The sequence below is a fragment of the Flammeovirga sp. OC4 genome (assembly GCF_000812565.1).
Classification (GTDB): Bacteria; Bacteroidota; Bacteroidia; order Cytophagales; family Flammeovirgaceae; genus Flammeovirga.
The window spans coordinates 1-57,671 of record NZ_JTAM01000054.1 but is presented as its reverse complement, the minus strand read 5'-3'; the positions used below and the strand labels follow the sequence as shown (position 1 = coordinate 57,671).

Here is a 57,671-nt window from a genome sequence, read left to right as displayed (position 1 = left end):
TAAATGTGAAAGGTAAGTAAGACCTACTGAATTTGCTTTTTCAGTAATTATTGGAAGATCTTCTGTGTAAAAACCACTTAATAATAGTTTCCCGCCTTTTGTAATTAGTTTTTGATAAGTAGGCATTTCTTCCAATAATACATTTCTATTGATATTAGCTAACACGATTTCGTATTCATCTAGCTTTTCCATTTCGTGTACCGTTCCTACAGTCACTCTTAAATCCACGTTATTAAGAGCTGCATTTTCTAGAGCGTTTTCACAAGACCAATCCTCAATGTCACAAGCATCTACTTGCTTTGCTTCTAGCAGTTTAGCCATTACCGCTAAAATTCCAGTACCACATCCTAAGTCAGCCACATTTTTACCTTTGTGGTCAATGGTCAGTTGGTTTCTTAGCATCAAAGTAGTTGTTGCATGATGTCCAGTACCAAATGACATTTTGGGTGTGATGACAATCTCGTATTTATATTGAGGGTTAGAAGGGTGGAAAGAAGCTCTAATTTGAAGTTCGTCACTTATTTCTACGGGATCATAATGACTTTCCCATAGTTTATTCCAGTTTTGCTTTTCTTGCTCTTCAACTGTGTAAGTTATCTCTTTTTCAAAGAAGGCTAAGGCTTCTTTGACTTCATTTTCATTGTAAAGTCCCTTCTCTATGGAAGCTTCAAAACCATGGTCATTTTCAAGAAATGCATCAAACCCAACATTTCCCAATACCGCTTGAAGCACTTCACTCAGTTCTTCATTGCATTTCACTTTAATGACGATGTAATTCATGGAATTTTTTATTATTTATTACGGATATAATTTACAAAAGAATAAGCATACGGAGACGTCAAATTTTTGGGGTATTCAAACCTTGAAATTTCTGACCATTGAGTAGGTAAAATATCAGGGAAGAAAGTGTCACCAACAAATTGATCATGTATTTCTGTGATATAAAGCTTATCTGCAATTTTCATTGCCTCTTCATAAATTTTTCCACCACCGATAATAAATACCTCTTGTTCGCCTCTTTCTCTAGCCATTTCTATGGCATTAGCTAAACTATTGGTTAATTGGCCTCCGTCATAAGTCTGAAAGTCAGGATTCCTAGAAATGACAATATTTACTCTGTTAGGTAAACACTTACCGATAGATTCATGTGTTTTTCTACCCATAATTACCGTATGGTTAGAAGTCACTTTTTTAAAGTATTTTAAATCAGCAGGAATATGCCAAATCAGCTGATTATCTTTTCCTATCACATTATTAGTAGCTTTTGCTACAATGATGGATATTTTCATATTATATATTTATTAAAATTTGTCGAGCCTCTTTTTTAATGGGCAATTCTTTTTTTATTGAGTAAATAAAGAAACGTCTGAACTGAGCGAAACAAAATTAAAATTTTTATTCTATGATTCCCAAGCAAAAGAAATATAACCATAATAAATAGCCACATTTTTATCAGGAATACTACTAAAAGTACAATTGATTAAATTTCTTTATTTGCCAAATTGATACAAATCTAAACTACAACTTTTTTAGCTACTGTGATAACGTTAAATGAAAAATTTTAGAAGTAATCGTATTGGATTTAAATAAGGTACATAAAAATGAGGTGTGATCTGATAAAGAGGCCCTTGATCTCAATTTTTTAAAACAATTACGCTAACAAAAATTTACTTTTATGATTAAGTTTGTTATATTCTAACAAGATTAGTAAAGTGAAAGATAAATTGGATTTTACTTTACGATTAAAGCAGCAGTTCTTGTCTGAATATTTTTTTGATAGGTACTGTCTTCATTACTCTCTTAACTTGTAGGAGTCACTTATAGAATGTAAATTACTATAGTAAACCCTTATCTTATTTATCTGAACGAAATTAAATTAGCTAGACTTGAAGAATATAATCATCTCTTTAATATTTATCTGTATTACCCCGTTATCTGTTTTTGCTCAATTTCCAGTAGAGGAGGAAGATGAATATTATGAAAAAGAATGGGCTCTAGGTATTATGATGAATACTTATGGTGGAACTATTGGTGGTGCCTCTGTACGTTTTTCTAAGAAATTCTTTTATGAGCATAAAATTGAAGAGTCACTTGGAGTAAACAGTGGTAAAACAAAAGTCACTAGAGGAAGAGTTGGAGAAATTAAGAACGAAAGAAAATACCATTCGTTAAGTATCGAATTCTTGAATATCAAACACCCGAAAGAGCAAAGAAGACAGACTTTCACTGGTGAGGGGGTTGTTTATGGAAAGAGAAACAGACTCTATGCTATCCGACCGATGTTTGGTAAGGAATGGATCATTTTTAAGAAAGCAAGAAAACAAGGAGTCCAAGTAAATGTAATTGTAAATGCAGGTCCTTCTATTGGTTTAATAACACCTTATCTCTTAAAATATAAGGATGATGAAGGAGAATTAGTTACTGAACAATTGACGTTTGATCAATTCAATCAATTTTATACAAGAATAGAAGGTACGGGATCTTTCGCTGAAAGTCTTTCTCAAGCAAGTGTAATAGCAGGTTTAGCACTTAAAACTTCACTTTCTTTTGAATTTGGAGTAAATAAAAGAAGTATTACAGGTATAGAGGCGGGAATTATGGCTGATATCTATACTAAGGAGGTTGAGATTATGGCATCAACAGATAATCGTAGTTTTTATTCAGCAATGTTCTTGACGTTCTTTTTTGGAGGGAGAAAGTAGTACGCTGATATACATATTATAACGCAATAAGGTCTAACATTAAAAATAATGTTAGACCTTATTTTTTACAGTACTCTACCTTGATTTTAAATATTTCGAAGGGGTTTACGCTTTAATAAAGTGACTTGTCAAGTTCTTTCAATACTCTTTTGTCTCTGGAATAGATGTCATTATAAAAGTGTACAGCTACATCAGGTCCTAACATCGCTGTAAAATACAGCAAATAAACTGTAGGCCTTTCCATTAAAATCACTCTTTTTAATTCGCCCGTTTTAACAATTTCTTCAATTTTTTCTAAAGTGTAACCTTGCTCTTTAAGGAGTTGTTCACCAAGTTTCAAAGGTTCATGCACTCTTATACAACCATGGCTAAAGGCCCTTGAATTCCTTTTGAACAAATACCTTGAAGGTGTGTCATGAAGGTAAATAGAATACTTATTTGGGAAGATAAATTTGATATATCCTAAAGCATTACCAGGGCCTGAACCTTGAACAATATAGTAAGGAAAGCTTTTCTGCTTGATAGATTTCCAATCTACAGAATACGGATCAATTTCATTGTTGGATCTATCGTATAATTTCATATTCTGCCTTTTCAAATAACCTGCATCTTTTTTGAGTTTAGGGAGCATTTCCTTACTTGCAATACTATAAGGCACATTCCAAGTAGGGTTAATATCAATATAACTCATCTTAGCCTTGAAAACAGGCGTTTGATGATAAGGTCTACCAACCACTACATTTGTTTTATAATACCATTGTTCACCTTTATGAAGGTACAAGGTAAAATCAGCGATGTTGACAAAGATGAAATTATCATCATCTTCATGATTAATCCATCGAGCTCTTTCGAGGTTCACCCTGAGTGTATTTATTCTATTATGAATAGGAACGTTTAATGCTTTCAAGGTCGCTTTTCCTACTTTTCCGTCTTGCTCTAATCCATACATTTTTTGAAATGCAATGATAGATTGTTTTAAATTCTCATTATAGATTGTAGATGTAGTGTCTAAAAGAGGAATTGAAACATAGGAAGAATCTAGAATGGGAGATGGATTAAATGGAATCATCGATGTGACCGTATCAATGACCGGTTGACTAGAAGGAGCATTAACAATAGCGATTCCTTCTTGTTGAGATCTAAAAGTTGTATCAACTTGAAGCACCGTGGAATCAATTGGAATTAAATTACCTGTAATGGCTAACCTTTTTCTTAACTCTGGAATGAATTGGTTATTATCACCTAATTCGATAGCTTCAATTTTATGAAGTTTAGCATATCCTCCGTTGGCTTCAATTTCTCTGAAGTTTCTCAGTGAAGTTTTTAGGCCATTATAAAGGAGGTTGTGAGGTTTGATGGCTGCTGTAGCTTCAAGAATCATTTCTTTTTCTATAGGAGCCAAGAAAAGGTTGATTCGATCTTCTGTAAATTCTTTGGTGTCAAAATTCCAAGTAGAGGAAATTGTTTCTGGTTGTACTTTTCCCCAAATCAAATGTGAGCTTAAAAGAATGCCGGCATCTGTCATTACAATATCATAGAGTGCTCTTTCTTCTCCTGTAAGTGAAGGTTTATTTTTGAGTTCTATAATTTTTTTCAAATGATAATGCTCAGGTGTAAGTCCGTCATTGTAACTGTCGTTAATGACGAATATAAGATCTTCAATATTTTTTTGGGAAGTCCAAATGGGCTGGTAGTTTCTTTTCTCATAAATAAGTGGCATTAAACTGTCAGAAAAGATTTTGATACCATAGGAGTGGTTTCCGGTATTGAGTGATTGAAGAACAGTTTTTATATCGGGTGTCTGTTGCGAAAAAAGTGTATTGGAAAATAGAATAGAGATAAAAAATACTATTGAACCAATACACTTTTGCCAACAAACAAGAGTATTAGTTTGTTGCATATTTTTGAAAGTAACCTTTCAGTTTTTAAGAGCTTGTTTTAGTTAGGTTGTGGAGTTTTATTCTCCTTTTTGTTCTTCAAGAATACTTTCATCATATTCCATGATATTCTCTAAACATTTTGTTAGTAGGTCTGCTGCTTGTTCCACTTCTTCCAATGGAATTCCTTTAGTGATAGAAAGAATGGCATCTTCGGCAATTCCTACTACTTGTTCCTTAAGGTCTCTTGCTTTTCTTGTTAGATAAATAAGCTTTGATCTTTTATCATTAGGATTAGGAACTCTTGTGACCAAGTTGTTCTTCTCCATGTTATCGACCAAACTAGTGATACTCGCTCTGTTTTTTAACAGGAATGTAGCAAACTCTTGTTGAGCTCGTCCATCTTTGTCCCATAGCATTACAAGCACATCCCATTGTTCTCTCGAAATAGGTAAACCTTCACGTTCAAAAGCACGCCCCAAAGTATAGTTTCCTAACCTAGATACTTGTGCTATGATTTTAGTCAGACGTCTTCTTTTCTCAACATCTTCGCTCATTAATGTGCTCATAGATATGAATTTGAATTGATAAGTAATTAAATGTCCTGTAATGTAATTAATTGTTTGTGTTTAATCAAAAATAAAAAGCGAAAATTATTATTGAGTATTGGCACACCTAAGTAGAGGCTTGACCACTTTATTTTATTCGTTTTGTCATGTTGATAAATTAAATAAAGACAATTTGTCATTTTATTATGATATTTCGTCAAACAAATATGTCATAATGACACATTTTTTCACTTGGTACACCTCTTGTCTATAAGCAAACTGTAAATTTGATATTCAATTTAAAATTAAAATAATAAAATCATGAGTATTACAACCTATAGACCATCAGCAAGAAGATCATTCGTTTCAAACGTAATTAATGCAGTTGAAAAAAGTAGACAATCATTTGTGCCTGTGAATATTAAGGAGGATGAAGCTGCATTTTATTTAGAATTAGTAGTTCCAGGTTATAAAAAAGAGTTTTTCTCAATCGATGTTGAAAATAATAGATTGAATATTAACTATAAGCAACCTAAGGAAGAGAATAAAGTAGAAGAGAAATTCTTGGTGAATGCGTATCAAGTGAGTGATTTTGAGAAAGCATTTAGAATCACTGATTTAATTAAAGTTGAGGTTTTAGAAGCTAAATTTGATGCAGGTATTTTAACAGTAACTTTACCAAAAAGTGAAGAGAAAAAGCCTGTTAAAATTGAAGTAAGATAATTAACCATAATCAAAAACATATTTAGAAAAATGAAACATTCGTTGACAGATTACCCAACAACTTTTATTTCATCACTTATGAGTGACGTTGTGAATGTATTAGATACAGTGAACCCATTAGATGCTCAAGTTCCGATGAATGTAAAAGAGTATGCAGAAGGCTTTACCGTGGAGATTGTCATTCCAGGTATTAAGAAAGAAGATGTAGAGATCGCTATAGAACAAAATAAATTAGTGGTCACTTACAAACATACTGAAGTAGAACAAGAAGGAGTTAAATATTTGAAGAGAGAATTTGTAGGTAAAGATTTCAAAAGATCATTTTCGCTACCTAACAATATAAATGTGGAAGGAATTAACGCATCGTATGACGATGGGATTTTATCTGTTGTTCTCCCGAAAAATACTCCTGCCGAAAAGAAAACAATTGAAATAAGCTAGTCAATAATAAATAATAGTCGTTATCAGATTTCGGATTCTTACTGTGGTGAGTAAGACGGATTCGAAAGAGATAGTTTTAGAGTTCCTTTTTTTTAGCCAATCTCATATTTTGAGATTGGCTTTTTCGTTTTAAAACTATACATCCTCAAGGTCTATTACCTATTAAGTACAAAGTCAAAAATAAATCATAATTAATTCAATTTTTTTTTTGTGAGTACAACGCTAAAAAACGTATTAATAGTGGTGCTATTAAAAGTTTTTTGAAGGAAGTAATCGCAAAACAATAAATAGAATTAGTATCAGATAATTTTGAATTTGTACTTATTTATACCAAAGTGTTTTTAATCATTAGCGATTTTGTAACTTGCAACTGATTTTGATTTTTGAAAGCTATTTTTCTTAGTATCAAAGCATATTCTAAATTTTTATCTCAGTTTAAATAAGAAGAAGATCATTTTTTATGAGATACTTTTACACGTTAATCTTAACTTTTTTATTTTCTATAAATGCCTTCGCTCAAGGCGGAAAAACTGAAGTTGAGAAATACACTTACGGGAAACAATTAATAGACCAAGGAAAGTACCAACCTGCTATTGTAGTATTACAAGACATGATGGGTTTGAAAGGGGCAACATTGCAGCCTTACGCTCTTACATTGATTGGGTACGCTTATTATCAGGAAGGAAAATTTGCTGAAGCCCAAAATAATTTAAATAAAGCAATTACAACTTATGCTGATTGGGACGAAAAAGAGCAAGCTAAATATCTTTTAGGGAGTTCTTATTTAAAAGCTAAAAAGTATAATGAGAGTTTAAAGTTGTTGAGTGAAATCACAGATGCCAATCTTCAAAAAGAGTATAGTGCAATGGTTTATCAAGAATTGAGTGCACTTTCTGTAGAAGAGTTGAAGCCAATTTGTGAAGCGAATGACAATGAAGAGCTTGCTACTTTACTATTCCATAAGCTTTTAGAACAACCGAAAGAAGAAAGAGACGAAGCTTTATTAAATAAGCTTTCTACCAACTTGGGAATCGAAATCAATAAGCATGTTGTTAGAAAATCAGAGAAAAAAGATAAATACACAGTAGCTGTTGTATTACCTTTCTTTACAGAAACTACTGACGGAGATGCTTTAAGAGTTAAAAACGAGTTTGTTTATAATATCTATCAAGGCATTTTAATCGCTCAAGAGTATTTGGCAAAGAGAGAGGTAAACATAGACATAGTGGCTTATGATACCAAAAGAGATACTACACATTTGAAAGGATTATTGGAAGATCCAAAAATGATGAACGTAGATCTTATTGTTGGGCCGTTGTATGCAGATATGTTACCATTGGTACAGCAGTTCTCCAATGAAACAGGGATTCCGATGGTCAATCCAATTTCAAACAATAGTGCGATTATTGAAAATACTTCTAATGCCTTTATCGCTTCATCTACGCCAGAGACAATTGGTAAAAGTTTAGGAAAGAGATTAAGAGCACAAGAGTTAGTAGCTTTAGAGCAATACCCAGAAGGTGATTCTCTCAGAATTCAAGCAGATACGGTACAGACATATGTTGTATTTGGGCATTCAACGAAAGAAAAACAGATGGCCGCAGCCTTCAAAGAAGCGTATGAGGCTGAGGGTGGTAAAATTGCTGCTTATCAGGAGTTTGATCCAGTAGATGGGTTTACATTACTACAAGAAATGTTTGACCCGTTGGCGTATGATGATTCTTTGGAAGTAGTAAAAGATTCAACTGCTCATGTATTTATTGCAGTTACAAATGAAGTAGAGGCATTAAGTACGGTAAGTGCATTGTTATCATTAGGGACAGTTGCATCTGCTTATGTACCTCAAGAGTGGTTGAAGTACAAGCAATTGAGCTATTCTCAAATGGAGACAGCACAAATCAATATTCTATATCCTAATTGGTTTGACGATGATTCATTCAGAGCCAAAACATTTATCGCTGAATATCAGGAGAAGTTTAATAATCAGCCTTCAGGCTTTGTTTATGATGGTTTTGAAACCCTATTTACTTTTGGGATGATATTGCACGAATATGGAAATGGTTTTGTACAAGATTTGAAAGCAAGTGATCAATTCAGAAAAGGTTATCTGACACCTGCTTATAATTATAAAGATGCTCAAGACAATCAATACGTTCCGATTATTCAATTTGTAGATGGTGATTTGAAAAATACGACACCAATTGAAGAAAAGGTAAACTAAGATTGAAGAGATTAAGATAAAAATAAGTAGTTGAACATTTGAAATCCAAAACGTCCGATTTCAGTTGTATAACTGCTTAAAGCTGTCTGTAAAGCTGATTTTCACTTTACGGACAGCTTTCCTAGTTTTAGAAATAATAGAAGAAGAGAAATGCCTTACGCAAATGATGATGATTTCAAGTTTTTTAAAACAGAAGCTTTTAAAAAATATGCTGAAGAAGAAGGTTTAGTAGATTACTTGAAAACATTTATAACAGAAAAGAAATTAGAAGGAATAGAAAAGGTACTTTCTCAAAGAACAAATCATTTTACAGTATTGTTGGAGGAGGTTTTTAAACTTCAAAACGTAGGAGCAATCATAAGAACTTGTGATTGCTTTGGTTTACAAAACCTTCATTTGATTGAGACAGATACAAAGTTTAAGGTTTCATTAAAAACAACAATGGGCTCTGCGAAATGGGTAGATGTCAACACCTATGATTCTACTAAAGGGGCCATGCAAACATTAAAATCGAAAGGATATAAATTGGTAGCTACTACACCACATACAGATATGTCCATTGATGATTTGCCAGTGGATGAACCTTTAGCACTGATGTTTGGTAATGAAAGAGAAGGTATTTCTGATGAAGCTTTTGAAATGGCTGATTATAAAGTGAAAATACCAATGTATGGTTTTGCTGAAAGCTTCAATATATCAGTGAGTGCTGCATTGAGTTTGCATACACTCAGTACAAAACTTAGAAAACTACCAGAAAGTGAGTGGAAGTTGGCTCCAGAAGAGAGAAAATTAATAGAAGCCGCATGGGTGTGTAAATCATTAGATCGTCACGAAACCATTGCGAAGACTTTTAAAAAATAAGATACGATGAATAAAGACTTGAAAATTGTTTTTATGGGAACGCCTGATTTCGCAGTTCCTTCATTAAGAATTTTAGTAGAGAATAATTACAATGTAGTTGGTGTGATTACAGCACCTGATAAGCCTGCAGGTAGAGGCAGAAAACTACATATGTCTCCGGTGAAAGAATATGCTTTGGAGGCAGGGTTAAATATTCTTCAGCCTACCAATCTAAAAAATGAAGAGTTTCAAGCGGAATTAAAAGCGTTGGAGGTTGATCTTCAAATTGTAGTTGCCTTCAGAATGCTTCCCGAATCAGTTTGGGATATGCCTCGCATTGGTACATTCAACTTACATGGTTCATTATTGCCAGATTACAGAGGAGCGGCACCTATCAACTGGGCGATCATCAATGGTGAAAAAGTTACAGGTGTAACTACTTTCTTCTTACAACATGAGATTGATACAGGAGATATTATTATGCGTGAAGAAGAACCAATTCACGAAGAAGATACTGTAGGTGATGTGTATGTGAGATTAATGGAGAAAGGTGCTGGTACAGTCTTGAAAACGGTAAAGTTGATTGAGGAAGGAAATTATAAAACGACTCCTCAACAGATTGTCGGTGAACCGAAACATGCTCCTAAGATCTTTAAGGAAACTTGTAAAGTTGATTTCACTCAACCTACAGAAAAAGTATATAATTTTATTAGAGGATTATCACCTTATCCAGCAGCTTGGACTGAAATAGAAGGAAAAACCTATAAGCTTTTTAAGGTTTCAAAAGTGATGGATACAGAGGTTGAAGCCAATGATAAAGGTTATGCTACTGATAATAAGAACTATTTCTACATCAAAACAGCAGATGGTTTTATTTCAGTAGATGAATGGCAAATGCAAGGCAAAAAACGTATGCCAGTCAAAGCATTTTTGCTTGGAACGAAATTCGAATAAAAAGAAAATCCCGACCATTAAATTGGTTGGGATTTTTTTTACCAGTAAAAGAACTCTAATATTTTTAAGTACTATAAATACTAGAGTTAATTGAAGTAGCACTTTTAACGTTTGTAGAACAAATAGTCTTCTACGGCTGTTGCTTCGTCGCAGCAAGAACAATTTCCCTAACATTCACCCCTTGAGGCTGATTGAAAGCATACCAAATCGCATTGGCAATATCCTCAGCTTTTAGGATACTTCCCATTTCTTCTTTCCAAGCTTCATAGCCATCTTTTATTTCTTGATTGCTCGTGTGAGAAAGCAATTCAGTTTCTACAGCACCAGGAGCAATAGTTACCATTCTTACATTGTCCAATGCTGCTTCTTCTCTAGCATTTTCTGTGATAGCATGTACGCCGAATTTTGTACCACAATAAGCAGCATGATTACCAAAGGTTTTTCTACCTGCAATAGAGCTGATGTTGATAATTGTACCTCCCTTTCTTTCTCTCATTTGAGGTAAAACGATCTGCATACCGTTCAATACTCCCATGATGTTTACATCAAACATTTTTTTCCATTCCTGAGGGGCTTGAACTGCAATATCTCCTAAGAGCATCATTCCTGCATTGTTGACAATAGCTTCAGTTAGACCAAATTGTTCTTCAGCTTCAGCTACGGCAGTTTTGAAAGCATCATAGTCAGTGACATCCACTTTTTTGATCAAAGTATTTGGCAAGTTCAACGCTTCCATTTTTTCGACTCTTCTTCCTAAAAGTAAGAGTGGAAACCCATTTTCAGAAAAGAGTTTAGCAGTGGCGGCACCAATTCCAGAACTAGCACCCGTGATAACGATCAGACCTTTTTTTGTTGATTCCATAATGAGAGGTATTAGATTTATTTATGATTAAATGTATTTATTATTTGTTGATACAAAGGTGTTTATTCTCTTTTTATCATCAAAATACTATTTTTGTATCGTTATTATAACTATTTATTATGGATGAGAGATTACTCCGTTTTTTTGTGGCGGTATATGAAGAAAAAAATATATCAAGAGCAGCTGAAAAGTGCTTTGTATCACAACCTAATATATCCAATGGAATCAAGTCATTAGAGGAATTACTAGGGAAAGACCTGTTTGTTCGCCACAAAAAAGGAGTCACTATCAAAGAAGAAGGGCATCAGCTGTACCCAATTGCTAAAAGAATATTGGGAGAACTAAATGAAATTCCTGAATTATTTAAGCATAAAGATTTTAAGCAAAAGGTCGTTCTTGGTATTGCTGACAGTTTACCGCAATCCTTGAAAAAAGAATTTTATTTAGCCATAAATAAAAAAGTAAATAACATAGAGTGGGACATCAGAGCAATTGGTAGAGATTGTGAATTAAATTTGTTAGTCAGAGAATGGAAATTTGATGATCATTTATTCTTGCCTTTATGGAAGGAGGATTATGTATTGTGTATTCCCAATCAACACCCTTTGAGTCATAAGGAAGAGATCGAAATTACGGATTTACAAGGAGAACCGTTTATTCATTGTCCTCCGTGTGAAGCCCACCAACAAAGTTTATCAATCCTTAATGATTTAGGAGGAAAATGGAAAACTGTAGCCAATTGTGCAACCAAGAATGATGTACTTACTTTGTTGATTGCCGGTTTGGGAATAACTTTTCTTCCAGAGTCTTTTGTGAAGGAGTGGGAGGGATTTCAGATTAAAAAATATAAAGGGCCAATTTCGTATAGAGAAGTAGGTTTATCTTATCCCAAAGACAGTTTGAGGAATCCTGCTGTTGCTCAAATCATTCAATTATTTTCAGATAATGATCTCATGAGTTGATTACTCTGATAGCCAAATAAACAAACAAAATGAACGAACTTTTAAAGCAAAATATTAATAAGCACGTACAGTTTTCAGCCTCCGAATTAGAAGAATTTTGTAAGTATTTTCAGCTGAAGACCTTCAAGAAAAAAGAGCACCTTTTGAAACAGGGTGATGTTTGTAAGTTTGAGGGGTTTGTACTGAATGGTTGTTTCCGAATTTTTACTTTAGATCAAAAAGGAAGTGACAATACACTGTATTTTGCAGCAAGAGATTGGTGGTTGATGGATAATGATAGTTTTATGCATCAAAATCCTTCTCATTTGAACATGCAAGCTTTGGAAGATAGTGAAGTGCTCATGATCAGCAGGACTGATAAATTGATGCTTTATGAAAAGTTACCGATCGTCGAGAAGCTTTTTAGAGTGATGTCTCAAAAAGCGTTGGTAGCTTGGCAACGCCGATTGATCAGAAACCATTGTGAAACAGCAAAAGAACGTTATCAAAACTTTTTGTCTACCTATCCAAGTATTGCTTCAAAGATCACTGATAAACAAATGGCAAGTTACCTTGGGATCACCCATGAGTTTTTAAGTAAGATCAAAAAACAATAATTTTTACAAAGAGTTGAACTAGTTCAATTTTTTTCTGAAAACAGTTTGTGAATTTTGTATTAGAATTCACAAATACGTTTTTAAGATGTACAAACTATTATTTTTTATAACTATCACTCTTTTCAGTTCAAACTTCACTTATGCTCAAAATGCATATGATATCACTGATGAAGAGGCGTTGAGGATTATTCTAGCAGCCAAACAAAAAGCAAAAGAATCCAATGTTTTAGTCAATATTGCAGTAACAGATGCAGGGGCTAACCTGAAGGCGTTTATCCGTATGGATGAATCTTATTTGGGGAGTATTGATGTAGCGATTAAAAAAGCCAAAACAGCCAGGTATTTCAATATTGATACTGGAGATTTGGGAGAGTTAACGCAGCCGGGAGGTATTATTTATAATATTGAACACTCTAACGGAGGTTTGATTACTTTCCCTGGAGGCATTCCTATCAGAAATAAGGATAATGTAATTATTGGAGCTATTGGTGTAAGTGGCGGAACAATTGAGCAGGATAGAGCTATTGCGATTGCAGGAGCAAATACTATTTTGCAGTAAACATTAGAAAAACTATACTATGAAATTTTTATTCAACTTCTTTTTTATTGTCTTTTTATTCCAAACTACCTATGCTCAACAGGATAGTTTGAGGTTAGTGAGACAAGATTTTAAAGAAATTTCAGCAAAGAATACAGTAACCGTTACTTCCTATAAAAAGGGAGATAAAGACTTTGTATATGTTGGAGGTTTTGGAAACATCGATGTTTTTGAGTTAAACTCAAAAGGACAATTAACTCCTATCAGTAACCATGAATTGTACAAACAAAAAGGGCCTGCAAGGGGAATGGTTGCGGATAATATTGGTGGAACAGATTTTCTTTTTGTAGCGAATAAATATGGAGATGCTGTAGAAACTTTTAAGATTTTAGATAATGGTTCTATCGAAAGAGTGGCAATCACTGAAGATACTGAGGAAACGTTTATTGGAGTAGCGATCACACTACAGGTGGTTCATATGAAAAAAGCATCTTACCTTTTTGTCGGTGGATTAGAAGAAACTCCAGGTTTGAGTTGCTATAAGATCCAAAACGACGGTAAGCTTTCTCATGTACAATCATTGAAAGATAATGATGTTGTGCATACAGACGGTATCATTGGAATGTACACCCATCAAATCAAGGGTAAAACCTATTTATATACGGGAGGTTTTCAGGATAATGGTATCAGTAGTTTCAGAGTCTATGAAAATGGAACATTTAAAAACATCAATAACATTAGTGATAATGAAACGGATCGTTATTTGACAGGCACCTATCCTGTAACTGGAGTTCAGTTGGGTGAAAACTATTATATCATTGCCGGACACCGACACCATAAATATTATAAGCGTAAGGGCTTTATCAAGAACACTGATTTTGTATATCACGGTGATGGTGTGACAGTATTTAAAATTGATAAAAAAGGAGCTTTAGTACCTCATTTTGTATTAAAAGATACTGAAAATACACGACTAAAAGGGCAGACAAGGATTGAAGTAGTTTCAACGAATGATCATGAAGCGATCTTAGCAATTGGGACTAGAGATGATGAAAGCATCCAACTTTGCCAACTAAATCAGGAAGGTGTTTTAAAACCTATCAATTATTTAGAAACAGGTTTTTCTATCTATTATGGTTTAAGAGCACATGAGCTAAATAATCAACAATTTTTGATTGCTGGATCTTTCCGATTTGACCTTGGAAAGGTGGTGACTTACAAGGTAGCTCCTAATGTAAAGAGAGAAAATCAGCAAATTAAACATATTGTAAGCTTGAAATTCAAAGGAGGTACACCGCAAGATCAAATTGATTTAGCACTGAAAACATTCGAGGATTTAAAGACACACATTCCAGCTATTACACATCTTGAATGGGGATTAAATGACAGTACAGAAGGTATGAGTAAAGGTTTTACACACTGTTTTACATTGATATTTGATGATGAGTCTGCAAGAGAAATCTATTTATTTCACAAAGCTCATCTGGAATTGGTGAAAATAGTAGGCCCTATCATAGATGATGTATTTGTAATTGATTATTGGACAGAAAAACAAAATTATGAGCTTGAAAAATAAAAAAGCCATTATCACTGGCGGAGGAAGAGGTTTAGGGAAAGCAACCGCCATTGCATTGGCCAAAGAGGGAATTGATATTGGAATTACAGGTAGAAATGAAGAAGTCTTAAAAGCGACGACAAAAGAATTACAGGCATTAGGTGTAAATGCAACTTATGCAGTTTTTGATGTTTCAGTTTACGAAGAAGTAAAAACGAATATCAAAAAATTGATTGAAGTGTTAGGCACCGTAGACATTCTTGTCAATAATGCAGGAATAGCAAGTATCGGTTCATTTAACGAAATGGAAGTTGCAGAGTGGGAGAGAACCATTCAAACTAATGTAATGGGCTTGTACTATGTCACCAAAGAAGTACTTCCCTATTTAATTGAGAAAAATGAAGGCGATATCTTTAATGTGGCATCAACGGCAGGGTTGAATGGTAATCCTAATATATCAGCTTATTCGGCTTCTAAGTTTGCAGTAATAGGTCTTTCTGAATCCTTGATGAAAGAAGTAAGGAAGAACAATATCCGAGTGATTACTCTTACGCCAAGTACAATTGAAACAGATATGACAAAAGACTTGGGAATGATAGCTGGAGAGGATTCGGAAGAGCGAGTTTTACAGCCAGAAGATTTTGCAGAATTGATTTCATCAGCGTTAAAACTACCAAGAAGAGCAATGCTAAAAAGTGCAGCATTATGGTCAACTAACCCAGGTTAGAAACCAATTTTTGAATAGTTTTTAAGGAGTGCTTCTTAGGTTTGTTAAGTTGATCGATTTCTTTACCCTGCGACGTTATAGCCTACAAAGAACACTCCTTTTTTAGCATAAAAAAGCCCCGAAAAATAACTAAAAAAGTTTTTCTCGGGGTGTTTGTTGTTCAGTTGATATTATCTTAATAAACGAACTACAGGGTAAATCACTGCTGCGGTTCCGTTTGTAATAAATTTTCTAATATTCTGACGAGTTTCGTTTACATCATCTATTTTTGGAAGTTCCACTGGAGACATTCTAAGAAGCTTATCAGACACTTCCGTAAATACACTTGTGGTAGCTTCTTTTGCATTATTTGCCGTTGAAGAAATGGTGTCAGCAGGTTCGTTGACAAGTTCTTTGGAAGTACTAAATACTTTTGACGAAGTATCTTTAATAAAACGGTGTGATTCATCGACTAAACTATCTGCCTGAGAAGTAACACTGTCAATCGTTTCATTTGTTTTCTCATAGGCCATATCCTTGAAGGTCTTACCATTGCTCACCAAAGATGTTACCACCTCTTGTGTGTTGATAAAAGTACTTTCTACCAACTCCTTCGTACTTGATAATACTTTGTTTGTTGTTTCCTCAATACTATCAATAGCAGCATCAGATAAGCTTTTTGCTTCAGTGATCCATCTTCCGGCTGCATCTTCTGTCTGATCAAAAATTGCAGAGGCTTTTTCGTTGGCAGTAGTGGCTGAAGATTTAGAGAAAGTTGAAGCTTCCTTAATGACTTCATGTGATTTTAGTACAGTCTTTTCTAAAACTTCCTCAACTTTAGAGTCCGCTTTATCAGTGGCTTCAATGACTTTTTCCTGGCCAGTATGAATGGTTTCTTTTGCCTTTTCTTCTACTTTTTCTTGGGCATCCTCTACCATTTTTGTAGCGGTAGAAACCCCTTCATTTACTGTTTCTGTAATTTTTTCAACAACATCAGAAGCTGTTGTTTGAACCGTTTCGTTCACTTTTTCTTCCGTTTCTGGAGGTGTTACATTTTTTCTGGCAGAAGTAGTTTCTTTTTTCGCTGTAGTGGAAGCCTTACTAGCGGTTCGGCTAGTGGTACTACGGGTAGAGGGCTTTTTTCTTTGCTGTGCCATAGTATTTATGAGGTTATTATCAACAATTCTTTTTTTAAGAAAAAATGGACATATCAAGTGTCATTTTTTCATTCATATAGTAAATATACACATGAATGATTGTTTATTCACTATTTTTAAAGAATTTATGATGCTAATAGTTTGAAAAAGAGACTTTTGATGCAAGGGTTGTTTCTTTATGGCTAGTAAAAAGTAGAGATGAAAAAAAGTACTCAGAAAAAATGTATTGTATCATTTTTTCTGAATACTTATTGGAATTCCTATTTTCTAATTCGAAGTGACAACATTAGCGTTGTGCTCTTCTTCGAAATTATTCAGACTCTTCGTTTTACCGAAAAGCTCTTTTGATTTATTATTATAAGCCTCAGCTGCACTTTCAGCAGAAGGGAACAAACCAAGGTCATATCTTTCTCCTTTAGAGTAAAGTACCGCACGGTAAGTCTTTTTACTCACTTTTACTACACCTCTGTAGCCTGTTTTGTTATGATGGTGTTTTTGATTTCTTCTTAATTCAGCCATAGTAGCCCAACCAAGGTTCTTCTCTCTACAATCCAGAGGATTCCCATTCATAATTCTTACGAATAATCTTCTTTCTGAGTCATGTTTTGGTACAAACTTCTCAGCGACTAACTTATGAAGGTAAATGGTAACATTCTTATACCCTCCATTAGGTTTTGGAAAGTTTTTTTGAAAGAATACGTATCCACTAGCGTGTAAACGTAGATTTTCTAAAAGATTTAATTGTTTGTAATACTCGTTGTTTTCAATGAACTCATAAGCTGCACTAGATAATAGTACATGCTCATCAGCATTCTTAAGCTTGATCTTGTAAAGCATTTTCTTAATTGGTTTTAGATAGTAAGTAATTTAATTTAAGATAGTATGTACAGTAAAATCACGTAAGCACACTAACTTATTTTGTTAAGTGTTTTTATCTAGAATGAAGTATGGTGCTATGACAAATGACTTTGTTATAGCTTTAGCAAGTTGTAAATGTTTTAGTATCTAATGGTTTTTAGCATTTCTAGGATTAGTACTTCACCAAAATGAGTTGAAAGTGATTTTGATGAAGTACTAAGTTCCGTTTAAATTGATAGACTAAATTTACTACCAACTTCTTCTAAGTCTTTTATAACAGGAGACAACAAAGGAATCCCCTCTGTTAATCTTTCATGTTCAATTTCTCTTTCTGGATCACCCGGAATCAATACTCTTTCCTGCCCTTCAACTGTTTCAGCACTTTTGAAGCGTCTGATCCAGTTATCCATATGTGATTTAAATTCCTCTTTAGGTCTGAATCCATCTACTCTCATGGCCCCAAAGAAATGTCCTAATCCTTCTCCAACAGGATCTTCAGGCAATGGCAAGAAGCTTACAAAAGGAGGAGCCCATGGGCCATATCCAGCACCTGATAATACAGAAGATAAAATATCAACCATACTTCCAAGGCAATATCCTTTGTGGCTACTTCTAATTCTATCACCACCTAATGGCAATAATGCACCACCATTTTTCAATTCACCAGCGTTAGTAGACGACAATCCTTCTTTGTCTTGAATCCAACCTACAGGAGCATCTTCTTGTTTTCTCTGAAGAATTTCCAATTTTCCGTTAGCGGCTGTTGTTGTAGCAAAATCCGCAACATATGGAGGCTCTTCTCCAGCAGGAATTGCCATAGCAATTGGGTTGGTACCTAATAATCTTTCTTTAGAGAAAGTAGGAGCCACCAATGGGCTAGCATTGGTCATAGACATACCAATCATGTCATGTTCCAAAGCCATCATAGCATGATAACCTGCAATACCGTAGTGGTTGGAGTTTTTAACTGATACCCAACCCGTACCTACGTTTTCAGCTTTATCAATAGCAATTTGCATAGCTTGTGGAGCCACCACCAAACCTAATCCAGCATCACCATCTACAGTAGCTGTACTTGGTGTTTCATGGATTATTTTAATATTGGGTGTAGGGTTGATTCTCCCTGCTTCCCATAGTCTTACATATCCAATCAAACGAGCAACACCGTGTGAGTCCACACCTCTTAAATCAGCAGATAATAAAACATTAGCAGCTAAGTCTGCATCTTTCTCAGGACAGCCCATTGCTAGAAAAACGTTTTTACTAAAAGTAAGAAGAGTTTTGTAGGGAACTAAATTAATTGCCGTTGTCATGTATTAGTATTTTTATAAGTAGAACTATTAGTCTAGTTTAATTAAGTACAAACGTAATGTAGAATTTTTGATACCTTGTATTTTGAAAAACTTGATTTTCTACTTTTGGTATTATTTTAATTACTTACAAATTTACCAACTTTAGATAAACCTACAAATAGCTAAAAATGCTATATGGTTCAAATTTTAACATGTTAAGTAAATTGATTTTGAAGAGATGAAGGTGAGTATACTAGTTGCTGCTAGAAATGAGGGAGTTACGATAAAATCTTGCCTTGAAAGTTTAATTTCTCAAATTGTTAATAACAATGTATGTGTTGATATTTTAATAGGTAACGATGCTTCAGAGGATAATACTGAAGAGGTTATTACTGAATTTGAAAGGAAATTTGACAACATTAATGTATTTAATGTTCCTCAAAATAGAGCTTTGAAAGGAAAGGTCAATGTACTTGATTATTTAAGCTTACAAACTGAAGCAGAGTATTTTCTTTTTGCTGATGCAGACGTAGTTTATCCTTCGACATGGGTGCAAAACATGCTTAATTCATTAATTTCTGCAGATATTGTGACTGGTGTGACTATTGTTGAAGAAGGAAATTATTGGTCTAATTACCAAAGGTTGGATTGGATGTTAGCCTTAAAGTTGATTCAAGTTTTAGCAAAAATGGGTATACCAATAACGGCTATGGGAAATAACTTAGGAATTCGTAAGTCCATGTTTGACAAAGTAGGAGGAATGAGAAATATTCCTTTTTCAGTAGCCGAGGATTTTGCATTATTCAGAGAAGTAGTGAATAAAGGAGGGAGTTTTAAACAGCTTTTTTCTAGTGAAGTTTTAGCCGTGACTCAACCTGTTGATACTTTTAATAATTGGCTACATCAACGCTGGAGGTGGATGCAAGGAGCAAAAAAGATACAGTTTTCTCTTAAAATACTGAATTACCTTAATATCATTTTTTATCCTTTATTAATACTTTTAGGTGTGTTTTTTAACGAATTATTGTGGTTAATCCCTGTTTTTTATCTTGTTAAATCAGTAACAGTAATCGCAATACAACGAGAATTGGAGTTGAAAATACAATGGAAAGCGAGCTTTTTATTTGATATAATGCATCTTGTTACCTACAATTCATTACTCCTGTATAGTATCAGAGCACCTAAGGTACATTGGAAAGGAAGGGTTTATAAATCTGAATAGATGACAATTTATCTCCGTATTCTCTTAACTTTGCGGAAATTATTTCATTTCTATACTTAATTAAGATGAAAAAGAATAAGTGCGTATTCTTGGATAGAGACGGAGTCTTGAATAAAGACTATGTGGATTATGCTTACACTTTAGAAAAGTTTGAGGTGCTTCCAGGAGTTGCAGAAGCTTTGCAAAAGTTAAAAGATGCCGGTTTTAAGTTAGTGATCTTAACAAATCAATCTGGTATTGTAAAAGGAATCTATAAGAAAGAAGATGTATATATCTGTCATGATGCATTGCAGAAAGAATGTAACAATGCGATCGATGACATGTTCTACGCACCTTTACATGAAAAATGGTCCAATTCGTTGAGTCGTAAGCCAGGTACTTTGATGTTCGAAAGAGCTATTTACAAGTACGACGCAGACATGGAAAACACTTGGATGATTGGAGACAAGGAAAGAGATTTAATCCCTGCTGAAAAGGTAGGAATCAAATATAGAATTCAAGTTGACAACCCAATGGTAGAAAATTCTGTAGCAACACATTATGCTAAGAATTTACTTGAGGCTGTTGATAAGATCATTTTAGCTGATCAATAAAAATAAGGGCGTTGCTGATGTAACGCCCTTATTTTTTACCAGATACTTACCACTTTGTAGCAAGGTAGTGGCACAACTCTTCAATATATTTTTGGTCTATGTCATCAAATGTAGCCAATTGATCACTGTCAATATCCAAAACAGCAACTACTTCATCATTGACGATAACGGGTGCAACAATTTCAGATTTGGAAGCAGAACTACAAGCAATGTGTCCCGGAAAAGCTTCGACATCTTCGACTACATATGTTTTTGCCTCAGCCCAAGTAGTACCACAAACCCCTTTCCCTTTTTTAATTCTTGTACAGGCAATTGGTCCTTGGAAGGGGCCCAATACCAATTCATCATTTTTAACCAAGTAAAACCCAATCCATAAGTGATCAAAAGCTTCCTTAAGTACCGCACAAGTATTGGATAAATTAGCGATTAAGTCTGTTTCAATAGAAGTCAGTCCTTTAATCTGAGGAAGAATACTTTCGTACAATTCCGTCTTATTACCGTTGTCCGGTAAGAATAATTCTTCTGCCATGATTTATGTATTTATTGAGGTGAGTATGTCTAATTTTCGAAAGAAGAAAATGAAAACGCAAAATTACAGTATTGAAGACAGATAAAAAACTTTCATTGAATTATGACTATCACTGTATTGTACATTTATATTTTTTATACATTTATAGTTGAATTTTTCATAGAATAAATACTGAAAGTAACCTCAACGCGAAAGAATGAAAATTACTCCTTTAAAGATAATTCAGATATTAGTATATGTAGCTTTAATGCTAGGTTTGGTATTGATGATGTCACCAGAAGAAATTGAGATTTTTGGGACAACGATTCGTATTCCTTCCACTGAAGATGTTTTACCCGAAAGCATGATTGCAGAAAAAGAAAAGGAGGAAGTAGAAGTCGAAGAATATGAAGAAGACGACACCATGACAGTGGATATGGAAAGTATTTCAGATGAATCATCATGGACTCCTGTTGAAGAAAAACCACTAAAAGTAAGAACTCCCAAAGGAGCCGTAGCGATTGAATATCCTGAAAATAATCCTCATTGTCTAGATCATTTTTTTAAGGGGTTATCTTCTATTTCGGAAGAAGGAAAATTGATAAGAGTTTTACATTACGGTGACTCTCAATTGGAAGGAGATAGAATGACAGAACAGTTGAGAAGAAATCTACAAGAACAGTTTGGTGGTTGTGGTGTTGGTTTAGTACCAATTATGGAGCAAAAAAATAGAAGAACGACATTAGCCCAAACTTATTCTGATAACTGGGAACAGTTTTTATGTTTTGGACCAAAGAAATACAGAGGAAAACATAATGATTATGGTTTCTTTGGAAAGTATTATTCTTATGAAGGGACAGAGGCACAGTTATCTTTTGAGCCAGCACCTTATTCAAAAAGCACACATAAACAATTTGAACTTTTTAATATTTACTTGAGAAATACAGTAGCGGATGTAGAATTAGGGTATAGCATGAATGGTGTAGAAGGCAGTACTATAGAAATTGAAGCTGATTCTGAAAGTAAAAAAATAAAATTACCAATATCTGGAGCGTTAGGAACATTGGAGGTCTCTTTTACTGCAGATGTATCACCTGAGGTGTATGGAGTGAGTTTTGATTGTAATACAGGTATTGCAGTAGATAATATCCCAATGAGAGGCTCATCAGGAACAGATTTTACAAAAGTGAGTCGTAAACACTTTAAAACTTTACTTTCAACGCTAAATTCTGAACTTTTAATCTTACAGTTTGGTGTAAACGTAGTACCGCAAGAGGTCAAGAATTATAAGTTTTATGAACGTTTGCTAGTCAAACAACTCAAATATTTTAAAGAAGTGGCACCAGAGATGAGTATTTTAATCGTGGGAGTGTCAGATATGGCTCGAAAAGAAGGAGGGAAAATGGAATCTTATCCTAACATTGATGCTATTAGAGCGGCAGAAAGAAGAGCTGCAAAACAAGTGGGAGTAGCTTACTGGGACTTATACTTGGCTATGGGCGGAAAAAACTCTATTGTAAAGTGGGCTGATAAAAAGCCAGCTTGGGCAGGTAAAGATTACACGCACTTTACAAGAAAGGGAGCAAATCACATTGGTGATATGTTGTATAATGAGTTAGTAAGGGAGTATCAGCGTTATAAAAACAGAAATAATTCCAATGGAATCACAAAATAGAAAACGGCCGTGGAAGAGATATATTTTTTTTAGTGTAAAAGCCGTTTTTACGCTATTATTTCTATGTGGACATTCAGCTCCGACTGCAGTTACTTCAACAAAGAAACCTTTTGAAGTATACGATTTTATTAGAATGGATTTAAACACCATTCAAGTTTTTAACGATTCTACTCTATTAGATTCCTTTTTTGATAAGCTATCAGAATTAGAAGAAGGAGGTCAAAAAAAAGTTGAGGTTTTACATATCGGAGATTCACATATACAAGCCGATTTTTTCTCAGGGTGGGTGAGAGAAAAATTTTATGAAGATACACGATTCCCAATGCTCAGTAGAGGATTTTTCTTCCCTTACAAAGCCGCAAAAACGAACAATCCTTATAATTTTTCGGTGTCTAAAATAGGCGAATGGGAAGGAAAAAGGGCTTCGATCAGTTATCATAAGAGTAATTGGGGATTAGCTGCCATTTCTGCTCGAACTACAGAATCATTTGCAGCGCTTACCATCAATGTAGGGATTGATTCATTGCATCCTTATCAAGGAAATAAAATTGAAGTGTATTTTCCAACCGATGATATAACACAGTTCACGCCAGTGGTAATGCCGTTGGAACCTGCAAAACTGATCAGTAAAGAAGTCGTCAATGGAAAAGTTACTTTCCTTTTTGATCAGCCGATTTCAAGATTTAGGTTTTCTTTTAAAAAAGAAAACGCATCACAAAATCAATTTATCTTAAGAGGTTTTGGTGTCTATGATCAACACCAAGGTGGCCTTTCCTATAGTTCATCAGGTGTAAATGGTGCCAAGGTAACTTCTTATTTAAGATGTAAAGCGATTCAAGAAGATATTCTAGCGATTCATCCTGATTTATTAATTATTTCATTGGGAACTAACGATGCTTTTCACTCTCCATTTAATAAAAATATTTTTGTTGAAAAGTACACGAAGCTTATTCAAGATATCAGAAAATCAATTCCAGATTTACCTATCATACTTACTACACCTGGAGATAATTTTAGGAAGTCAAAATATCTCAATAGAGATAATGCTGTTGCTACTAAGGCCATGTATCAAATTGCCGAGACCAATAATGTAGCTATTTGGGACTTCTATCATGTGATGGGAGGGCTGTCTTCAATAGAACAATGGAGTGCTCTTTCAATGACTTCAAAAGATAGAGTACACCTAAGTCGAATTGGTTATCAATACCAAGGAGAGTTATTTTATAGAGCATTAATGAATTATTATAATACGTATTAAATTAATACGTATATATAATATCGTTAAACATAAAATGAATATTCATTCATTTACTTTTATTAAAATAATTCAATTATTATATTCTTTCCTCTTTTTATTATAAAACAAAACATAGGCGGTTTACATTAAATTCATATTTAGCAAGTGTTAAATGTTATGAATGAATATTCATTTGTAGTTAAACGTAATAAATACAAATATTATGTTGTATTTTTTTTATAACAAATGTGAATATACCCATTAAAACAACTATAAGTGTTAAATATACGTGGTATTTTTTATGAATTGTTTGCACTTTGCGGAGAGTAAACCTATAATTGTTTAGAAAAATTTGTTATGCATACATAACATTTGTTCATCTGATTGTAATATCGAAGACAACACTTAGTCTGGAAATTATCAATTTTTATAAAATCTATTTTACTTAATGAAACTTAGAAATTTACTGTTATCATTGGCAGCGGTATGCATTGCTCAGGCATCTTTTGCTAATGGCTTCCAAGTGCTTTTACAAGGTACAAAGCAAACTGGACGTGGTAATGTTGGCGTGGGCTATGGCCCCGACGCATCAAGCTTATTTTTTAATCCGGGAGCACTCTCGTTTTTAGAAAGTACTCAAATCCAAGTAGGGTTTAGTCCAGTTATGTCAAATATTTCATACAGAGGTCTTGAAGGGGCACAGAAATATCAATCTACTTCACCAATGGGAACGCCTTTTCATGCATATGGTGTGTATAGGCCATCAGCAGAGTCTCCTTGGGCATTTGGTTTAGGGATTTTCACTCCTTTTGGATCAACAGTAACATATGATCATGATTGGACAGGTAGATACTCTTTACAAGAAATTTCATTGCAGTCTATTTATATTCAGCCTACAGTTTCTTATAGAATCGGAGAAAAAGTATCAGTAGGTGCAGGTCTAGATATCGTAACGGGTAGTGTTGTTTTTCAAAAATCAAACACAGCTCCAGGTGGAGATATCAATTCAAAAATTGAAGGTAACACTATACAATATGCATTTAACGTAGGTGTTTTTGCTCAGTTAAATGAAAAATTATCTCTTGGCGTTAACTACCGTTCGGGAGTTGATATGAAAGTAGAAGGCGGTGATGCCACATTCAATGTACCAAATGCATACATTGCTGGAGTACTTGGAATGGCAGAAGGTGTAAACATGGATAAATTTAATGCTACATTACCTTTACCTCAAACTATCGCAATTGGTGTAGGTTATAACGTGACTGACAAGTTAGCTTTAGCTTTAGACTTTAATTATGTAGGTTGGAGTGTATATGAGGCATTAGAAGTTAAATTTGAAGAATTCTCAGCAAATAACATCAGTTTTGATAGAAATTGGCAAGACTCATACATTATCAATTTTGGAGCTGAATACAACGCATTGGACGATTTAGTAGTTAGAGCAGGTATTTATTATGACACTACGCCTGTTAGAGATGGTTATATGACACCAGAATCACCAGATGCAAACACAATAGGTTTAACTGTTGGTGCAAGTTATAACATTGGTGACCACTTCACTATTGACGCAGCTTTCCTTTACAATACAAAAGAGCAAAGAGAGAACGTAATTCCTGACGGTGTGAATACAGGAGCTCTTAATGGAGTTTATAAAGCATCAGCGATGATTCCTAGTATTGCAGTGAACTATAAATTCTAATTACTAATCCAATCAATTTTTTAAGAAACATGACATTTAAAAGATATAGATCATTAATTACTGCGGGGGTATTTGCTTTGCTGATGGCTTGTAAGCCGGAAGTAGATGACTTTACTCCTTCTGGTGGCTCTTCTAACGGGACCCCAATTGATTATACAACCTATGTAGCATTTGGCAATTCACTGACGGCAGGTGTTTCTGATGGTGCATGGTTATCGTCTTCTCAAGTGAATTCTTATCCTCAACTGATTGCTAATAGTTTACAACAAGCAGGATTAGGAGCTTCAGGTTTTAATCAACCTTTGATTTCCCATTCAGGAAATGAATATTTTGGACAGCCCCTTATTTTGACTAACGAAGGCCCTTGTTTCACTTGTACACAACCTGTTGTTCCTACATCTAACATTTATGCAGAGCATGGAGGTTTTCACAACATGGCTGTTTCTGGAATGAAGGCAATCGAGGTAAACAATCCAGCATTAGCAGCAGGTTTGTATGGGTATTTTGCCAGTGAACCAGGGGTTTCTACAGTATTGACGGATGCAATTGCACTTGACCCAACTTTCTACACAATGTGGTTGGGAGCAAATGATGTACTTGGTTTCGCTCAATCAGGCGGATCATTGGGAAGTGGAGCAATCACTCCTCAAGAGGATTATGAGGCAGCAATTTCATTAGTTTTAGATGCTATGGATGATAAAGGTGCAAAAGGTGCAATTCTAAATATTCCAGATATTACTGAGGCTGCATTATTTAATTTTATTGCATCTGACCTGGAGGGTGTTTTACAATTAGCAGGACAAGAATTATCAGAGCCAGTTCTAGTACTTGTAAACGGTTTTATGGATGACGCAATTGGTGGTGTTAAGAACCCAACAATTACTGAATTGGTAACACCAAGCATTGATATTGGAGGCGGAACTATGATAAATGCAGTAGCAGGAATTGTAGCACAGATTCAAGGTAGTGTAGGAGACCCTACTTATGTACCGAAGTCGGCAGAAATTGCAGCAGCAATTGTTTATGCAGGAGCTTATGAAGAAGCCATTGAAGGTGGAGCAACTGAAGAAATGGCAAAAGTAATTGCGGAAAATTATGTTGCAAGTGAAGAAGGATAAGCAGCTATCAGCCTTTTAGTAGGTATTGGAATTGACGCATCATGGGCTAGCTCAACTGTAGATGAAGCGATTGCCTCTTCAGATTCATATATGAAAGCTAATGGAAGTTATCCAGTATTTACAATGGAATCGAATCAAATGCCAGTATATGATGCTACATCTCCAACGCAAATGAGACAAACTGCAGAGGGTAGTAAGTTTACGCTTTTAGCACAAGGTAAAGTATCGGCATTAGTAGGAGTAATCACAGGTGGAGGCAGTCTGCCAGACAACTTGCAAGAAGTATTACCTGTTCCAACGGCAGGAGAAGCATTATTGGCTGATGATGTGAAAAAAGTACAAGATGCGATTGAAGGGTATAATACCTTTTTAAAGGCACAAGCAGATGCTAGAGATTTAGCTTATGTAGATACTAAATCTATTATGAGCGAAGCGGCACAGACAGGGATCATTATTGATGGTGTAACATACACTACAGCTTATCTAAGTGGAAACTTATTCTCTTTGGATGGTGCACACTTGACGCAAAGAGGATATGCTGTAATTGGTAATCTTACAATTCAAGCGATCAATGCAAAATACAATGCTAGCATCCCTCAAATTCAACAAAATGATTTCCCTGTAGTAGAAACAACGCCTGTTACGCCAGCGCCAGCAGGATCTAACTAGAATAAAAAACTCAATTATAGGTAAGCCACCTTTCTTTTATTAAGAGAGGTGGCTTTTTTTGTCTAGTATTTTTGTAAGTTTACTCCTTGAAAGTTGTGCGAATCACTGAAATAGTTCCAAAACCTATTATTTTTGTGTCAACATAAGCAATCTCATTTTCACAAACCAACAGCAAAATACTTTAATAGTTAAATGGCAAAACACAAAATAGTCGAAAAGTTATTAAACTTAAGAAGAGTTCACCTCTCCGATAGGAATTTTATTCTTATTGTTAGTAGTATGGTGGGGATAGCTTCAGGTTTAGCGGCTGTTCTATTAAAGCTGTCTGTGCATCATATTCATGAGCATCTAACGCATTATAGTTTTGGAGATAATTGGGGATTATTATTGTTTCCAATTATTGGTTTGATTATCACTACTTTAATTGCAAAATCACTTTACAAAGAGAGTAGTGTTGGACATGCCATTACGGATATACTCCATGACATTTTTAAGAATAATAGTAACATCGGGAAAAGTAAAATGTATTCCAGATTTGTTACTTCTATGTTCACTGTAGGTTTTGGTGGTTCAGTAGGACTAGAGTCTCCGATTGTATTGACAGGTGGTGCGATAGGTTCCAATATGGCTCAATCCTTTCTTTTAGATTATAAGACCAAGACGTTGATGATTGGTTGTGGAACTGCTGGTGTTATCTCGGCGATATTCAATGCACCAGTGACAGGGTTGATATTTAGTATAGAAGTGATTTTGACAGGTGTATCTGTTGCGAACTTTGTACCTCTATTAATTTCATCTGTAAGTGCAGCAATTGTCTCTTCATTAATTGTAGGTGAAGAAGTACTATTCTCCTTTAAAATTACGGATGACTTTCAGGCACAAAACATTCCTTTCTTTATCATATTAGGTATTTTGGCAGGGCTAATGTCTATTTATTTTAATCAGACATTACACCAAATGGAACACTTGATGGAGGAAAAGTTTCCAAACAGATATAGAAGAGCATTATTTGGTGGTATTCTATTATCTGTGACTATTTTTATTTTTCCTCCTATTTATGGTGAAGGTTATGAGTCAATCAAATCGTTATTAAACGGGCAGGAACATCACCTTCTACAAAGAGCTGAATTATTTGAGAGTATTATTCCTAATACCAAAGCTTGGTTATTCTTAGCTTATATCATTATGATTTTATTTGCTAAAGTAATTGCAGCATCCCTAACACTTTCATCTGGAGGTAGTGGTGGTACGTTTGGTCCCGCCTTGGTAATTGGTGGATTAACAGGTTTTGCTTTTGCTCGATTAGTAAACCTTTTAGGCTTTGCCAACCTTCATGAATCCCATTTTATTCTAGTAGGAATGAGCGGTGTTTTATGTGGAGTAGTTTATGCACCATTGACAGCCATTTTCTTGATTGCTGAAATTACGGGTGGATATACCCTATTTGTACCTTTGATGTTGGTTTCAGCTATTGCCTATACCACTGTAAGTGTTGTTAACCCAGATGCACCACACGTAAGTACATTAAAGGCAAGGGGTGACTATTTAAAAGGAGACAGAGATATGCAGGTCTTGGACCGCTTGAATATTAATAAACTTATTGAAACGAACTTTGTTACTGTACAAGTAAGAGGGTATTTGAGTGACTTGGTAAAAGCCATTAGTGTCAGTCAAAGATCTGTTTTTCCAGTAGTTGACAAAGAGGGAAAGCTTAGGGGAATAATAACGCTAGATCAAGTGAGAGAAATCATGTTTGATCAAGAACAACAGGAGAAAGTGAAAATTGCAAATGTTATGATGCAGCCACCTAGTATTGTTTATTATGGTGAAAGAATGCAGAGTGTAATGCAAAAATTTGAAAAAGAAGACGCTTGGAATTTACCAGTAATAGATCAAGACAAAAAATATGTGGGTATGGTCTCCAAATCCAGAATATTTAGTGTCTACAGAAAGCAACTTCAAAGATTGAATAAAGAATGGGTAGGTAATTAATCAACGGTCATTGATTGATAAACCATGTAATTCTAAAGAAAAAATAGTGATGAGCGAGTTTGAATTATATCTAACAAAAAAACGAATAGATCATAAAATTTTTAAGGAATCTGAGCCAGAAAGATACCAGGAGTGGGAATCGTTGTTTATGATGGTACACCCTAAAAGTTTTACGCAGCAAAAGCTATTTTTAATCAATCAAATCAGAAGAAGATATTGGCTAGCAGAGGCCGTTAAGGTTGAAGCTCCAAAGCCAAAACCAAAGGCAGCTCCAGTTAAAAAAGTGGTGAAAACGGAAGTGTCTTCTGATGAAACTACAGCAAAACCAAAACCTAAGTTTAGACCTAAGGTAAAGCCAAAAGCGACATCATCATCGAGCTCGGAGGAAGAAACCAAAGAGGTTAAAAAAGTGACTAGACCTGTTGTCAAAAGAAAATCAACAGAGGATGGTGAAGTTACTACTCCAAAAAAGGTAGCTCGTCCAATGATGAAGAAAAAATCATCGGAAGAAGAGGTTTCATCAAAACCCTCTCGCCCAGTCTTTAAGCGTAAATCTGCATCAGAGAGTCCAGAAAGTTCTGAGAAAGCAGCTCCTAAAAAAGCAGCTCGTCCAGTGATGAAGAAAAAATCATCAGAAGAAGAGGTTCCATCTAAACCTGCACGTCCAGTCTTTAAGCGTAAATCTGCATCAGAGAGTCCAGAAAGTTCTGAGGAAGCGACACCTAAAAAAGCAGCTCGTCCAGTGATGAAGAAAAAATCATCGGAAGAAGAGGTTTCATCAAAACCCTCTCGCCCAGTCTTTAAGCGTAAATCTGCATCAGAGAGTCCAGAAAGTTCTGAGAAAGCAGCTCCTAAAAAAGCAGCTCGTCCAGTGATGAAGAAAAAATCATCAGAAGAAGAGGTTCCATCTAAACCTGCACGTCCGGTCTTTAAGCGTAAATCTGCATCAGAGAGTCCAGAAAGTTCTGAGGAAGCGACACCTAAAAAAGCAGCCCGCCCGGTGATGAAGAAAAAATCATCAGAAGAAGAGGTTCCATCTAAACCTGCACGTCCGGTCTTTAAGCGTAAACCGGCATCAGAGAGTCCAGAAAGTTCTGAGGAAGCGACACCTAAAAAAGCAGCCCGCCCGGTGATGAAGAAAAAATCATCAGAAGAAGAGGTCCCATCTAAACCTGCTCGCCCGGTATTTAAGCGTAAACCGGCATCAGAAAGTAATAAACCTGAAGCTACACCAGAACAAGAATCAACGGAATCTAAAAAAGTGAGACCAGTAATGAAAAAGGAGCCTGAAGCAGAAAATACTACTGAAGCTCCTAAGAAAAGAGTTAGACCTGTTTTTAAACCTAAAAAGAAAGACGGTTTAGAGTAAAGGTTTTAATGCTTTCATTACATTTTGTGCTAAAATTTTAGCCCCTTCTTCGTTGGGGTGAATACCATCTTCTTGATTTAAGGAAGGTTCACCTGCTACATTTTCAAGTAAAAAATGAAGAAGGAATGTATTTTTATTACTTGAAACAGTAGGGTATATTTTTTGAAAAGCATCAAAATAGTCTTTTCCCATATTGGGAGGAGGAACTATACCTGCTAAAAGAATTTTACAATCCGGATTACTTGCTCTTACCTTATCAATAATACTTTCCAGGTTTTGCTGACTATTTTCAGGTGAAATACCTCTAAGAGCATCATTACCTCCTAGTGCCAAAACAAAAATATCAGGTTTATTTTGGCCTAAAATCCAATCTACTCTTTCATTTCCACCAGCCGTTGTTTCTCCACTTAATCCGGCATTAATACAGTGGTAATTGATGTTTAAGCTATCAAATTCTCTTTGAATAACAGAAGGGAAAGCAGCTTCTTTTTCAAGCCCATATCCTGCTGTAAGACTATTTCCAAAAAAAATAATGTTTTTTCTTTTTTCCTCAGGATTAGAATCCTGTTGTACCTCAGTTTTTATAGTTTTTGAATTTTCTTGCTTTTGTTCAGTTGAATCGCAACTTATTAACAAGGTATACATTAAAAAAAAGGAGGTTAAAAATGTGTTTAATTTCATGATTTCTTGCAGATGTATTTTCAGTAAAAGTAATGATGAGTTTCCAGAAGAATAAACTCTTAAATTACAATTAGCTATTTGACCTTTAAACCTAATTTTATTTCCAATACAATGCAAAAAGATTTTAGAATCCATAAAGTATTGTCGTATTGGGCACTTCGAATTGTACCTTCTGTAATTTTACTTCAATCTTTACTTTACAAATTCGGAGATGATGCCGAGTCCGTTTATATTTTTACTATTACAGGATTAGGAGACGACATCCGCTTGTTAATGGCTGTATTTGAATTTATCGCAGCATTTTTTCTAGTTTATCCTCCATTATCTAAGGAAGGGGCAGGGCTTTCGGTAGCTATCACCTCTTTTTTGCTGATGGTTCATCTATTTATTGTTGGAGTAGATTTACCTGTAGAAGGTGGATATTCGGAAGGATTGCAATTATTTGGTATGACCTTAGTCGCTTTTTTAACTTCATTGTTGGTTTTAGAGCAAGAAGTAGAAGGGCAAAGAACATATAAGAAACAGTTGACTTAAAATAAACTTACGCTTAATAAAATATTTTCATGAATCTTTATAATTTTAAGCTGTTTTATTATTTTTAAATGAGACAGCTAATTTTTTGCTCTTAATTTTTAATCCATGAAAAATACTGTAATTCAATCTGCTGTAGAGCTATCAGACCAACTTTGTAATTTATTACCCCAATTATTAGAAGAACAATATATAGCTCCATTAGCTCTATTCAACGGTTCATCTATCGGTCAACATACTAGACATATTATAGAATTTTATCAATGTCTTCAGGCAAGTTTTCAAAAAGAAGTTTCCGTTTGTTATGAAGAACGAAAAAGAGATCTTGCTATTGAATGTAACCTAAAAGAAGCAATTCTCAGCATAAAAGAGACCGCTAAATGGTTGAAAACGATTAGTGAACCTTTTTATAGCATGAATTTGGTGGTAAAGGACTATCAAAATAATGACATGAATGAATGGAGTACTCCAACAACTTTAGCAAGAGAAGTACATCATTGTAATGAACATGCTGTTCATCATTTAGCAATTATAAAAATAGGTCTTCAACATTATTTTCCAACTATTGTTATTGGTGAGCAAGTTGGAGTAGCAAAATCTACTACAGCTTTTCAAAAACAACAATCTTAGGAATAGAATCTTTATTTATGTGTACACTCAGCTACGTTCCAATTTCATCTTCTTCCTATATTTTTACATCTAATAGAGATGAAAGAAAAAGTAGGACTTCAGCTTTTGCTCCGACAATCCATAAAGAAAAAGGTGTTAAATTTTTAGCTCCAATTGATGGTGAAGCCTTAGGTACTTGGCTCGGAGCTACTGAACAAGGAAGGGTAGTTTGTTTATTGAATGGGGAGTTTGAAATACATATACCTACACCTCCATATAAACATAGTAGAGGCAAAGTGGTTATAGATGCTTTAACAGCACCGATAATATCAGATTACCTTGAAAATTATGACTTTGATAATATTGAGCCATTTACATTAATTGTTGTCGAAAACAGAAGTACTATAGAGCTTCTTCAGTTTGTGTGGGATGGGTCTAAAAAACATTTTTCAAGATTAGATAGTAGTGTCTCACATATTTGGTCTTCATCTACCTTATACACTCCTCAACAAAAAGAAAAAAGAGCAGCGAAATTTATGCTTTGGCTTAATGAAAAAAGTAGATTGCCTAAAGAGATATTACAAGTACACGAAGCGATTAATGCGGAGGGTAAATTGGGTTTGTCGATGTTAAGACCTCAATATTGTACAGTAAGTTGCACACAATTAGAAGTAGATGCTATGTCAGTAAACATGTTTTACCACGACAGACTTACACAGGAAAAAGATCAACTCAAGTTGCCATTTACTATAATTAATTATGAATCTCAAACCGGACTTTAGACATAGAATATTAAAGTGGGAGTTTTGGCCCTTTTATATTTTTTATATTCCAGTCTACTTTTTTTACTTTTTTCTCTCTATACTCTCCAAGTCATTTAGCTTTATGACTTTAGTAAATCCAGGGATGAAGTATGGAGGATTTTTTAATTATTCAAAGTTCAATGCATTAAAGCAAATACCTGAGGAGTATTTGCCGAAATCTCATTTTTTCTTTTCTACTCCAACACTGCAAGAAGTAAAGTCCACAATGAAGCAGTTGGATTTAAGTTTTCCTATTATTCTAAAACCTGATGAAGGTGAAAGAGGAAGTGGTGTGGAAAAGGTAAACTCAGATGAAGAAATAGAAAATTATTTGTCAACAAATCCTTCAGGAGTAATTCTTCAAGAATTCATTACAGCAAATTATGAGTACGGAGTGATGTATGTAAGGCACCCTTCTGAACAAAGCGGTCAAATTACGTCAGTCGTTTATAAGGGCGAACTTTTTGTAGTTGGTGATGGAAAAAGTACATTATTGGAATTATTTAAGAGTCATCGACGAGCCGTTTTATACATTGATTTTTTAAAGGAAAAATATAATAAGGAGTTAGATCTTGTACTTCCGGAGAATAAAACCTTCATGCTTTCAAAAATGGGTAACCACTGTAGGGGAGCGATTTTCAATGATGCTAATTATTTGAAGGATGAACTTGATATTCGAGTTTTCGATAAAATATCTTCTCATGTAGATGACTTCTATTTTGGTCGATACGATATTAAGGCGGAGAGTGAGGAAGCTTTAAAGGGCGGACATTTTAAAATAATGGAATTAAATGGTGTGAATTCAGAACCTGCACATATTTATGATCCAGATAATTCAATTATAAGAGCTTACAAAGACCTGTTTTCACATTGGTGGAAAATCTATCAAATAAGTAAAGAAAATAGAAAAAAAGGCTATCCTGAGACATCATTTCCTTTATTAGTGAAATCATTAATGCAACGATAATTGTTGTCTTATTACAGAATCCAGTATTCACTTAACAGTTACGCATTGATATCGCTTGAAAATGATTACTTTTGCGACTTAGCAAAAGAAATAACATGTATCTGGAAAGACTTTATCTAAAGAATTTTAAAAATTACGATGAACTCACTTTAGAATTAGAGGATGGAATTAACTGTATCATTGGTCCCAATGGTATAGGGAAAACGAACTTGATTGATGCAGTGTATATGTTATCGATGACCAAGAGTGCATTTAGTTTTACAGAAAACCAAAATGTCAAACATGGTTCAAGTGATTTTGCACTTTCAGGAAGGTTTAAAAGTGAGACAGATTTAAGTACGGTCATCTGTCAGTACGATAAGTCTAAAAAAAAGATAAGTCTTAACGGTAAGGAATACAGTCGTTTCAGTGAACATTTTGGGAAGTTTCCATGTGTATTAATTGCACCAAACGATACAGATTTACTTAGGGAAGGTAGTGAAGTTAGAAGACGTTATTTTGATAGTGTAATTTCTCAGTTTGATAAAGAATACCTTCAATCATTAATTGATTATCAAAGAGCATTATTGCAAAGAAATCAACTATTGAAAAATTTTGCTGAACAAAGACAAATACCTAATAAAGATTGGGTTGCCCCTTACAACCATGTTTTATTGAAAGAAGGACAACAAATACAAGATAAAAGGAATGCTTTTATTGATGAATTCAAATCTCTCTTTAAAGAATCTTACTTTTCAATAGCAGGAGAGGAAGTAGCAGAAATCAACTATAAAACAGACTTTGGAAGCGACTTAATTTTTGAAGATTCATGGGAGAAAGATGTAGCTTTACAGAGAACAACAAAGGGTATTCATAAAGATGACTTTGATTTTCGACTAAATTCTTATCCATTAAAAAAATACGGATCCCAAGGACAGCAAAAGTCTTTTATCATAGCTTTGAAACTTGGACAGTATTTGCTTCTTAAAAAACAACTTCATACAAGTCCGATATTGTTATTAGATGATATTTTTGACAAATTGGATGACATTCGAATCAAAAAATTGCTTGGTTTAATAAAAGAAAAGAAATTTAGTCAGATTTTATTGTCAGATGCTCGACCTGAACGGTCTAAAACATTGATAGAGCAGATTTCAATGCCTTGTAATATCATAGAATTAAAAAAATAATTTAATTTTGAGTGATGACAGAAAGATAAAGTACAGGTTTAGAAAAGTAACCCCTATTCCTAAGAAGCATGAAACGATAAGTGTAGCTGGTGCGATGCAGGATTTTGTGAAATCTTTAAAAAAAACTCATAGTTATAATCAAGCAATGATTGAAAAAGTGTGGGAAGATGAATTAGGTACGCCAATTGCTTCTCGAACTATGAGTTTAAAGTTAAGAGGGAAAATACTTTACGTTCGCTTATCAACTCCTACTTTGAAAAATGAACTAACGATGGCAAGAGAAAGAATTGTTAGAAAATTAAATAGACGGCTGGGAGGTGATATTTTAAAAGACATTAAATTTACTTGACAACTATTATAAAATAATGAGCAATAATTATGTGGTTATTATGGCAGGTGGAATCGGAAGTAGATTCTGGCCATTTAGTAGACAAAAAAGACCAAAACAATTTCAAGATATTTTAGGTACAGGTCGTACAATGATCCAACAAACTGTAGATCGGTTTGAAGGAGTATGCCCCAAAGAAAATATTTATATAGTTACAAGTAAAGATTATAAAGAGATAACCAAAGAACAGTTACCATTTCTCTCTGATGATCAGATCTTATTAGAACCTTGTCGAAGAAATACAGCTCCATGTGTAGCCTATGCTGCTTATAAGATTGCAGAAAAAGATCCTGAAGCTAATATAGTGGTAGCACCGGCTGATCATGTAATTTTAGATGTTCCAGAGTTTCAATTAAGGGTTGAAAAAGCTTTACATTACGTTGCTTCCCATGACATTTTGGTTACTCTTGGCATTCGCCCTAATAGACCAGATACAGGATACGGATATATTCAGGCACTTAATGATGAAAGGTTAGAAGTTTTATATAAAGTAAAAACTTTTACAGAAAAACCCAATGAAGAATTAGCAAGGGCATTCGTATTAAGTGGTGACTTTGTTTGGAATGCAGGAATTTTTGTTTGGAATGTCAAAGCAATTAAAAAAGCAATTGAAACACATCTTCAAGATGTACATGAATTGTTTTATAGTGCGGTTGGTACGTTCTATACCTCAGAAGAAGAACAAAAAATCGATGAAATATATCATCAGTGTAGAGATATTTCTATTGACTATGGTATAATGGAGCATGCAAATAACGTATATGTCATGAGAACAGATTTTGGATGGTCTGATTTAGGTACTTGGAAATCTCTTTATGAACAAGCAGATAAAAACCAGGAAGAAAATGTGCTTCATGGTAATGTGATGTCCTATGAAACCTTTAATACAATTGTAAAGACACCGAAAGAAAAATTGGTTATTGTACAAGGTTTGGAAAATTACATTGTGGCAGAATATGATAATGTGTTGATGATTTGTGAAAAAGATCATGAACAAAGAGTGAAACAGTTTTTAGCCAATGCTAAAGATCAGAAAGGCAAAGAATTTGTCTAATTTTTTATTTTCTAAAACTATTAACAAATAATGAATAAGACTGTTGGAGTCATTGGCTTAGGGTATGTGGGATTACCTCTGGCTGCAGAGTTTGCCAAACAAAAGGTAAATGTAGTAGGGTTCGATATTAATTCGGAAAGAATAAAAGAGTTAAATAAAGGTATTGATCATACTTTGGAAGTTTCTTCAGAAGAACTGAAAGAAGCCAAAAGTTTTATTCAATATACTTCAAGCATAGATGATTTAAAATCGGTAGATATTTATATCGTAACGGTTCCAACTCCAATAGATGAATATAAAACACCTGATCTGACACCACTAAAAAAAGCAAGTGAGACTGTTGGAAAAGTATTGTCTTATGGAAATATTGTAGTATACGAGTCTACAGTATATCCAGGATGTACTGAAGAGGTGTGTGTGCCTGTGCTTGAAAAAGTAAGTGGATTGCAATTCAATGAAGATTTCTATGCAGGGTATTCTCCAGAAAGAATAAATCCAGGAGACCATGTTCATCGAGTACATAATATTATGAAAGTTACATCAGGCTCTACACCTGAGATAGCTGAAGAGATTGATAAAATGTACCAAGTTGTTGTAAAGGTAGGTACTCATAAAGCATCTTCTATTAAAGTAGCAGAAGCTGCAAAAGTGATTGAAAACTCACAAAGAGACCTGAACATTGCATTCGTAAATGAATTATCAAAAATCTTTGATAAAGTAGGCATTGATACATTAGATGTACTAGAAGCAGCTGGCACAAAGTGGAACTTTCTTCCTTTTAGACCTGGTCTTGTTGGTGGGCATTGTATAGGAGTTGACCCTTATTACCTTACTTATAAATCAGAATCATTAGGTTATCATCCCGAAGTAATTCTTGCAGGTAGAAGAATTAATGATGGTATGGGAGCTCACGTTGCCAACAAAGTACTTCGTTTGATGATGGAGAAAAATGCATCAATTCAAAAAGGCACTAAAGTATTAATGCTTGGAATTACATTTAAAGAAGATTGTCCAGATATTAGAAACTCAAAAGCAATTGATGTAATTCGCGAACTTCAATCTTTCAATTTAGATGTAGAAGTTTATGATCCACATGCTGATAAAGACGAAGTTTTTGATGAATATGGTATTCATTTGACACCGAAAATAGGTGAAAACTATAGTGCTGTTATTCATGCTGTAGCACATAAGACTTTTCAAGAAACAATAGATTGGGAAGCATTGAGCAAAACAGGTGCTGTGATCTACGACGTGAAGAGTGCTATTGATAAAAAATATATTACTGATCGCCTCTAATCATGCTTAAGAATAAAAAAATATTGATTACCGGAGTGGCAGGGTTTATTGGCTCAAACCTATTAGAAAAGTTTATTGAGCAGAATAATGTCATTATTGGTCTAGATAATTTTTCAACAGGTAAAAAGGAAAATATCCAACCATTTTTAAAAGCAGATAACTTTACTTTTATAGAAGGGGATATAAGAAATATTGAAGATTGTAAAAAAGCAGTTGAAGGTGTTGAAATTATTTTCCATCAAGCAGCTTTAGGATCTGTACCTCGCTCTATTAATGATCCAATTACTTCTAATGAAGTAAATATTTCAGGATTCTTAAATATGCTTACAGCAGCAAAGGATGCAGGTGTTAAAAGATTTATTTATGCAGCAAGCTCTTCAACATATGGAGATCACCCAGATCTACCAAAAGAAGAGGATAAGATAGGAAAGCCATTGTCTCCTTATGCGGTGACAAAATATGTTAACGAATTATACGCTGATGTTTTTTCAAAAACTTACGGTATTGAAACAATAGGTTTAAGGTATTTTAATGTTTTTGGTAAAAGACAAGACCCTTTTGGAGCATATGCAGCCGTAATTCCAAAATTTGTAATTTCTCTATTAAAAAATGAAGCTCCTACTATTAATGGAGATGGAGAAACCTCAAGGGATTTTACATATATCGACAATGTTGTACATGCAAATGAGCAAGCTGCAATTACCGAGAATCAAGCTGCGGTTAATCAAGTTTATAATGTAGCTTTTGGTGAGAGAATTAGTTTAAACACTTTATTTTCCATAATTAAAGAGTGTTTGGAAGAGTATAACAAAGATGTAATAAAAATACAACCTAATTATGGACCTGAAAGGGCTGGTGATGTACGACATTCATTAGCATCGATAGATAAAGCAGAAAAATTGATGGGGTATACCCCATTGTTTAATGTGAGAAAAGGTTTGCAAAATGCATCAAAGTGGTATTATGAAGACTTTAAGAATAAAGGCTTTATATAATATTGTAAAGGTAATAATGGTTTAGAGTGTGAGTTTAATGATTTTCTTATTAAAGAAAATTTTAAATTCTTCTTGTATATTTGCGAACCTATAAAATTTGAGATCTAACCTATATGGAAGAAAATAAAAACAATTTAAAAAGCCAAACTACCACCAATTCTGATGAGATTGATTTAATTGAATTATTCTCAATTATTGGAGATAAGATTAATTCACTTGTAAATGGTATTGGGAAGCTGTTATTGAACTTCATATTGTACTTTTACAATATAGTCAACAAATGGAAATTATTAATTGGTTTAGCAATAGTAATTGGAGGTGTTTTAGGGTATATGTCAAAGAATACATCTAAATTTTACTCCTCCAAAGCGACTGTTAATTCAAGGTTTTTAAAGGGAGTTGATTTTATTACAGAAATAAGTGAGTTGAATGCATTATGCACAGATGAAGGGAGACCAATGCTTGCTAAAGCATTAAATATTCCTATTGAAAATGCCGAGTTCCTTTCTGAAATAACAGCGAAGGGATATTTCCACTTATATAAATATGGAGCTATAGAGGATACTCATATTGCAGATTCAATGTTAATTGATAGTTATGATAATGAAACTCGTTTCGAAATAGTTGTCAGTTCAGATGATGCTAATATTACAAAGCAGGTTATTCAACAAGGCTTTGAATACTATTTTAATAATAACGTTTATATCAAAAAAAACTTAGAGGTTTATAAGCAAAATTTATTAATAAAATCGGAAACAATCACATTTGAAAAGAAAGAGTTACAAGAATACAACCAAGCTTATAAAAAGATTCTTGATTCACAAGGTGAACTAATTCAGAGAGGTAATGCTCAACGTAATAGTCCAAGCGTTTTAGTAATGTCAAACGATCAACAACAAGATAGCTATATTAGACAAAGTGGTGAACTAGCCTTTGAAGCAATGCAGAAAAGCAGAGAAGCTGATGATAGTATTGCTGAAATCAAAAGGAAATTATCGTTATTACAACCGGTAGAATTTGTTAATAGATTTTCCGAGTTTTATACTGTTTCTTTGTCAGCAAAAGGGAAAACAGCTTTAGGGATGTTAGCTGGTTTTATCTGTATTATTGTTTTTGCTATACTAACAGACGTTAACTCGTTTCTAAAATCCAAAGCTAATTTGAAAAATTAAATCCGTTATGAAAAAAGAAATTAAAAACATTTGTTGTATTGGTGCAGGCTATGTTGGTGGACCAACAATGGCAGTAATTGCTCTGAAAAATCCGAATATAAAAGTCAATATTGTTGATATTAATGAGCAACGTATTAAAGATTGGAATGATGCTGATTTGGATAAGCTACCTATTTATGAGCCTGGATTGGCTGAAGTAGTGGAACAAACAAGAGGAAAAAACCTTTTCTTCTCAACTGATGTGGATCAAGGCATAAGAGATGCAGATATGATTTTTATTTCCGTAAATACACCTACAAAAACGTATGGAAAAGGAAAAGGTCAAGCTGCGGATTTAAAATATATTGAACTTTGTGCACGTCAAATAGCAAGAGTAGCACAAAGGGATAAAATAGTTGTAGAAAAATCAACTTTACCTGTAAGAACAGCAGAAGCACTCTCCGATATTTTATCTAACTCTGAAAGTGGTTTTAATTTTGAAATTCTTTCAAATCCCGAATTCTTAGCTGAAGGTACAGCTATTGAGGATTTATTAAACCCTGATAGAGTACTAATTGGTGGAGGTAATACAGAATCAGGTCAAATTGCTAAAGATACTTTATCTTCAATCTATGAAGCGTGGGTACCCAAAGAGCGTGTATTACAGACAAATGTTTGGTCATCAGAATTATCGAAGTTAACAGCAAATGCATTTTTAGCACAACGAATTTCATCAATTAATGCGATGTCAGCTCTATGTGAAAAAACAGAAGCAGATGTAGATGAAATTGCTAGAGCTATTGGTATGGACAGTAGGATTGGACCAAAATTCTTGAAGTCTTCAGTTGGTTTTGGTGGTTCATGTTTCCAAAAAGATGTTTTAAACCTAGTTTATATAGCAAAGTCTTATGGATTAGATGAAGTAGCGGAATATTGGGATCAGGTGATTAAACTGAATGATTATCAAAAAAGACGATTTGCAGATCGTATTATAAAAGAATCTTATAATACCGTTTCAGGAAAAAAGATTGCCTTCTTGGGATGGGCATTTAAGAAGGATACTAATGATACTCGTGAATCGGCAGCGATTTATGTTGCAGATCATTTATTAGATGAAGAGGCAGAAATTGTTGTATATGACCCGAAAGTATCTGAAGAGAGAGTGTATGCTGATTTAGAATATTTAAATAATCATTCTATTGAATATATTAGAAGTAAGGTAAAGGTTGTGAATAATCCTTTTAATGCAGTAGATAATGCACATGCAATTGCTGTATTAACAGAGTGGGATGAATTCAAAGATTATAATTGGGAAGAGATATATTCAAAAGTATTAAAGCCAGCGAATATATTTGATGGACGAAATATTCTAGATAAGAAAGCGTTGATAGAAATTGGTTTCAGCGTTTATAATATCGGGAAATAATGAAAGGAATAATTTTAGCGGGTGGGTCTGGTACTAGGCTACACCCTTTAACTTTGGCGATAAGCAAGCAGTTAATGCCAGTTTATAATAAGCCAATGATTTATTACCCTCTTTCTACGCTAATGCTGTCAGGAATTAGAGATATACTAATTATTTCTACTCCTGAACATTTACCTCTTTTCCAAAAGTTATTAGGAGACGGTTCTCAACTAGGTTGCACATTTTCATATGAGGTACAAGAAAAACCAGAAGGTTTGGCTCAAGCGTTCCTTATTGGAGAGAAGTTTATTGGTGAAGATAAAGTTTCGTTAATCCTAGGCGATAATATTTTTTATGGATCAGGGTTGTCCACTTTGTTGCAGTCGAATCGTAATGTTGAGGGCGGCTGTGTTTATGCTTATCATGTTAATGATCCAGAACGTTATGGTGTTGTAGAATTTGATGAAAATAAAAAGGCTATATCTATTGAGGAAAAGCCATTGCAACCTAAATCAAATTATGCTGTCCCAGGGTTATATTTCTATGACAATGATGTAGTTGATATTGCAAAAAGTATTAAGCCAAGTGCTAGAGGTGAATTAGAAATTACTTCAATCAATGAAGAATACTTACGAAGAGGGAAATTGAATGTAAGTATTATGAATAGAGGAACGGCTTGGTTGGATACTGGAACATTCGCATCATTGATGCAGGCAGGAGAATATGTTAGAGTTATAGAGGAACGACAAGGACTCAGTGTCGGGTGTATAGAAGAAGTAGCGTATCGAATGGGTTTTATTGATAAGAAACAATTAAAAGATGTCGCAACTCCTTTAATAAAAAGTGGTTATGGTCAATATATATTGAATATTATAGAATAATTAAGTAGGATGAAAATTACACCAACAAAATTAAAAGACTGTTATATTCTAGAACCTCAAGTATTCGGAGACGAAAGAGGGTATTTTTTTGAAAGCTTTCACCTTAGAAAATTTACCGAAGTAACCGGATTAGCGGTGAGTTTTGTTCAAGATAATCAATCTTCATCTTGTTATGGTGTAATTCGAGGGTTACATTTTCAAAAAGGGGTACATGCTCAAGCTAAACTAGTACGAGTGTTATCAGGTAAAGTTATTGATGTCGCTGTAGATCTACGACCTGATAGTGAGACTTATGGTCAATTTGAAGCAGTAGAATTATCAGCAGAAAACCATCGCCAACTTTTTGTGCCAAGAGGGTTTGCTCATGGTTTTTCAGTATTATCTGAGAATGCTGAGTTTGCTTATAAATGTGATAATTACTACAATAAAGAATCTGAAGGAGGAATAAAATATAACGATCCAGAACTAGGAATTGATTGGCAAATTCCATTAGGAAAAGAAATTATTTCAGAAAAAGATCAAAAACTACCACTATTATCAGAATTGTAAAAAATAATGAAAAATATATTAGTTACCGGTTCTAAGGGACAACTAGGTTCTGAACTTCAATTTCTATCAAATGATCAAAATAATTTCAATTTTACTTTTGTTGATATAAAAGACCTTGATATTACAAACCTAGAAAATGTTATTGAGTTTTTTACAAAGGAAAAGTTTGACTATTGTATCAATTGTGCTGCTTACACTGCTGTAGATAAAGCTGAATCAGATCAGGAGGTGGCTTATAAAGTTAATGTTGAAGGTCCAAGAAATCTAGCAATTGGATCAAAAATTAACCAAACTATATTGTTCCATATATCTACGGATTTTGTTTTCAAAGGAGAAAGTTCAACTGCTTATACCGAAAATATGTCTACTAGCTCTTTGGGTATTTATGGAGAAACAAAATTAAAAGGAGAGCAAGCAATAGCTGAGGAAATCAGTAGTTTTTACATCATTCGAACAGCTTGGTTGTATAGTAGCTTTGGTAATAATTTTGTAAAAACAATGTTACGTTTGGGGAGAGAAAGAAACGAATTAGGAGTTATTGTTGATCAGATAGGAACACCTACCTATGCTAGAGATTTAGCAAAAGTTATTCTTGCGATGATAGATTTCGACAAAGAGAATTTTGGCATTTATCATTATAGTAATGAAGGTGTTGCAAGTTGGTATGATTTCGCCAAAACTATTTTTGCAATAAAAAATATAGAGGTAATGGTTAATCCGATTCCTACCTCTGCTTATCCTACCTCTGCTAAAAGGCCAAGTTTTAGTTTATTAGATAAGTCAAAAATTAAAAAAATATTCAATATATCAATTCCTTATTGGCAAGAGAGTCTTTTGAATTGTCTTAGATTAATGGATTAGGAGTTAACTTTTTAAATTAACTTTGTGCAATAATTTTAATAAAAAATAAATATGTCTTCTATTCTTATTACAGGTGGAGCAGGCTTTATAGGTTCCAACTTTGTACCCTACTTTCTAGAGAAATACCCAGAGTATCATCTCATCAACTTGGATAAGCTAACCTACGCTGGAGATCTATCTAATTTGTCTGAGGTTGAAGGGCATTCAAGGTATACTTTTGTTGAAGGTGATATCTGTGATAGGAACTTGATAGAAGAGTTGTTTGATAAATATGACATTAGAGGAGTAATTCACTTTGCAGCAGAATCGCATGTTGATAATTCTATTACAGGTCCAGAAGCATTTATACAAACTAATGTTCATGGTACCTTTGTTTTGATAGACGTAGCTCGAAAATACTGGATGGATGCACCCTTTAAATATAAAGAGGCATATAAAGAAAGCAAGTTTCATCATATATCAACCGATGAAGTGTATGGTACGTTGGGAGAGACGGGTTTGTTTACAGAAGAAACACCTTATGCTCCGAATTCACCTTACAGTGCGTCAAAAGCCTCATCAGATATGATTGTGCGATCGTATTTTCATACTTATGGAATGAATGTGGTTACAACTAACTGCTCTAATAACTATGGTCCAAAACAACATAAGGAAAAACTAATTCCTACAATTATTAGAAAGGCTTTAGCTCAAGAACCAATTCCTATTTATGGAGATGGTAAAAATATAAGAGATTGGCTTTATGTTTTAGACCATTGCAAAGGTATTGATTTGGTATATCATACTGGTACTTTTGGTGAAACTTATAACATAGGGGGACGCAACGAAAGGGATAATTTATATATCGTAGATAAGATCTGTTCCATACTTGATAGTAAACAACCTTTAACTAATGGTAAATCCTATAAAGAGTTGATTACTTTTGTTATTGATAGACCAGGTCATGATAGAAGATATGCAATTGATGCTTCAAAAATAGAGGGGCAGCTGGGTTGGAAAGCGGATGAAGATTTTGAAAGCGGAATCTTGAAAACTGTAGATTGGTACCTAAAGAAATAGTAAATTAAACTAAACGATGAACATCAAACAAAAAAAACTGGCAATAATTGGATTAGGGTATGTTGGTTTACCTTTAGCTGTCGAGTTTGGTAAACAAGGCTTTTCTGTTATTGGTTTCGATATTAATTCTGAAAGAATCAAAGAGTTAATTAATGGAGAGGATAGTACTCTTGAAGTAACTCCTGAAGAAATGAAACTTGCTGAAGGTTTATCATATTCTGATCAAATAGAATCGATTAAGGATGCTGATATTTATATAGTAACAGTGCCAACTCCAATTGATGAATATAAAACTCCTAATCTAACTCCATTAAAGAAATCTAGTGAGACAGTAGGTTCAGTATTATCAAGTGGTAATATTGTAATTTATGAATCTACTGTTTACCCTGGTTGTACAGAAGAAGAGTGTGTGCCGGTTTTAGAAAAAGTTTCTGGTCTTTCTTATAACAAAGACTTTTTCTGTGGTTATTCACCCGAAAGAATAAATCCAGGTGACCATGTACACAGAGTTCATAATATTATGAAAGTAACTTCTGGTTCAACTCCTGAAATTGCTGAAGAAGTGGATCAATTATATAAAGCAATTGTTACGGTAGGAACTCATAAAGCACCTAACCTTAAGGTTGCAGAAGCTGCTAAAGTAATAGAGAACTCTCAAAGAGATTTGAACATTGCTTTTGTGAATGAACTATCAAAAATATTTGATAAAGTAGGTATTGATACACTGGATGTCTTAGAAGCTGCAGGTACAAAATGGAATTTCTTACCATTTAGACCCGGTTTAGTAGGGGGACATTGTATCGGAGTTGATCCATTTTATTTAACATATAAAGCGGAATCATTAGGATATCACCCAGAAGTAATTTTATCTGGAAGAAGAATTAACGATGGAATGGGGCCATTTGTAGCCAATCAAGTTATAAAACTGATGGTGAAAAAGGGACATGCTATCAAAAATTCAAAAGTCTTAATTTTAGGTATCACGTTCAAAGAAGATTGTCCAGATATTAGAAATTCAAGAGTAATTGATGTTATTCATGAATTCCAAGAATTTGGTGTTGATTTAGATGTTTACGACCCTTATGCATCAAAAGAAGAGGTGAAAGAGGAATACAATATCGATCTAGTGAGTAGAATACAAAATGATTACAGTGCAATTGTTTTAACAGTAGCACATAATGAGTTCAAGGAATTGGATTGGTCAAAAGTAAATAATGGTTCTACTGTTATTTATGATGTAAAAAGTGTATTGCCATCAGAAGTTATTACAGATAGATTATAAACATGACTAACATAAAAAGAGAAGATATAAGTAAAATTCAAATGGTTGATCTTCATACTCAATATTTAAATATTAAAGAGGATGTAGATAAAGGTATTCAAGAGGTTATTCACTCATGTGCTTTTATAAACGGTCCTGCAGTTAAATCTTTTGCAGAAGAATTAGCCATTTACAATAAGGTAAAGCATACAGTACCATGTGCAAATGGAACAGATGCTTTACAAGTAGCTATGATGGCTGTTGGATTACAGCCAGGTGACGAAGTATTAGTTCCTGTTCATACTTATGTTGCAACAGCAGAAGTTATTGCGTTATTACAATTAACACCTGTTTTTGTTGATGTAGACTCTGATCTTTTCACTATAGATGTTAGTCAAATTGAAAGTAAAATAACTCCCAAAACAAAAGCTATTGTACCTGTACATTTGTATGGTCAGTGTGCTGATATGGAGTCAATTATGCAGCTTTCTAAAAAGCATAATTTATTTGTAATTGAAGATACTGCACAAGCGATAGGGGCTGATTATACTTTTTCAGATGGAACTATTAAGAAAGCTGGGACAATTGGTCATATTGGTTGTACATCTTTTTTTCCATCTAAAAATCTAGGTTGTTATGGCGATGGTGGTGCAATGCTAATCAATGATGATGAATTAGCTAAAAAAGCTAAGATGATAGCTAGTCATGGTCAATCTATAAAATATCACCATGATATTATCGGCTGTAATTCTAGATTAGATACAATACAAGCTGCAATATTAAGAGTTAAATTACCTCATTTGGATCAATATAATTCAAATAGAAGAAGAGTAGCTAAAAAGTATGATGATTCATTTAAGGATATCATGCAATTACAAACGCCAAAATTAGCTGTATATTCTACACATGTTTACCATCAATATACACTTAAAGTAGAAGGGGTAAATAGGGATGAATTAAAAGAGAAACTACAAGAAAAAGGGGTGCCGTCAATGATTTATTACCCTGTACCACTTCATTTTCAGAAAGCATATTCTTTATCTGAATTTGGAAAAGGTAGTTTCCCTGTTACTGAGCATTTATCAGATGTTGTCCTTTCATTACCAATTCATACAGAAATGGAAGAAAAACAACAGAATTATATTATTCAAAGTATCTTAGAATCAATTAACGAATAAAATGAACGGCAATTATTTTGCTCATGAAACAGCAGTTATAGATGAAGGATGTAATATTGCTGAAGGAACCAAAATATGGCATTTTTCTCACATTATGCCTAATTGTACATTAGGGGAAAATTGTAATATAGGACAAAATGTGGTGATTTCACCTGATGTTGTTTTAGGAAAAAATGTAAAAGTGCAGAATAATGTATCTATTTATACGGGAGTCACTTGTGATGATGATGTGTTTTTAGGACCATCTATGGTTTTTACAAATGTGATTAACCCTAGAAGTGCTGTAAATAGAAGAGGTCAATATTCTAAAACACATGTTGGAAAAGGAGCTTCTATAGGAGCAAATGCTACAATTGTATGTGGTCACGATATTGGTGAATACGCTTTTATTGGAGCAGGAGCTGTTGTGACTAAAACAATACCTGCTTATGCCTTAGTGGTGGGTAATCCTTCCAAGCAAATAGGATGGATGAGTGAATATGGACATCGTTTAGATTTTGATGAAAATGGTATGGCTGTTTGTGAAGAATCTGGAGATAAATATCAATTTGAGAATAACAAAGTAACTAAATTATAAAGTATACCTAATGAAAAATTTTGCATTAATAGGAGCTGCGGGCTATATCGCACCGCGTCATATGAAAGCGATAAAAGAAACAAATAATAACTTGATTGCAGCCTATGATAAATTTGATAGTGTTGGAATTATAGATAGTTACTTTCCAAATGCTGATTTCTTTGTTGAATTCGAACGTTTTGACAGACACATTGAAAAATTAAAATATGAGAAAGATGTACAATTAGATTATGTTTCAATTTGTACACCTAACTATCTTCATGATGCACATATTAGAATGGCCCTAAGAAGAGGGGCTGATGCTATTTGTGAAAAACCATTAGTATTGAATCCTTGGAATATTGATGCTCTTGGAAATATAGAAAAAGAAACAGGACAAAGAATCTGGAATATTCTTCAATTAAGGGTTCATCCAAGTATTATTGCTCTAAAGGAAAAAATAGCTAACGGACCAAAAGATAAAATCTATGATGTAGACCTTACTTATTTAACTTCAAGAGGTAATTGGTATTACACATCATGGAAAGGTGATATTTCTAAATCAGGAGGTATTGCTACCAATATTGGTGTACACTTTTATGATATGCTTTCTTGGGTGTTTGGTAATGTGAAAGAAAATAAAGTACACGTTCACACACACGATAGAGCTGCTGGGTACTTAGAATTTGAAAGAGCAAGAGTAAGATGGTTCCTATCAATTAATGAAGATGTACTGCCAGATGAAATTAAGGCAAAAGGACAAAGAACGTATCGTTCTATCACAATTGAAGGTGAAGAATTAGAGTTCTCAGGAGGTTTTACTGATCTTCATACAACTTCATATGAAGAAATCATTAAAGGAAATGGTTATGGTATAGAAGAATGCCGTCAAGCTATTGAGATTGTTCATGATATAAGACATATGGAAGCTTCAGGTTTGCAAGGAGAATACCACCCTTTTGCAAAGAAAGAATTAGCTAAGCATCCGTTTACAAAATAGAGAATGCTTCAAAAATTAAAAGATAAGATCCTGTCATCAGAGTTTTCTAAAAATGTAATAACACTGATGTCAGGTACAGTACTTGCCCAATTCATTCCTTTTATTTTTGCTCCAATTTTATCAAGAATTTATTCTCCTACTGATTTTGGCCGGTTAGCTTTATATTTATCAATAATTCAAATATTAGGAGCAATTGCAAACGGTAGATATGAATTGGCTATAGTTTTACCAGAAAGTAATAGAAAAGCGAAGTATTTGACTCTATTATCAGTATTAATATCTTTTGCATTAAGTATACTTTCATTTTTTATTATATTTTTATTTAGTGATCAGTTATCAATTTTATTAGGTGATAAATCAATAAAGAAATGGTTATTTCTAATACCTATTAGCATTATATTTATTGGAGTATTTAATGCTTTAAACTATTATAACATAAGGCATAAAAGGTTCAATAATATAGCAAAAGCACAGATAAATAGATCTTTATTTGGTAACATTCTACAATTGATACTAAGGTATATATCCACTAATGGAGGTTTAATAATTGGTCAAGTATTCTCACATCTTTTGGGGAATATAAAACTAATAAATATTTTCCCATATAAGACTATTAGAATTAATAAGCTAACCTATACTGGTATAGTTGCTGTTTCAAAAGAATACATCGATTTTCCAAAATTTACTCTTTGGGGGATTTTTATGAATGTTTTATCTACTAATATGACAAATATAATTATATCAAAATGGTATAATTTGTCATCTGTCGGGTTTTATTCGATTGCATTTAAGTATTTGGGTGTGCCATCAGGAGTAATTGGTAATTCAATAGGGCAAGTTTACTTTCAAAAAATATCCGAAAATAAGCATAATGAGGAATTTGTTTTAAAAATTTTCAAAGAAACCTTGCTGAAATTATTTATCATTGGTGGAGGGATCTTTTTAATTACCTTTTTTATTGTTGAAGATTTATTTATTGTGTATTTAGGTGATCAATGGAGTATTGCCGGAACTTATTCAAAAATACTTATCCCTCTATTTTTTATCAGGTTTTTAGTTTCACCATTAAGTATGACCAATGTTGCATTAGAAAGACAGAAAGTATCTTTGTTTTGCCATTCTGTAATATTATTAACTCATATTATTACGTTTATAATAGGTTATTATTGTAGATATAATTTAGAGTCTTTTATCAAAAGCCTATCTTTAAATCTATCACTTTCTTATACATTTTTATTATTTGTGATTTTTTTAGTTGTCAAAAGGAAAATATAAATTACATGAATATAGATTATGAAAACAATATAAAATATTGTAAGGAATTAGGGCAAAAAGGTATCCTTTTACAAAAGAAGAATGGTTCTATGCCAGAAGGAATAAATGGTCCCCATAGACATATCATGACTCCTATTCGTAATACAGCTCATTGGAGTATTTTGTTTGCTTTTTTATATAATCTTACAAAAGATGAATCTTATAAAGTTGCCTCATATAAGTGTTATGGATATATGTTTGAAAAAGAACATAAACCAATTGTTGGCAATTTTATAAGTCGAAGTGATGAAAGACGAAATAAATATAATGGATTGGTAGGTCCAGCATGGATTATAGAATCATTATATTATTCAATTAAATATTATTCTGACCCAATTATATTGAAACACTTAACTGAATATATTGATTTATTTAGTTTTGATGAAGAAAAAGGTTTATGGTATAATTTAAATGAATACGGAGAAAATGACGGATTTGAATTGACATTTAATCAACAAGTATGGTTTACTTCTGTAGTAGCAATGAGTAATACATTTATAAATTCAGAAAAAATTGCAGAGAGAGTAAACATTTTTTTTAATAAGTTGGATGAGCGATCATTTTTAAAAAACAATGGGTTGGCAAGATTAATAGTTAAACAAGATTTTCTTCGTAATCTTAAATATAGCCTAATAAATATTAGAAAGAAGAGTGTAAAAAGTAAAGAAGTTCCGTATCATATTTTCACGTTAGTAGCTTTGGCTGAGTTTTATATTATCAATCCTAATCATTCTTTTTTTAAAACTAAAAAATTTAAAAAAATGATTGCATTACTTGAAAAAGAAGATTTTATAAAAAAGAACCTTAATAACAATGAATTTTCATATGGTTACAATTTATCTGGTTTCGAATTAGCATTTGTTTCAAAAACATTCAGGTTAAGAGTAAATGACGATTTCATTAAAAATGAATGTAGTTTTCAAATGTCTGAAGATTTTAACATTGTAGATAAAGAGACTTTTTTAGCAAGAAATTATGAATTAATTAGATTAATTAGATGAGGAAAATTTTATTTATAGGTTTAGCACACAGAAGTGATGATCCTCGATTATTTCACAGGGAGATAAAAGTTATTAAGGAAACCAACAGTTGTGATATATATTGGTTAACCAATAGGGAAGATGAAACATATGAAAATGCATCATACATTGACAAATATATAAAATTAAAAAAATCTAATAATTTAATTGTGCGGATTATTAAAAATATCTTTAATATTTTAAAAACTGTTCATGAGCTAAAACCAGATGTTATACAATTTTCAGATATTCGAGAACTTATATTCTTATTTCCAATAAAATTTTTTTTTGGTGCGAAGGTTAGAATTATTTACGATGCACATGAAGACTATTTTGAACAAATATTAGTGTTTGATAGAAATAAAGTAAAAGCTTATATTTTAAAATATGTAGAGTTATTATCTTTTTATTTTATTGATACTGTATTTTGTACTGATGATTATTTGTTAGAATATTACAAAAAATATCATCCTAAAGTTTATTTGATGAGAAATTATCCATTGATACCAAAGGGAAATATAATAAAAGAATATTGGCAGAATGATAATTTGTTAAAGTTGGTATATATTGGAACAATGAACCCTTATAAAGGTGTTGGGAATATTATTGATTTTACTAATAGATTTAACAATGAAAAAAATGATTTTAAGTTAGAATTAAATTTTTATACAAATTTGAAAGAGGTGAATAATGATCTTTTAAGTTCCAATGAATTTATAAAATACAATGATTATATACCTTTAAACAAGCTTTATGATAAATTAAAACAATACCAAGTAGGGGTTTGTATATGGAAAAATATTAAAAAATTAGAAAGAAATTTACCAATAAAAAATTTTGATTATATGGCAGTAGGCTTGCCTGTATTAACTAGTAACTTTGGTAATCTTAAAAAATATATTGATCTGTCAAAATCTGGAGTTTGTATATCACCTGAAGATTATTTAGATTTTAAAAATGCTGTGATTACTCTAAATGATAAAAATAAAAGAGTAGAACTAGGTAATAATGCTTATAATTTTTTTTCAGAAGGAAAGGACTTTAGGCTAGAAAGTGATAATTATCTAGATGTTATTTTAAATTTTTAGATTCTAAGTTTGAATGAAAAAATCAATTTTATTTTTATCCGGTCTAGATTTTAAAGAAAAATCAATTCAAGTTATTTCAAAAACACCAAAAGCTTATTTAGAAAAAGGGTGGGACGTATATTATGTTGTTGGAAGAGATACTTCAATAAATGGAGATTATTACTATGAAAAAGTTATAGATATTGAAGGAATCAGTACTATTAGGTTTAATATACCTTTATCATCAGTTCATTCCCGATTCAATACACCTTTAATGAAGGGAATAATATCAAGAATTAGAAATATTCTATTGATTTTGAATCTTTATATTTATGGTCAAAAAATTTTGAAGAATAATAAAATAGATATTCTTTATGGCTATGAGGTGTATGGTGTCTTAGCTGCTAGATTATTATTAAAGTTAACAAAAACTAACTCTAAGTTTGTAACTAGATTTCAAGGTGTTTTGTACGTAAAGGAATGGTTGAGGAAAAATAATAAACTTCGGTTTATTTCAAATTGGGACGTTATTACTGCTTTAAAAACACCAAATTCTGACTTATGTATAATGACTAATGATGGCTCTCAAGGAGTAGATGTTCTTAATAAACTAAATTCTAAACAGAAGGATAAATGTTTATTTTTGAGAAATGGGGTTGAAAAACAATATTTATTACCCCAGGATTTACATGAAACGAAATTAAAACATTATGAAGAGTATGATAACTTTTACAAGTTCGTATCTGTTTCAAGGTTAGATACTCATAAGCGAGTTTATAGATGTATTAATCTAATAAAGTCTTTCAAAGAACTTTTCCCTGAAGCCAAAATTATTTACACAATTATTGGAGAAGGGTTTGAAAGACAAAATCTAGAAAATCTAGTAGAAAAAATGCAATTAAAAAATGAGGTGCGTTTTATTGGTGCGATACCACATACTCAAGTTCCTCTTCATTTTGAGTTGAATAATATATTTTTATCGATGTATGATAGTACTAATGTCGGAAACCCTCTATTAGAAGCTATGATTCATAATAAGCTTATTGTAACACTTAATAATGGAGATACTAAAGATTTAATACAGGATAATTTTAATGGAGTTTTATTCAACGTAAATGATGATATAGACTTAAATGATAACGATTACAAAAAAATTTCCAAAAAAATATATAACATATTAAAAAATTCTACCTTTTTAAAAGAGATAAAATATAATCTTAAAATATCATCTCAAGAAAAATTATGGTCATGGAATGATAGACTAAATTATGAAATTGACCAAGTATCAAGGCTTTTAGAAAATGAATATAAATAAATTCACGAAGTTAAGTTATATTATCAATGTTTACATATTAATTTTATTGATTTTAGAAACTTTTATCTGGATAATTAATAAACATTTTAATACTTCATTATCTCCATTGCATAAGGTATTATATTATATTTTACCTCTTTTATACCTTTTCCTTGTTAAGAACATAAGATTTATATATGTTCTTATTCTATCTTTGCCTTTTTTTTTATCAGCATTTTATACTTTATTTTTAGTTCAGTCACTTCAAGCTTTTTTTGTAAGTATAAGTGATGCTCTTAGAATTGTAACAATTTTCTCATTATTCTATTACATAAGGTTGTTAGTAGTGCAAAAAAAAATAGACATTTCCTTTTTAGAAAAATTTATTTTCATATCTTTTTTTGTATTGTTTATTAATATGTTACTTGGGTCAATTGGATTGGGTAATGCTCAAAGACATGGAGGAATAGGAACAAGAGGTTTTTTTCATGCAGGTAATGATGTGAGTACTCTTTCTGGAATACTTGCTTCTTTTTTGTTTTCTAAATTTTATAGCAATAAAAAAAAATTTATACTCTATGTAGTTATATTTTTTTGGTTTGCATATTTATTGAACACAAAAGCAATAGTTGCAGGTTATATAATAATTCTTTTTTTACTACCAATTTATGATAAAATTGGTAGTAAAATGAGGAAAAAGCATTTTTACTTTACATTAAGCTTTGTTTTCGTAGCCCCTTTAATTTTGGTTTTTATTTTTCTAATAAGCTATAATTTAGGTTTTTTGGACCGTTATCTAACTTTTGCAAGTCAATACAAAAATGAATCAATACTTACTTTTTTATTATCAAGAAGAGATTTGTTTGTTGAAAAGGCTTTAATTTATGTTAATGACTCTTATGGAGTTATAGAATATTTAATTGGAGGAAGTTCTGGAGTATTTTTAGAAAATGCTCAAAGAACAGAAATAGATGTAACAGATTTGTTTTTCTTTTTTGGAATTACAGGTTTATTATTTTTTTACCCTTTTATTATTTATAACATTTTTGTATTACTAAAAAATAACAAATCTAAAGATAATTTTGAATTAAGAAGAGGTGCTTTTTGTGCAAACATTTTTTTATTATCGGTATCAATAACTTCGGGTCATGTTGCAACATCTGCTCTTATTTGTTTATACTTAGGAATTTTTAATGCCTTTTTTTATGATAAAGAAAAATAAGATTTGTTTTGTTATACCATCTCTTTTAGATAGAGGACCTATTAAAGTAGTTAAATCAATAACTGATTTAATGTTAACTCAAACAAGGTTTGAATTTGAAGTTTTTTATTTTGACGAGGTAAAATCATCAAAGCTACATTTCAATTGTAAAGTAGAGAAAATAAATTTTTCCCATAAATTGAAAGGATTTGATATAATCCATACTCATGGATTAAGACCTGATTTATATGGTATTTACCATTATAATAATGAAGAATCAGTTTATCATATTTCGACAGCTCATAACTATATTGATGAGCTAAAATTTGAATATAATTTTTTTATTTCTACTGTTTTTTATCATGTATGGAAAGCAATTTTTAGAAGAGTTGACTATCTAGTAACTTTAACAGTAGCAATGAAAAAATACTATGAAAAAAGAGGTGTGAAAAATATTTGTCACATTTATAATGGGATATTAGAAAATAAAGAGCAAACTCCGGTTCAATCGAATGATCATAAATTGTTAACTTCTTTTCGTGATAAATTCAGTACAACAATTGGTAGTATGTGTATTTTAACAGAAAGAAAAGGGATTGATCAAGTACTAAAACTTTTAACTATTAATAAAAATCTAGGTTTTATTTTAATTGGTGATGGATTGTTATTAAATAATTTAAAAAGGATGTCAAATTTATTAGGGGTTCAAGAACAAGTCTTATTTTTAGGATATAAGGAAAATAGTTATAAATATTTAAAATATTTTGATGCTTTTGTAATTCCTTCTAGATCTGAAGGTTTTGGTTTAACATTAATAGAGGCTGCTCGTTATAAAACCCCAGTTATAGCCTCTGATATACCTACTTTTAGAGAGTTATTTAATAAAAATGAAATTGCTTTTTTTAAACCTGATGATATAACTGATTTTAATCAAAAGTTGAAGAATATAATTTCTAATAAGCAAATGTATATAGATAACGCTTATAAAAAGTATCTAAATAATTATACAGATAAAATAATGGCAAATAAATATTTTGAATTATATGAAAAAGCAATGTTTAGATATTAATCTCAAAAATAATATAATTAATTACCTGTTCATTTTATTCTCGTTCTCTATCATAAGTGGTCTGAATGTGCTGAATAATATTCTTTACATTTGTTTCGGTTTTTATTTTATATTGTTTTGGAGGAAAAGTAATCCATTAAAAAAAGAATTTATATTACCAATAATTCCTTTTATTGCATCCTTTTTTTTATTTAATGAAACTACGTTTACAAAAATTGAAGTTTATTTCACCTTATTAATTATACCTGTCATACTCTTATTAAATAAAAATAAAAATGAACTAAAAATATATTTTATTAATACATCTTTTTTTTATTCGATATTATCCTTATCAATTGCAATTTTCAATTATTTTTTTGTTGAACATAGGTGGGGTATACAAACCGAATTTTTTTTCTATAAAGATTTGTCATCAAATATATTTGATGTACATCCAGTTTATTTATCAATTTCAATTGGAATTGCTTTAATTTTATCAATTCAAGAATATGCGAATAAGCCAAAATATTTGATACCTATTACTGTATTACTTCTGTTTTATTTATTGTTGTTAAACTCAAGGACAGTTACTGTATATATATTGGTAGTATTATTAGCTATCATTTTAAAACGAAACTTTAAGGTTGCTATTTTATTTATTTCGATATTATTCATATTTGGTATGTTGATTATGTCTAAACAGAAAATGCCAAATAGGAATTTCAATGTATTTGAAGCTATAAATTTATCTGATGAACCTGTAACTGTAAAGGATAATGGTTTATCAATAAGACTAAGAATTTGGAAATATTCGCTCACTGTTGTTTGTGGTTCAACTAAAAACCTAATATTAGGAGTTGGAATTGGCAATGGAAAAAATGAATTAAGTAAAATATATAAAGAAAATGATGAGATTTACCTCTATGAGAAAAATTTAGGTGCCCACAACCAATACATATCATTTATTTTAGAATTAGGGTTATTTGGTTTTGTATTTATATTAATATGTTTTGCTTATGTATATAATTATTATATTAAAAATAAAAATTATGAGGCAATAATCATTTCATCCTTATTTTTAATAGTATTTAACACTGAAGCTGTTTTAAATAGAAATTATGGTTTAACTATATTTACATATTTCACATATTTATACTTACCAAATAAAAAATGAAATATTCTGTTTTAATATCAATTTATTACAAAGAAAATCCTTTATTTTTAGAACAAAGCATTGATAGTGTTTTAAACCAAACAATAAAACCAAATGAAATTGTAATTGTTAAAGATGGACCATTAACAAAAGAATTAGATCATGTTTTGGAGAAGTATAAGTCTAATCATGCGGAAATATTTAAGATAATAAAACTTGAAAGTAATATGGGATTAGGTATAGTTACCCCATTAGTTTGGACTGTCT

The 57,671-nt window shown here is 32.7% G+C and carries 57 protein-coding genes (1 of these 57 running past the window's edge); 47 read left to right on the top strand and 10 right to left on the bottom strand.

Annotation, left to right across the window (positions count from 1 at the left end; translation table 11 throughout):
* Together prmA and PL77_RS21985 are read right to left on the bottom strand one after the other, a co-directional pair.
* Positions 1–780 carry the 5' portion of a 50S ribosomal protein L11 methyltransferase gene (gene prmA, locus PL77_RS21990; RefSeq protein ID WP_044210312.1) on the bottom strand. 39 nt of this gene lie to the left of the window's left edge, so 780 of the gene's 819 nt are visible here — the first part of the coding sequence; the start codon lies at positions 778–780; its stop codon lies beyond the left edge, outside the window.
* Between the two features lie 11 nt (positions 781–791).
* Positions 792–1,289 carry a dihydrofolate reductase gene (locus PL77_RS21985; RefSeq protein ID WP_044210310.1) on the bottom strand — a complete coding sequence of 166 codons (498 nt, stop codon included), beginning with the start codon at positions 1,287–1,289 and terminating at the stop codon, positions 792–794.
* Positions 1,290–1,886: 597 nt separating this feature from the next.
* On the opposite strand from PL77_RS21985, the gene PL77_RS21980 reads away from it, so the two are divergent.
* Positions 1,887–2,702, top strand: coding sequence for a hypothetical protein (locus PL77_RS21980; protein ID WP_044210308.1), 816 nt, complete (start codon positions 1,887–1,889; stop codon positions 2,700–2,702).
* Between the two features lie 112 nt (positions 2,703–2,814).
* Here the strand turns inward: PL77_RS21980 and PL77_RS30910 are convergent, their stop codons facing one another.
* Both PL77_RS30910 and PL77_RS21970 read right to left on the bottom strand, forming a co-directional pair.
* Positions 2,815–4,602, bottom strand: a complete 1,788-nt coding sequence (locus tag PL77_RS30910) for a murein L,D-transpeptidase (RefSeq protein WP_052444630.1) — start codon at positions 4,600–4,602, stop codon at positions 2,815–2,817.
* Between the two features lie 57 nt (positions 4,603–4,659).
* The gene (locus PL77_RS21970; RefSeq protein ID WP_082026678.1) at positions 4,660–5,148 is read right to left on the bottom strand and encodes a MarR family winged helix-turn-helix transcriptional regulator; all 489 of its coding nucleotides are present in this window, start codon (positions 5,146–5,148) and stop codon (positions 4,660–4,662) included.
* Positions 5,149–5,448: 300 nt separating this feature from the next.
* On the opposite strand from PL77_RS21970, the gene PL77_RS21965 reads away from it, so the two are divergent.
* The 5 genes from PL77_RS21965 (at position 5,449) to fmt (ending at position 10,306) form a co-directional block, all read left to right on the top strand.
* Positions 5,449–5,850 carry an Hsp20/alpha crystallin family protein gene (locus PL77_RS21965; protein ID WP_052444629.1) on the top strand — a complete coding sequence of 134 codons (402 nt, stop codon included), beginning with the start codon at positions 5,449–5,451 and terminating at the stop codon, positions 5,848–5,850.
* Between the two features lie 30 nt (positions 5,851–5,880).
* Positions 5,881–6,291, top strand: a complete 411-nt coding sequence (locus tag PL77_RS21960; protein WP_052444628.1) for an Hsp20/alpha crystallin family protein — start codon at positions 5,881–5,883, stop codon at positions 6,289–6,291.
* A gap of 460 nt (positions 6,292–6,751) precedes the next feature.
* The gene (locus tag PL77_RS21955) at positions 6,752–8,512 is read left to right on the top strand and encodes a CDC27 family protein (protein WP_044210304.1); all 1,761 of its coding nucleotides are present in this window, start codon (positions 6,752–6,754) and stop codon (positions 8,510–8,512) included.
* A 150-nt stretch (positions 8,513–8,662) separates the two neighbouring features.
* Entirely contained in the window at positions 8,663–9,373 is a 711-nt protein-coding gene (locus tag PL77_RS21950; RefSeq protein ID WP_082026677.1) for an RNA methyltransferase, read from the top strand.
* 6 nt (positions 9,374–9,379) lie between these two features.
* Positions 9,380–10,306: a methionyl-tRNA formyltransferase gene (fmt, locus tag PL77_RS21945; protein ID WP_044210302.1), complete on the top strand. Its 927-nt coding sequence runs from the start codon at positions 9,380–9,382 to the stop codon at positions 10,304–10,306.
* Positions 10,307–10,436: 130 nt separating this feature from the next.
* Here fmt and PL77_RS21940 read toward each other — a convergent pair whose 3' ends face one another.
* Complete coding sequence (locus PL77_RS21940; protein WP_044210301.1) at positions 10,437–11,168, bottom strand: SDR family oxidoreductase; 732 nt, start codon at positions 11,166–11,168, stop codon at positions 10,437–10,439.
* Positions 11,169–11,287: 119 nt separating this feature from the next.
* On the opposite strand from PL77_RS21940, the gene PL77_RS21935 reads away from it, so the two are divergent.
* The 5 genes from PL77_RS21935 to PL77_RS21915 all read left to right on the top strand — a co-directional run bounded on the left by PL77_RS21935 (position 11,288) and on the right by PL77_RS21915 (position 15,546).
* On the top strand, positions 11,288–12,130 hold the full coding sequence (locus PL77_RS21935) for a LysR family transcriptional regulator (RefSeq protein ID WP_044210298.1): 843 nt from the start codon (positions 11,288–11,290) through the stop codon (positions 12,128–12,130).
* A 29-nt stretch (positions 12,131–12,159) separates the two neighbouring features.
* Entirely contained in the window at positions 12,160–12,726 is a 567-nt protein-coding gene (locus PL77_RS21930) for a Crp/Fnr family transcriptional regulator (RefSeq protein ID WP_044210297.1), read from the top strand.
* An 85-nt stretch (positions 12,727–12,811) separates the two neighbouring features.
* Entirely contained in the window at positions 12,812–13,285 is a 474-nt protein-coding gene (locus tag PL77_RS21925) for a heme-binding protein (protein ID WP_044210295.1), read from the top strand.
* A gap of 19 nt (positions 13,286–13,304) precedes the next feature.
* Positions 13,305–14,840, top strand: a complete 1,536-nt coding sequence (locus tag PL77_RS21920; RefSeq protein WP_044210292.1) for a Dabb family protein — start codon at positions 13,305–13,307, stop codon at positions 14,838–14,840.
* Positions 14,824–15,546 (top strand): 3-ketoacyl-ACP reductase, encoded by a 723-nt coding sequence (locus PL77_RS21915; RefSeq protein WP_253274013.1) that lies wholly within the window; start codon positions 14,824–14,826, stop codon positions 15,544–15,546. Before PL77_RS21920 ends, PL77_RS21915 begins: the two co-directional genes overlap by 17 nt.
* Positions 15,547–15,716: 170 nt before the next feature.
* On the opposite strand, the gene PL77_RS21910 is transcribed toward PL77_RS21915, so the two are convergent.
* From PL77_RS21910 to PL77_RS21900, 3 genes are all read right to left on the bottom strand, one after another.
* A complete protein-coding gene (locus PL77_RS21910; RefSeq protein WP_044210291.1) occupies positions 15,717–16,682 on the bottom strand; it encodes a hypothetical protein in 966 nt (321 codons plus the stop codon).
* 267 nt (positions 16,683–16,949) lie between these two features.
* Positions 16,950–17,519, bottom strand: a complete 570-nt coding sequence (locus PL77_RS21905) for a Pathogenesis-related transcriptional factor and ERF protein (protein ID WP_044210289.1) — start codon at positions 17,517–17,519, stop codon at positions 16,950–16,952.
* A 248-nt stretch (positions 17,520–17,767) separates the two neighbouring features.
* Positions 17,768–18,853 carry an Ldh family oxidoreductase gene (locus tag PL77_RS21900; RefSeq protein ID WP_044210287.1) on the bottom strand — a complete coding sequence of 362 codons (1,086 nt, stop codon included), beginning with the start codon at positions 18,851–18,853 and terminating at the stop codon, positions 17,768–17,770.
* 223 nt (positions 18,854–19,076) lie between these two features.
* Here PL77_RS21900 and PL77_RS21895 point away from each other — a divergent pair, with 223 nt between their 5' ends.
* On the top strand, positions 19,077–20,054 hold the full coding sequence (locus PL77_RS21895) for a glycosyltransferase (RefSeq protein ID WP_172665924.1): 978 nt from the start codon (positions 19,077–19,079) through the stop codon (positions 20,052–20,054).
* Positions 20,055–20,119: 65 nt separating this feature from the next.
* The gene (locus PL77_RS21890; protein ID WP_044210285.1) at positions 20,120–20,647 is read left to right on the top strand and encodes an HAD-IIIA family hydrolase; all 528 of its coding nucleotides are present in this window, start codon (positions 20,120–20,122) and stop codon (positions 20,645–20,647) included.
* A gap of 46 nt (positions 20,648–20,693) precedes the next feature.
* Here PL77_RS21890 and PL77_RS21885 read toward each other — a convergent pair whose 3' ends face one another.
* Complete coding sequence (locus tag PL77_RS21885) at positions 20,694–21,176, bottom strand: GAF domain-containing protein (RefSeq protein WP_044210284.1); 483 nt, start codon at positions 21,174–21,176, stop codon at positions 20,694–20,696.
* Between the two features lie 196 nt (positions 21,177–21,372).
* On the opposite strand from PL77_RS21885, the gene PL77_RS21880 reads away from it, so the two are divergent.
* The 7 genes from PL77_RS21880 (at position 21,373) to PL77_RS32070 (ending at position 30,914) form a co-directional block, all read left to right on the top strand.
* Entirely contained in the window at positions 21,373–22,830 is a 1,458-nt protein-coding gene (locus PL77_RS21880; protein WP_044210281.1) for a hypothetical protein, read from the top strand.
* A complete protein-coding gene (locus PL77_RS21875; RefSeq protein WP_082026676.1) occupies positions 22,814–24,088 on the top strand; it encodes a GDSL-type esterase/lipase family protein in 1,275 nt (424 codons plus the stop codon). Before PL77_RS21880 ends, PL77_RS21875 begins: the two co-directional genes overlap by 17 nt.
* 427 nt (positions 24,089–24,515) lie before the next feature.
* Positions 24,516–25,766, top strand: a complete 1,251-nt coding sequence (locus PL77_RS21870) for an OmpP1/FadL family transporter (protein ID WP_052444626.1) — start codon at positions 24,516–24,518, stop codon at positions 25,764–25,766.
* A gap of 29 nt (positions 25,767–25,795) precedes the next feature.
* Positions 25,796–26,884 (top strand): SGNH/GDSL hydrolase family protein, encoded by a 1,089-nt coding sequence (locus PL77_RS21865; RefSeq protein WP_044210276.1) that lies wholly within the window; start codon positions 25,796–25,798, stop codon positions 26,882–26,884.
* 90 nt (positions 26,885–26,974) lie between these two features.
* Positions 26,975–27,553, top strand: coding sequence for a hypothetical protein (locus tag PL77_RS21860; protein ID WP_044210275.1), 579 nt, complete (start codon positions 26,975–26,977; stop codon positions 27,551–27,553).
* 192 nt (positions 27,554–27,745) lie between these two features.
* Positions 27,746–29,545 carry a chloride channel protein gene (locus tag PL77_RS21855; RefSeq protein WP_044210273.1) on the top strand — a complete coding sequence of 600 codons (1,800 nt, stop codon included), beginning with the start codon at positions 27,746–27,748 and terminating at the stop codon, positions 29,543–29,545.
* A gap of 49 nt (positions 29,546–29,594) precedes the next feature.
* Positions 29,595–30,914 (top strand): hypothetical protein, encoded by a 1,320-nt coding sequence (locus PL77_RS32070; protein ID WP_044210270.1) that lies wholly within the window; start codon positions 29,595–29,597, stop codon positions 30,912–30,914.
* On the opposite strand, the gene PL77_RS21845 is transcribed toward PL77_RS32070, so the two are convergent.
* Positions 30,906–31,730 (bottom strand): arylesterase, encoded by an 825-nt coding sequence (locus tag PL77_RS21845; RefSeq protein ID WP_253274012.1) that lies wholly within the window; start codon positions 31,728–31,730, stop codon positions 30,906–30,908. The genes PL77_RS32070 and PL77_RS21845 overlap by 9 nt on opposite strands.
* Between PL77_RS21845 and PL77_RS21840 the strand changes: the two genes are divergently transcribed.
* The 27 genes from PL77_RS21840 to PL77_RS21710 all read left to right on the top strand — a co-directional run.
* Entirely contained in the window at positions 31,707–32,129 is a 423-nt protein-coding gene (locus tag PL77_RS21840; RefSeq protein ID WP_044210268.1) for a hypothetical protein, read from the top strand. The genes PL77_RS21845 and PL77_RS21840 overlap by 24 nt on opposite strands.
* Before the next feature lie 105 nt (positions 32,130–32,234).
* Positions 32,235–32,756, top strand: coding sequence for a hypothetical protein (locus tag PL77_RS21835; RefSeq protein WP_044210266.1), 522 nt, complete (start codon positions 32,235–32,237; stop codon positions 32,754–32,756).
* Between the two features lie 17 nt (positions 32,757–32,773).
* The gene (locus PL77_RS21830; protein WP_052444625.1) at positions 32,774–33,517 is read left to right on the top strand and encodes an NRDE family protein; all 744 of its coding nucleotides are present in this window, start codon (positions 32,774–32,776) and stop codon (positions 33,515–33,517) included.
* 103 nt (positions 33,518–33,620) lie between these two features.
* Positions 33,621–34,505 carry an ATP-grasp domain-containing protein gene (locus PL77_RS21825; protein WP_082026675.1) on the top strand — a complete coding sequence of 295 codons (885 nt, stop codon included), beginning with the start codon at positions 33,621–33,623 and terminating at the stop codon, positions 34,503–34,505.
* Between the two features lie 95 nt (positions 34,506–34,600).
* Positions 34,601–35,674, top strand: a complete 1,074-nt coding sequence (locus tag PL77_RS21820; protein WP_044210262.1) for a DNA replication/repair protein RecF — start codon at positions 34,601–34,603, stop codon at positions 35,672–35,674.
* A 7-nt stretch (positions 35,675–35,681) separates the two neighbouring features.
* Positions 35,682–36,023, top strand: coding sequence for a DUF721 domain-containing protein (locus tag PL77_RS21815; RefSeq protein WP_044210259.1), 342 nt, complete (start codon positions 35,682–35,684; stop codon positions 36,021–36,023).
* Between the two features lie 16 nt (positions 36,024–36,039).
* The gene (locus PL77_RS21810) at positions 36,040–37,116 is read left to right on the top strand and encodes a mannose-1-phosphate guanylyltransferase (RefSeq protein WP_044210257.1); all 1,077 of its coding nucleotides are present in this window, start codon (positions 36,040–36,042) and stop codon (positions 37,114–37,116) included.
* A 30-nt stretch (positions 37,117–37,146) separates the two neighbouring features.
* Positions 37,147–38,412 (top strand): nucleotide sugar dehydrogenase, encoded by a 1,266-nt coding sequence (locus PL77_RS21805; RefSeq protein ID WP_044210256.1) that lies wholly within the window; start codon positions 37,147–37,149, stop codon positions 38,410–38,412.
* 2 nt (positions 38,413–38,414) lie between these two features.
* Positions 38,415–39,407: an SDR family oxidoreductase gene (locus PL77_RS21800; protein WP_044210254.1), complete on the top strand. Its 993-nt coding sequence runs from the start codon at positions 38,415–38,417 to the stop codon at positions 39,405–39,407.
* Positions 39,408–39,520: 113 nt separating this feature from the next.
* Complete coding sequence (locus PL77_RS21795) at positions 39,521–40,579, top strand: hypothetical protein (protein WP_044210252.1); 1,059 nt, start codon at positions 39,521–39,523, stop codon at positions 40,577–40,579.
* A gap of 7 nt (positions 40,580–40,586) precedes the next feature.
* On the top strand, positions 40,587–41,984 hold the full coding sequence (locus PL77_RS21790; protein WP_044210250.1) for a nucleotide sugar dehydrogenase: 1,398 nt from the start codon (positions 40,587–40,589) through the stop codon (positions 41,982–41,984).
* Positions 41,984–42,844, top strand: a complete 861-nt coding sequence (gene rfbA / locus PL77_RS21785; RefSeq protein ID WP_044210248.1) for a glucose-1-phosphate thymidylyltransferase RfbA — start codon at positions 41,984–41,986, stop codon at positions 42,842–42,844. The genes PL77_RS21790 and rfbA overlap by 1 nt, the downstream gene beginning before the upstream one ends.
* 9 nt (positions 42,845–42,853) lie before the next feature.
* The gene (gene rfbC, locus PL77_RS21780) at positions 42,854–43,393 is read left to right on the top strand and encodes a dTDP-4-dehydrorhamnose 3,5-epimerase (RefSeq protein WP_044210246.1); all 540 of its coding nucleotides are present in this window, start codon (positions 42,854–42,856) and stop codon (positions 43,391–43,393) included.
* Positions 43,394–43,399: 6 nt separating this feature from the next.
* Positions 43,400–44,254, top strand: coding sequence for a dTDP-4-dehydrorhamnose reductase (gene rfbD / locus PL77_RS21775; RefSeq protein ID WP_044210245.1), 855 nt, complete (start codon positions 43,400–43,402; stop codon positions 44,252–44,254).
* A gap of 51 nt (positions 44,255–44,305) precedes the next feature.
* Complete coding sequence (rfbB, locus tag PL77_RS21770) at positions 44,306–45,313, top strand: dTDP-glucose 4,6-dehydratase (protein WP_044210243.1); 1,008 nt, start codon at positions 44,306–44,308, stop codon at positions 45,311–45,313.
* 16 nt (positions 45,314–45,329) lie between these two features.
* A complete protein-coding gene (locus PL77_RS21765; RefSeq protein WP_044210242.1) occupies positions 45,330–46,595 on the top strand; it encodes a nucleotide sugar dehydrogenase in 1,266 nt (421 codons plus the stop codon).
* 2 nt (positions 46,596–46,597) lie between these two features.
* A complete protein-coding gene (locus PL77_RS21760) occupies positions 46,598–47,752 on the top strand; it encodes a DegT/DnrJ/EryC1/StrS aminotransferase family protein (RefSeq protein WP_253274011.1) in 1,155 nt (384 codons plus the stop codon).
* Position 47,753: 1 nt separating this feature from the next.
* Positions 47,754–48,329 (top strand): acyltransferase, encoded by a 576-nt coding sequence (locus PL77_RS21755; RefSeq protein WP_044210240.1) that lies wholly within the window; start codon positions 47,754–47,756, stop codon positions 48,327–48,329.
* Between the two features lie 10 nt (positions 48,330–48,339).
* Positions 48,340–49,308, top strand: a complete 969-nt coding sequence (locus PL77_RS21750) for a Gfo/Idh/MocA family protein (protein WP_044210239.1) — start codon at positions 48,340–48,342, stop codon at positions 49,306–49,308.
* Positions 49,309–49,311: 3 nt separating this feature from the next.
* Positions 49,312–50,583 (top strand): lipopolysaccharide biosynthesis protein, encoded by a 1,272-nt coding sequence (locus PL77_RS21745; protein ID WP_044210238.1) that lies wholly within the window; start codon positions 49,312–49,314, stop codon positions 50,581–50,583.
* Positions 50,584–50,588: 5 nt separating this feature from the next.
* Entirely contained in the window at positions 50,589–51,623 is a 1,035-nt protein-coding gene (locus PL77_RS21740) for a hypothetical protein (protein WP_044210237.1), read from the top strand.
* Complete coding sequence (locus PL77_RS21735; RefSeq protein ID WP_044210236.1) at positions 51,620–52,729, top strand: glycosyltransferase; 1,110 nt, start codon at positions 51,620–51,622, stop codon at positions 52,727–52,729. The genes PL77_RS21740 and PL77_RS21735 overlap by 4 nt, the downstream gene beginning before the upstream one ends.
* Positions 52,730–52,742: 13 nt before the next feature.
* Entirely contained in the window at positions 52,743–54,023 is a 1,281-nt protein-coding gene (locus PL77_RS21730; RefSeq protein ID WP_044210234.1) for a glycosyltransferase, read from the top strand.
* On the top strand, positions 54,010–55,224 hold the full coding sequence (locus tag PL77_RS21725) for an O-antigen ligase family protein (RefSeq protein ID WP_044210233.1): 1,215 nt from the start codon (positions 54,010–54,012) through the stop codon (positions 55,222–55,224). The genes PL77_RS21730 and PL77_RS21725 overlap by 14 nt, the downstream gene beginning before the upstream one ends.
* Positions 55,208–56,272: a glycosyltransferase family 4 protein gene (locus PL77_RS21720; protein ID WP_172665923.1), complete on the top strand. Its 1,065-nt coding sequence runs from the start codon at positions 55,208–55,210 to the stop codon at positions 56,270–56,272. Before PL77_RS21725 ends, PL77_RS21720 begins: the two co-directional genes overlap by 17 nt.
* Before the next feature lie 67 nt (positions 56,273–56,339).
* Positions 56,340–57,425, top strand: a complete 1,086-nt coding sequence (locus tag PL77_RS21715) for an O-antigen ligase (RefSeq protein WP_172665922.1) — start codon at positions 56,340–56,342, stop codon at positions 57,423–57,425.
* On the top strand, positions 57,422–57,671 hold a 250-nt coding region (locus PL77_RS21710), incomplete at its 3' end, for a glycosyltransferase (RefSeq protein WP_044210229.1). The genes PL77_RS21715 and PL77_RS21710, both read left to right, overlap by 4 nt.

Coding starts and splice junctions, on each gene's coding strand:
- PL77_RS21985 (WP_044210310.1), bottom strand. CDS start 1,289: ATGAAAATATCCATCATTGTAGCAAAAGCTACTAATAATGTGATAGGA.
- PL77_RS30910 (WP_052444630.1), bottom strand. CDS start 4,602: ATGCAACAAACTAATACTCTTGTTTGTTGGCAAAAGTGTATTGGTTCA.
- PL77_RS21970 (WP_082026678.1), bottom strand. CDS start 5,148: ATGAGCACATTAATGAGCGAAGATGTTGAGAAAAGAAGACGTCTGACT.
- PL77_RS21965 (WP_052444629.1), top strand. CDS start 5,449: ATGAGTATTACAACCTATAGACCATCAGCAAGAAGATCATTCGTTTCA.
- PL77_RS21960 (WP_052444628.1), top strand. CDS start 5,881: ATGAAACATTCGTTGACAGATTACCCAACAACTTTTATTTCATCACTT.
- PL77_RS21955 (WP_044210304.1), top strand. CDS start 6,752: ATGAGATACTTTTACACGTTAATCTTAACTTTTTTATTTTCTATAAAT.
- PL77_RS21950 (WP_082026677.1), top strand. CDS start 8,663: ATGCCTTACGCAAATGATGATGATTTCAAGTTTTTTAAAACAGAAGCT.
- fmt (WP_044210302.1), top strand. CDS start 9,380: ATGAATAAAGACTTGAAAATTGTTTTTATGGGAACGCCTGATTTCGCA.
- PL77_RS21940 (WP_044210301.1), bottom strand. CDS start 11,168: ATGGAATCAACAAAAAAAGGTCTGATCGTTATCACGGGTGCTAGTTCT.
- PL77_RS21935 (WP_044210298.1), top strand. CDS start 11,288: ATGGATGAGAGATTACTCCGTTTTTTTGTGGCGGTATATGAAGAAAAA.
- PL77_RS21930 (WP_044210297.1), top strand. CDS start 12,160: ATGAACGAACTTTTAAAGCAAAATATTAATAAGCACGTACAGTTTTCA.
- PL77_RS21925 (WP_044210295.1), top strand. CDS start 12,812: ATGTACAAACTATTATTTTTTATAACTATCACTCTTTTCAGTTCAAAC.
- PL77_RS21920 (WP_044210292.1), top strand. CDS start 13,305: ATGAAATTTTTATTCAACTTCTTTTTTATTGTCTTTTTATTCCAAACT.
- PL77_RS21915 (WP_253274013.1), top strand. CDS start 14,824: ATGAGCTTGAAAAATAAAAAAGCCATTATCACTGGCGGAGGAAGAGGT.
- PL77_RS21910 (WP_044210291.1), bottom strand. CDS start 16,682: ATGGCACAGCAAAGAAAAAAGCCCTCTACCCGTAGTACCACTAGCCGA.
- PL77_RS21905 (WP_044210289.1), bottom strand. CDS start 17,519: ATGCTTTACAAGATCAAGCTTAAGAATGCTGATGAGCATGTACTATTA.
- PL77_RS21900 (WP_044210287.1), bottom strand. CDS start 18,853: ATGACAACGGCAATTAATTTAGTTCCCTACAAAACTCTTCTTACTTTT.
- PL77_RS21890 (WP_044210285.1), top strand. CDS start 20,120: ATGAAAAAGAATAAGTGCGTATTCTTGGATAGAGACGGAGTCTTGAAT.
- PL77_RS21885 (WP_044210284.1), bottom strand. CDS start 21,176: ATGGCAGAAGAATTATTCTTACCGGACAACGGTAATAAGACGGAATTG.
- PL77_RS21880 (WP_044210281.1), top strand. CDS start 21,373: ATGAAAATTACTCCTTTAAAGATAATTCAGATATTAGTATATGTAGCT.
- PL77_RS21875 (WP_082026676.1), top strand. CDS start 22,814: ATGGAATCACAAAATAGAAAACGGCCGTGGAAGAGATATATTTTTTTT.
- PL77_RS21870 (WP_052444626.1), top strand. CDS start 24,516: ATGAAACTTAGAAATTTACTGTTATCATTGGCAGCGGTATGCATTGCT.
- PL77_RS21865 (WP_044210276.1), top strand. CDS start 25,796: ATGACATTTAAAAGATATAGATCATTAATTACTGCGGGGGTATTTGCT.
- PL77_RS21860 (WP_044210275.1), top strand. CDS start 26,975: ATGAAAGCTAATGGAAGTTATCCAGTATTTACAATGGAATCGAATCAA.
- PL77_RS21855 (WP_044210273.1), top strand. CDS start 27,746: ATGGCAAAACACAAAATAGTCGAAAAGTTATTAAACTTAAGAAGAGTT.
- PL77_RS32070 (WP_044210270.1), top strand. CDS start 29,595: ATGAGCGAGTTTGAATTATATCTAACAAAAAAACGAATAGATCATAAA.
- PL77_RS21840 (WP_044210268.1), top strand. CDS start 31,707: ATGCAAAAAGATTTTAGAATCCATAAAGTATTGTCGTATTGGGCACTT.
- PL77_RS21845 (WP_253274012.1), bottom strand. CDS start 31,730: ATGGATTCTAAAATCTTTTTGCATTGTATTGGAAATAAAATTAGGTTT.
- PL77_RS21835 (WP_044210266.1), top strand. CDS start 32,235: ATGAAAAATACTGTAATTCAATCTGCTGTAGAGCTATCAGACCAACTT.
- PL77_RS21830 (WP_052444625.1), top strand. CDS start 32,774: ATGTGTACACTCAGCTACGTTCCAATTTCATCTTCTTCCTATATTTTT.
- PL77_RS21825 (WP_082026675.1), top strand. CDS start 33,621: ATGACTTTAGTAAATCCAGGGATGAAGTATGGAGGATTTTTTAATTAT.
- PL77_RS21820 (WP_044210262.1), top strand. CDS start 34,601: ATGTATCTGGAAAGACTTTATCTAAAGAATTTTAAAAATTACGATGAA.
- PL77_RS21810 (WP_044210257.1), top strand. CDS start 36,040: ATGAGCAATAATTATGTGGTTATTATGGCAGGTGGAATCGGAAGTAGA.
- PL77_RS21805 (WP_044210256.1), top strand. CDS start 37,147: ATGAATAAGACTGTTGGAGTCATTGGCTTAGGGTATGTGGGATTACCT.
- PL77_RS21800 (WP_044210254.1), top strand. CDS start 38,415: ATGCTTAAGAATAAAAAAATATTGATTACCGGAGTGGCAGGGTTTATT.
- PL77_RS21795 (WP_044210252.1), top strand. CDS start 39,521: ATGGAAGAAAATAAAAACAATTTAAAAAGCCAAACTACCACCAATTCT.
- PL77_RS21790 (WP_044210250.1), top strand. CDS start 40,587: ATGAAAAAAGAAATTAAAAACATTTGTTGTATTGGTGCAGGCTATGTT.
- rfbA (WP_044210248.1), top strand. CDS start 41,984: ATGAAAGGAATAATTTTAGCGGGTGGGTCTGGTACTAGGCTACACCCT.
- rfbC (WP_044210246.1), top strand. CDS start 42,854: ATGAAAATTACACCAACAAAATTAAAAGACTGTTATATTCTAGAACCT.
- rfbD (WP_044210245.1), top strand. CDS start 43,400: ATGAAAAATATATTAGTTACCGGTTCTAAGGGACAACTAGGTTCTGAA.
- rfbB (WP_044210243.1), top strand. CDS start 44,306: ATGTCTTCTATTCTTATTACAGGTGGAGCAGGCTTTATAGGTTCCAAC.
- PL77_RS21765 (WP_044210242.1), top strand. CDS start 45,330: ATGAACATCAAACAAAAAAAACTGGCAATAATTGGATTAGGGTATGTT.
- PL77_RS21760 (WP_253274011.1), top strand. CDS start 46,598: ATGACTAACATAAAAAGAGAAGATATAAGTAAAATTCAAATGGTTGAT.
- PL77_RS21755 (WP_044210240.1), top strand. CDS start 47,754: ATGAACGGCAATTATTTTGCTCATGAAACAGCAGTTATAGATGAAGGA.
- PL77_RS21750 (WP_044210239.1), top strand. CDS start 48,340: ATGAAAAATTTTGCATTAATAGGAGCTGCGGGCTATATCGCACCGCGT.
- PL77_RS21745 (WP_044210238.1), top strand. CDS start 49,312: ATGCTTCAAAAATTAAAAGATAAGATCCTGTCATCAGAGTTTTCTAAA.
- PL77_RS21740 (WP_044210237.1), top strand. CDS start 50,589: ATGAATATAGATTATGAAAACAATATAAAATATTGTAAGGAATTAGGG.
- PL77_RS21735 (WP_044210236.1), top strand. CDS start 51,620: ATGAGGAAAATTTTATTTATAGGTTTAGCACACAGAAGTGATGATCCT.
- PL77_RS21730 (WP_044210234.1), top strand. CDS start 52,743: ATGAAAAAATCAATTTTATTTTTATCCGGTCTAGATTTTAAAGAAAAA.
- PL77_RS21725 (WP_044210233.1), top strand. CDS start 54,010: ATGAATATAAATAAATTCACGAAGTTAAGTTATATTATCAATGTTTAC.
- PL77_RS21720 (WP_172665923.1), top strand. CDS start 55,208: ATGATAAAGAAAAATAAGATTTGTTTTGTTATACCATCTCTTTTAGAT.